A 57,671-nucleotide genomic window follows, 5' to 3' on the forward strand; every position below is an offset into this window, starting at 1 on the left:
CGGCGACCAACGGCCCGATCTTCGATGCAAGGGCGACATGGTCGTTCGAGGATTACGAGAAGCGGTTCTCGCGGCTGCACCGGCACATCAGGCAAGGCGACTGCTACCAGGGCAACCTGACCTTTCCGGTGCATGCGCAATGGTCGGGCGATCCGCTGGCCGCCTTCGACGCGCTGACCGAACGCCAGCCGGTGAAATATGGCGCACTGGTTTCGCTTGGCGATCCGGTCGTGCTGTCGCGCTCACCCGAACTGTTCTTCGAGATCGACGCGCAGGGCATGGTCGAGACGCATCCGATGAAGGGCACGGCGCCGCGTGGTGCGACGGAAGCCGACGACGAGCGCCAGAAAACCTTCCTGCGCAATGATGAGAAGAACCAGGCCGAGAACCGGATGATCGTCGACCTGCTCCGCAACGACATCTCGCTGATCAGCGAAGTCGGCACGCTGGACGTGCCGGAGTTGTTCCGCATCGAGACCTATCCGACGGTGCACCAGATGGTCAGCCGCGTGCGGGCGCGGCTTTTGCCCGACATCGGCATCCGCCAGGTCTTCGCCGCGCTCTTTCCCTGCGGCTCGATCACCGGTGCGCCGAAAATCCGCGCCATGGAAATCCTGCATGAGTTGGAAGATGCGCCGCGAGACGTTTATTGCGGCGCCATCGGCTGGATCGCGCCGGGAGGCAGGATGCGTTTTTCGGTGGCGATCCGCACCATCTCGCTCTTTGCCGACGGCGAGGCCGTCTACAATGTCGGCGGCGGCGTCGTCTTCGATTCGACCGCCGAGGAGGAGTATCGGGAGTGTCTGTTGAAAGCCCGCTTCGCGACGGGAACGGTGCCGGCTTCGAGCTGATCGAGACCATGCGCTGGGAGCCTGGCTCGGGCTTCCTGCGCTTCGAGCGCCACCTTGCGAGGCTTTATGCGTCCGCCACCGAACTCGGCTTCGCCTGCGATCCTGAACGGATCGGTGAAGTGCTTTCGAACACCGTCGGCGGGAACAAGCTTGCCTTGCGCGTGCGCCTCGCCTTGCAGCGCAATGGCGAAGCGACGGCCGCGGCTCAAGTCTATGAACCGCTGCCCGCCGACAAGGTCTGGCGGCTACAGCTGGCGCGAACACGGATCGATTCGGCCAACACGCTGTTGCGCCACAAGACAAGCCTGCGCCAGGTCTACACGCAGGCGCGCGCCGAATATCTCGCCACCCGCGCCGACGAAGTGCTTTTGGCCAACGAGCGCGGCGAGCTCTGCGAGGGCACGATCACCAATCTCTTCGCCGACTTCGGCGACGGCCCGCTTGCCACGCCTCGGCTCGACTGCGGCCTTTTGCCTGGAATATTGCGCGGCGCGCTTCTGGACGAAGGCCGCGCCGTGGAAGCGATCTACAGCTTCGACGATCTGAAGGCGGCGAAGGCGATCTTCGTCGGCAACTCACTGCGCGGGCTGATCCCGGCGCGGCTTGGCTGACCGCCGGAGACATAAATGGACAACACCCAAACAGGCATGACCGTTCGCCAGCCGACCCACACGCCCTATGACGGGTCCTCGAAACTCTTCACCATCGGGCTGAAGCCGCTCGACTTCGACCGCTGGATCGAGGTCGATGAATTGCTGCTGCCGCATCTGGCCGAGAAGCAACGGCTCTATGCGGAAATCCCGGAAAAGGTCTTTGTCGAGGAAGACGGCACCCGAGACGCTCAGCGCGAAGTGCTGGACCTGCTCGTCGCGCATCTCGAAGCCGCGCATCCCGGCACGCACCGTCGCAACGAAGAGGACGTCGAGCCGATCGGTTTCGAGGCGGCAAGCGACAGGCTGCCTCCTGCCCTGCGCGAGGCGCCGCTGGCTAAGGCTTCGCTGCTCGTCCAGGAAGATCTGATCCTGATGCGCCGCGACGAGCGCGGCTGGCGGCTCGCCGCCGGCTCGCTCTGCTTCCCTTCGTCCTGGTCGCTGCAGGAGAAATTCGGCAAGCCGCTGCAGGAGATCCACGAGCCGGTGCCCGGATTCGGACCCGGCACGCGGCCGGCCGAGCTCATCAACCGCATGTTCGACGGCCTGCAGGGCCAGGCGGTCGAGCGCTTCAACTGGTCGATCCAGGCCGGCGATGCGCTCTATCATCCGCTCTCCAATGTCGAGCGCACCGACCGCGCCACGAACCGCCCGAGCCGCTTCGCCGACGGCGATGTCGACGCCCACGCCTTCATCCGCGTCGAACGCCAGACGTTGCGCAAGCTTCCCCTGTCGCGCGACATCCTCTTCACCATCCGCATCCATCTCGATCCGCTCAAGCTGCTCATTCGCCATCCTGACCGGGCACCCCTCGCCGTCTCGTTCGCGGAGCAGCTCCTGGCCCTCGACCAGCAACAACTCGACTATAAGGGCCTGACCGCCGACCGCGACCGGCTGGTCGAATTCCTCAGCGGCATGGCCTGCACGCCTTAACCAAGGTGCCAGCCTGGCCGGGCCGGCGGTTGGTGCTTTTCGCTGGTTTATGACAATGATCTGTGGTGTAGCGCTTGGCCGTCGGGCAAAAGGCCCCGGTTTTGCGCGAGTTTGAAGGAGTGTGCGAAAAAATGGCGAATGAAAACTGGCCCGTTTACGGTGAAATCACCGGCCCTGTCGTGATGATCGGCTTCGGCTCGATCGGACGGGGAACGCTGCCGCTGATCGAGCGCCATTTCAAGTTCGACAAGTCGCGCATGACGGTCATCGACCCGCGCGACACCGACCGCAAGCTGCTCGACGAGCGCGGCATCGCCTTCATGCAGGACGCGGTGACCGAGAAGAATTACAAGAAGCTGCTGACGCCGCTTCTGACCAATGGCGGCGGCCAGGGCTTTTGCGTCAACCTGTCGGTCGACACCGGCTCGGTGGACCTGATGAAATTGTGCCGCAAGCTCGGCGTGCTCTACATCGACACTGTCGTCGAGCCGTGGCTCGGCTTCTATTTCGACGCCGAGGCCGACAATGCCAGCCGCACCAACTATGCGCTGCGCGAGGCGATGATCAAGGAAAAGCAGGATAAGCCGGGCGGCCCGACGGCGGTCTCCACCTGCGGCGCCAATCCCGGCATGGTCTCGTGGTTCGTCAAGAAGGCGCTGGTCAACCTCGCCACCGATCTTGGTCTCGACTTTTCGGAGCCCGCGCAGGAAGACCGCGAGGCCTGGGCCAGGCTGATGAAGAAGGCCGGCGTCAAGGGCATCCATATCGCCGAGCGCGACACCCAGCGCACCAAGAAGCCGAAGCCGATGAACGTGTTCTGGAACACCTGGTCGGTCGAAGGTTTTATCTCGGAGGGCCTGCAGCCGGCCGAGCTCGGCTGGGGCACGCATGAAAACTGGATGCCGAAGAACGGCAAGAAGCACAAGCACGGCTCCAAGGCGGCAATCTTTCTGGAACAGCCCGGCGCCAACACGCGCGTGCGCAGCTGGTGCCCGACGCCCGGCCCGCAATACGGCCTGCTGGTGACGCACAATGAGTCGATCTCGATCGCCGACTTCTTCACCGTGCGCTCGAAGAAGGGCAAGGTCCAATATCGCCCGACCTGCCACTACGCCTACCATCCCTGCAACGACGCCTTGCTGTCGCTGGACGAGATGTTCGGCGCCGCCGGCAAGCCGCAGCCGGTTCACCACGTGCTCGACGAGAACGAGCTGGTCGACGGCGTCGACGAGCTCGGCGTGCTGCTCTACGGCCACGACAAGAACGCCTATTGGTATGGCTCGCAGCTGTCGCTGGCCGAGGCGCGCAAGCTCGCTCCCTACCAGAACGCCACCGGCCTGCAGGTCACCTCGGCGGTGCTCGCCGGCATGGTCTGGGCGCTGGAGAACCCGACTGCCGGCATCGTCGAAGCCGACGAGATGAACTACCGGCGTTGCCTCGACGTGCAGTCGCCCTATCTCGGCCCGGTCAGGGGCTACTACACCGACTGGACGCCGCTGGACAATCGGCCGGGCCTCTTCCCGGAGGACCTGGACAAGGACGACCCGTGGCAGTTCCGCAACATCCTCGTCCGATAGCAGCCGGACCCGCCGGAGCAATTCGAGCAAAAGTGTGAGACGGTTTTCCGTCTGGATTTGCGTGAAAACAAGGAGATAGAGCGGCTCGCCGTTTCCGTGAAGCGGTGGAGACGCTCTCCCTCGCCGCCTTGCAATCGCCCGGAAATCGGGCGATTGAGTATCGGCGGACTGAGGAGAGGATTTTCAAAATGACCATTGCGCGCAAACTGCTTTCAGCAGGCGCCGCGGCAAGCCTTCTGGCTGCGGCCGCCTGCACCACCACCGGCCCCGCGGACCAGCCCTCGATGGCAGCGCCGAAGGGCGTCGAGGGCAACTGGATCGACGCCAAGGGCACCGGCCTGTCGACCTTCGCGGCCGGCAGCTTCGCCACCGTCGCCACCGATACCGGCCAGAAGCTGTCGGAAGGCAGCTACACCATGACCGGAGCGACCTCGGTCGAGATCCACGGCACCTCGCTGATCCGCCAGACGCCGGTCAGCTTCAACTGCCTGATGATCTCCACCAGCCAGCTCAACTGCACCAGCGCCAGCGGCCAGAATTTCGTGCTGACGCGCCGGGCTTGAGAGTTCGCAAATCTTCAGCTGACAGGGCCGGCGGCGCAAGCCGCCGTCCTTTTTTGTGCCGGCAAACATCTCCCTGATTTGTGCTTGCATCGACCGGAACCCGATGTGAACATGACCGGAGCTGACTGTTATTTTCCAGTCAAGCGAGGGCGTTAAGCATATTCGAAGTCAGCTTATCCGGGAGACGAAGATGAAGAAGAGTGCCGCGATCCTAGCCCTGTCGGCATCGGCGCTCGGCCTGTCGGCGGGCGTGTCTTTTGCCGACTACACGCTGAACATCCTGCATTTCAACGATTGGCACAGCCGCATCGAAGGCAACAACAAATATGAGTCGACCTGCTCCGCCGACGAGGAGACCAAGGGCGAATGCATCGGCGGCGCCGGCAGGCTGGTCACGGCGATCGCTGAGGAACGCAAGAAACTCGAAGGCCAGAACCTGCTGCTGCTCAATGCCGGCGACAGCTTCCAGGGATCGCTGTTCTACACCACCTACAAGGGTGCCGTGGAAGAGGAATTCCTCAATCAGATCAAGCCCGACGCGGTAACGCTCGGCAACCACGAGTTCGACGACGGCGAGACCGCGCTGGTTCCCTATCTCGACAAGGCGAAATTCCCGATCGTCAGCGCCAATGTCGTGCCCAACGACAAGTCCGGCGCCAAGGACAAGATCAAGCCTTCGATCGTCCTCGAGATCGGCGGCCAGAAGATCGGCATCGTCGGCGCCGTCACCAACGACACGCCCGAACTCGCCTCGCCCGGCCCGAACATCGCCATCACCGACGACGTCAAGTCGATCACCGCCGAGGTCGAGAAGCTCAAGGCGCAAGGCATCAACAAGATCATCGCGGTCACCCATATCGGCTACAGGCGCGAGCGCGACGTCATAGCGAAAATCCCGGGTGTCGACGTGGTGGTCGGCGGTCACAGCCACACCCTTCTGTCGAACACCGATCCGAAGGCCGAGGGCCCCTACCCGACGATGGTCGACAACCCCGACGGTTACAAGGTGCCGGTCGTGCAGGCCGCGTCCTATTCGAAATATCTCGGCGAGTTCAAGGTCGTGTTCGACGACAACGGCGTCGTCAAGGAGGCAAGCGGCGCGCCGATCTATCTCGACAAGTCGATCACCCCCGATCCCGCCGTTCTTGCCCGCATCAAGGAGCTCGGCGCGCCGATCGAGGCGCTGAAGAACAAGGAGGTGGCCGAGACCACCAAGGCCATCGACGGCAGCCGCGAGAATTGCCGCGCGCGCGAATGCGAGATGGGCAATCTCGTCTCCGACGCCATTCTCGACCGCACCAAGGGCCAGGGCGTCGAAATCGTCATCTCGAACGGCGGCGGCCTGCGCGCCTCGATCGACCAGGGCACGGTGACTATGGGCGAGGTGCTGACCGTGCTGCCCTTCCAGAACACGCTGGCCACTTTCAAGATCTCGGGCAAGGACCTGGTTGCGGGCCTTGAAAACGGCCTCAGCCAGATCGAGGACGGCGCCGGCCGCTTCCCGCAGGTTGCCGGCATCAAATATTCCTTCGACAGATCCGTCGCGCCCAATGCCGGCCGCGTCAAATCGGTCGAGGTGATGGAGAACGGCGCCTGGACGCCGATCAGCCCGGACAAGCAGTACCTCGTCGCCACCAACAACTACGTCCGCCAGGGCGGCGACGGCTACAAGGTTTTCGCCGACAAGGCGACCGACGCCTATGACTACGGCCCCGGCCTGGATCAGGTGGTGGCCGACTATCTCGGCGCCCACCGTCCCTATACGCCCAAGCTCGACGGCCGCATCACCGAACTTGCGGCGGCGGCGGCCGAGCCGGCCAAGCCTGCGGAACCGGTGAAGCCTGCCGAGACCGCCCCCGCCACCCAGGCGCCTGCGAACGGGGCAGCAAAACCAGCCGAGACGTCGCCGGCAAACGGCGAGCCCGCCATGCCGGCTCCGCCTTCCGGTTCCAGCGACATAGCCGGCACGCCGCCGGCGGTTTCTAATGAAACCGCGCCTGCGGTGCCGGCCGCGGAACCGGCAAAGCCTGCCGAGGCTGCCCCGGCAACGCCTGCTCCCGCAGCCGAGCCGGCCAAGCCGGCGCAGGCAACACAGGCCGAAGCGAAACCGGCCGAGACCAGCCACACCGTTGCCGCCGGCGATACCTATTGGGACTTGGCCAAGAAAGCCTATGGCGACGCAACCAAGTGGAAGCTGATCTCCGAAGCCAACAAGGATTATAAGCCGCGTCGCCTGCCGCTCGGCGCGACGCTGACCATTCCGCCTGCCGCGAAGTAACGCCTGGTCCGGGACTGATCGCGCCCGTCCGGGCAACCGGGCGGGTGTTCCTTTTTGAAGCCCTGACGCGATAAGGTGCGGCCAGACGCAGCATTGAAAACCGGCAGGGCATCGCTAGGTTCCGCGGCGCTACCGGAGATTGTTGATGACTCTTGCCAACCCCACCGATGCCAAAGCTGCAAAGGCCGTCGGCCTGCCGTCGGCGCATGCCGCGCCGGTCAGGCCGGGCAAGATCGGCGTCATGCTGGTCAATCTCGGCACGCCCGACGGCACGGACTTCAGGCCGATGTGGCGCTACCTGCGCGAATTCCTCTCCGATCCGCGCGTCATCGAGCTCAACAAGGCGATCTGGTATCCGATCCTGTATGGACTGGTGCTGACCACCCGGCCGAAAAAATCCGGCGCCAACTATGCCCGTATCTGGAACCGGGAGATGAACGAGTCGCCGCTGCGCACTTTCACCCGCGCTCAAGGTCAGAAGCTGGGGGCGGCGCTGGCCGACCTGCCCGATGTGGTGGTCGACTGGGCGATGCGCTACGGCGATCCCTCGACGGCAAGCGTCACTCAGAAGCTGGTCGACCAGGGCTGCGACCGCATCCTCACCTTTCCGCTCTACCCGCAATATTCGGCGACGACGACGGCGACCGCCAACGACCAGCTGTTCCGTGCGCTGATGAAGATCAGGCGCGCGCCGGCGATCCGCAGCGTGCCGCCCTATTATGACGAACCGGTCTATATCGACGCGCTTGCGCGTTCGATCGAGCAGCACCTGGCGATCCTCGACTTCGTGCCGGAGGTGGTGATCGCCTCCTATCACGGCATCCCCAAGCCCTATTCCGACAAGGGCGATCCCTACGGGGCGCATTGCCTGGAGACCACGCGGCTGCTGCGGGCAAGGCTCGGCTGGGACGAGAAGAAGTTCATCGCCACCTTCCAGTCGCGTTTCGGCGCGCAGGAATGGCTGCAGCCTTACACCGATGTCACCGTCGAGCAACTGGCCAAGGACGGCGTGAAATCGATCGCCATCGTCAATCCCGGTTTCTCCGTCGACTGCATCGAGACGCTGGACGAGATCGGCCGCGAGGCGGCCGAAACCTTCCATCACGCCGGCGGCGAGAATTTTGCGCATATCCCCTGCCTCAACGACAGCGCCGAGGGCATGGCGGTCATCGAAGCGCTGGCGCGACGCGAGCTTTCCGGCTGGGTGTGACCGGTTTCACCGGCTAATGCATGTCGTCCAGAAGTGTGCAGCGGTTCTGGGACAACGACATGCATCAAGACAAAGACCTAAAGCGCGTCGACTGAACCCCTTTCAGCGCGACGCGCTTTAGCTAGAAACCGGTGCGCAAAAGCCTTCGCTAACCAATATTCCCGATCACCTGATTGTAACGCTGCGGAAACACACTTAAGTGATTCCGTGAGGTCGCCGCCTTTTGAGGGAGAAACGAAATGGGCTTCAGCGGTTTCGATATTGCCATCATTGTTCTTGTCTTCCTGGTCATCATCCTTCTTTTCAAAGGCATCAAGACGGTGCCGCAAGGTTATAATTACACGGTGGAACGCTTCGGCCGGTACACCAAGACGCTGACGCCTGGCCTGAACATCATCAATCCCATCTTCGAGCGCGTCGGCGCCAAGATGAATATGATGGAGCAGGTGCTCGACGTGCCGACGCAGGAGATCATCACTCGCGACAACGCCATCGTCGGTGTCGACGGCATCGCCTTCTACCAGATCCTCAACGCCGCGCAGGCCGCTTATCAGGTGGCCGGGCTGCAGAACGCCATTCTCAACCTGACCATGACCAACATCCGTACCGTCATGGGCTCGATGGACCTCGACGAATTGCTGTCCAACCGCGACGCCATCAACGAGCGCCTGTTGCGCGTCGTCGACGAGGCGGCGCATCCGTGGGGCATCAAGATCACCCGCGTCGAGATCAAGGACATCAATCCGCCGGCCAATCTGATCGAATCGATGGGCCGCCAGATGACGGCCGAGCGCAACAAGCGCGCCCAGATCCTGGCCGCCGAAGGCCTCAAGCAGTCGCAGATCCTCGAGGCCGAGGGCCGCAGGGAAGCTGCCTTCCGCGACGCCGAGGCGCGCGAGCGCTCGGCCGAAGCGGAGGCCAAGGCGACGCAGGTCGTGTCGGAAGCCATCGCCAAGGGCGACGTGCAGGCGCTCAACTACTTCATCGCCCAGAAATACACCGAGGCGCTGACCAGGATCGGCTCGGCCACGAACAGCAAGATCGTGCTGATGCCGCTGGAAGCCTCGTCGCTGATCGGAACGCTCGGCGGCATCGGCGAGATCGCCAAGGAAGTTTTCAGGAGTGAAGGTACGGCCGGCGCGCAGCGGCAGGCCGCACGCCCGCCGCTGGTTCGGCCGAACGAAAACTGAGATCATAGGAGGCTGCTCCCATGTTCGACCGTATCGTTTCCGAACTCGGCCCGTGGAACTGGATGGTTCTGGGCTTCGTGCTCCTGGTGATGGAGATCGTCGCGCCGGGCGTCTTCATGCTGTGGATCGGCATCGCCGCGCTCATCATCGGCGCCGTGTCGCTGGCGATATGGGACGCCGCTTTCTGGACCTGGCAGGTGCAGGTGCTGGCGTTCCTGATCCTGTCGCTGATCTCGGCTTTCGTCGGCAAGAAACTGATGGCCGGCCGCCACGACGATGCCGACCAGCCGCTGCTCAACCGCCGCGGCGCGCAGATGGTGGGCAAGCTGGCGACGCTGGCCGAACCGATCAAGGACGGCCGCGGCCGCATCAAGCTCGGCGACACGCTGTGGCGCGTTTCCGGTCCTGATCTGCCTGCTGGCACGCAAGTGCGCGTTGTCGGCGCCGCCGACACCGACCTGGAGCTGACGGTCGAGGCGGCCTGAACCGAGACAGGTATCGGACGGGCTGAGACTAAGGCAATTCCAGGAAAAGTGCGTGGCTAGAGCAATTCCAGGAAAAGTGTGAAGCGGTTTTCCGTTCGGAATTGCGTAAAAACAAAAAGATAGAGCGGTTCGCCGTTTCCGTGAAATGGCGAACCGCTCTACGCTGCGCCAATGCGCAGCAGGTCGTGGAAGTGAACCACGCCCACCGGCATTTTGTCTTTGGTCACGACCAACGCGCCGATATTGTGCTCGTTGAGCATGGCAATCGCCGTGCCCGCCAGCGTCTGCGGATCGATCGTCTTGGGCGTGCGGGTCATGACCTCATCGACGGTCACGTCGGCCAGATTGCGATGCAGATTGCGTGCAACGTCGCCGTCGGTGACGATCCCGACCAGTTTGCCGTTCGCATCGACGATGCAGACGCACCCGACTTTCTTCTGCGACAGCGTCATCACCGCTTCCGGCATCTTGGTGCCGAGCAGGGCGAGCGGCACCTGATCGCCGGTCCGCATGATCTCCGACACCAATGTCAGGTTGGCGCCAAGCTGCCCGCCGGGGTGCAAGGTTCGGAAGTGATCCGGCGTGAAGCCCCGCGCTTCGAGCAGAGCGATGGCCAACGCGTCGCCCAGCACGAGTTGGAGAAGCGTCGATGTCGTCGGCGCCAGCCCGTGCGGACAAGCCTCGGGCACGACCGGCAGCAGCAAAACCACATCGGCCGCACGCGCCAGCGCCGAGCTCTCGCCGGAAGTAATGGCGATCAGCGGGATGGAAAAACGCCTCGAATAGGCGACGATGCCCATCAATTCCTTGCTTTCGCCCGACCAGGACATGGCGATTATGGCGTCGTCCTTGGCGATCATGCCGAGATCGCCGTGATTGGCCTCGGCCGGATGGACGAAAAAGGCTGGCGTGCCGGTCGAGGCAAGCGTCGCGGCGATCTTGGCGCCGATATGGCCGCTCTTGCCGACGCCGGTGACGATGACGCGGCCCTCGATCCGCGAGATCAGGTCGATCGCAGCGGCAAAAGGCTCGGTCAGCCCGTTTGCGAGCGCGGCGGCCAGGGCCGCCACGCCGGTCTGCTCCGTGGCCACCGTTCTCAGCGCCGATTCGATCGCGGCCTGCCTGTCCGGCTGCTTTCTTTCTGGGGACCCCGCATGCATGGAGCAAGCGATTAGCGCTTTGCCGCGCCCCTGTCCAACGGAATTGCCTTCAACCTCCGATTGGGGAGCTCTGAGGCGGCTCTCTCAACCCTCCGTTAACCATCCGCATTTACGGTTCGGTAAGTATGGCGCAACCGCGCCGCGCAAGCAGTGGTGACGATGTCCGGGGGCCAGCCTGAAACGAAAATCGGTCGGAAAGGCATTGCCGTTGCAGCACTGCTGCTGACGGCAAGCGCGCTTGCCTTGTTGCATCCCGCGCCGGCATTCTCGCAGGAAACCGAGCTGCGCGGCGAGGTCTCCGATTCTGCCATACTCGCCGACCAGCAGCGCAAGGCCAGGCAGTTGCGGGCGCAGGGATCGCAGGGTCAGACCCCGCCCGCCGCCGCTGCCGTCCAGGATACGGCATCGACGACCTACCAGCCGTCAAGCCCCGGCGCCGTTCCCGATAACGATCAGACGGCGGGCGCGACGGACAGCATCTTCGACCAGCCGCAGGCAACGGACGATCAATTGGCCGACACGAAGGCCCCGGTAAAACGCCGCCGGCCCTCGACCGCGAATCAGCGCGCTCGCGACGCCAAGGCCGGCACCAAGACCGCCGACAAGAAGAAGGCCAAGAAGAAAACCGGCGAAGCGACGGACAGCACGACCACCGCAGCGACCGCCGGCACAGGCAACCGGACCGACGCCACCGCCACCGGCGATGAGGACGGCAGCAACCGCCGTGCCGTTACCATCGACAGCGTCGACAAGCAGAAGCTGGACCCCGGTCAGGAACGCACCGCCTCCATCGAAGGCCTGAAGGTCAAGCCGGAGGATGATCCCTTCGCCGCGCCGGGCGTCAAGGTCGGCACCTTTCTCTTGCGGCCGACGCTCGAGCAGGGCTTCACCGCGACGTCCAACGCCGATTCCAGCAGCACCGGCAAATCGGCGGTTCTGTCCGAGACGGCGCTGCGTTTCACCGCGACCTCCGACTGGCGCGAGAATTCGGCTTTGATCACCGGCTACGGCCAGTTCCGCAACACCGTCTCTGGCCAGAAGATCAACGATGCGCAGGGCCGCATCGAGGGCCAGCTCAATGTCGACCTCGATAACGAGCTGCGCGCCATTGCCAAGCTGGGCTATGAAGCCGCGCCCGAATCGGCCTCCTCGCCGGATGCGATCGCCGGTGTCACCCAACAGCCGCTGCGCCAGACCGTCGACGGCAGCCTCGGTCTCGAAAAGAGTGTCGGCAAGATGCGCTACGCGCTGACCGGCGCGGTCTCGCATGATTTCTACGGCGATGCCGAGCTCTCCGACGGCACCACCGTTTCGCAGAAGGATCGCGATTCCACGCTCTATACCGCGACCTTGCGCACCGGTTACGAGATTTCGCCGGCGCTGACGCCGTTCACGGAAGTCGAGGCCGGGCGGCGCCTCTATGACCTGCGCGTCGACACCGACGGCTTCGAGCGATCCTCGACCAGGCTTGGCGCGCGCGCCGGCCTCGAGCTCGACATGGGCGAGAAGCTGTCCGGCGAATTTTCCGTCGGCTGGCTGCGCGAGGCGATCGACGACAGCCGCCTTCCGGCGGTGGCGGGTCCGAGCATCGACGCCGACCTCAAATGGTCGCCCGAGCGCGGCACCACTATCGGCCTGACCGGCAAGACCAGCGTCGAAACAACCACGACGGCCAATGAGAGCGGCGATATTCTCTACTCCGGCCGCCTGACCGGCGAGCGCCAGATTCGCGCCAATCTGACGGCGAACTCGGCGCTCGGCCTCGACTGGCGCGATTACACCGGCTCCGACGGCCACGATTTGATCCTGAGCGCCGAGGCCGGACTGACCTGGTGGCTGAACCGCTATGCCGGGGTCACCACCAGGGTGAGGACGGAGAAGCTGACCAGCAATCTGCCTGGCCGAGACTATACCACCAACAGCGTCTATCTCGGCCTGAAGGTCCAGCGCTGAACGCAGCGACGGCCCAAGCCTATCAGGCCGAGTCGAGAACGGCGGGTTCCGAGAACCGGAGCGGAGCGTACTCAAAGTACGTGAGCACCGGAAGCGCAGGAAACTGCCGTTCGCAGACCGGCCTCACCTGAATATCGGCATAGGCTAAGACGCGGCGCCGCGCCGCTCTACCGGCTGCACCTCGTCCAGCAGCGTGCGGATGACGCCGGCCATGCTTCCGTTCATGTCGCTACGCCAGAGCGCGAAGGCGACATTGGCCTCGACGAAACCTTCCGGCGAGCCGCAATCGAAGGTGCGCCCCTTGTAGTGATAGCCGTAGAAGGCCTGCTGTTTCTCCAGCTTCAGCATCGCATCGGTCAGCTGGATCTCATTGCCGGCGCCGCGTTCCTGGCTTTCCAGGATGCCGAAGATTTCCGGCTGCAGGATGTAGCGGCCGTTGATGAAGAGGTTGGAGGGCGCGGTGCCCTGCTTCGGCTTCTCCACCATGCCGGTGATGCGGAAGCCGTGATGCGTGTCCTCGCCACGGCCGACAATGCCGTATTTATGCGCCTCGGCCGGATCGCATTCCTGCACGGCGATGATGTTGTTGCCGGTCTCGGCATAGAGCTCGACCATGTCCTTCATGCAGCTCTTTTCCGACTGCATGATCATGTCCGGCAGAAGCAGGGCGAACGGCTCCTCGCCGACCAGCTCGCGGGCGCACCAGACGGCGTGGCCAAGGCCCATCGGCACCTGCTGGCGCGTGAAGCTCGTCTGTCCGGGAGCCGGCTGCAGCCGCTGCAGGCGGGCGAGCTGATCGTCCTTGCCGCGCTGGGCAAGCGTGTCATAGAGCTCGAACTGGACGTCGAAATGATCCTCGATGACCGCCTTGTTGCGCCCGGTCACGAAGATGAAATGCTCGATGCCGGCCTCGCGCGCCTCATCGACCACATATTGGATGACCGGCCGGTCGACGACAGTGAGCATTTCCTTCGGGATGGCCTTGGTGGCCGGCAGAAACCGCGTGCCGAGGCCGGCGACCGGGAAAACTGCCTTGCGAACGCGCTTCATGCTGACACCCCCTGCGTTTCGGCCAATTATCCGCTCGGCAGCACGCTCCGCAATCCCCCCAAATATTTTCACGGCGGAATCATTTTCACGCCGGAATGTCGGATTAAGGGCGAACAGTGAACGTGTCAGCTAAAAGCCGCGACATCTCTTTTCGTTCCCTGCGGCACCTATGGTAAACCAAATGCTAACCCGGTTCGGCGTTGAATGATCCTTCCTGATTTGACGAAGGAGGAAATGATGTCCGTTCGCAACACCGCGAGGCGCCTGACGGCACTGGCGACGGCCGCCGGCCTCACGCTGGCCTTGCTGATGCCCGCCGGACCCGCTTTCGCCGATGCCGGATTCCGCCAGTGGGTCTCGGATTTCCGCGCCACCGCGGTGGCGGGCGGCGTTTCGGGCGCGGTCTACGACCAGTCGATGAGAGGCATCGAGCCCGACCCGGTCGTGCTGGAAAAGGCCCGCACCCAGCCGGAATTCACCGCGCCCGCCTGGGACTATTTCGATAACCGCGTGCACGACCAGGCAGTCGCCAACGGCCAGGCGATGGCGAAGAAATGGAGGCCGTGGCTCGATCGCATCGAGGCGCGGTTCGGTGTCGACCGCAACATCCTTTTGGCCATCTGGTCGATGGAATCGAACTATGGCGAGACGCTCAAGCGCGACGACATCATGCGCAACGTCGTCCGCTCGCTGGCGACGCTTGCCTATGGCGATCCGAAGCGGTCGAAATATGCCCGCACCCAACTGATCTCGGCCTTGAAGATCCTGCAGACCGGCGACATCGACGAAAGCCATCTGATGGGCTCCTGGGCAGGCGCGATGGGCCAGACCCAATTCATCCCGACCAGCTACCAGCGCTATGCGGTCGACATGGACGGCAATGGCAAGCGCGACATCTGGAGTTCGATCCCCGACGCGCTGGCGACCTCCGCCAATCTGCTCAAGAAGAACGGCTGGCAGGCCGGCAAGACCTGGGGCTATGAGGTCTCCATACCAGCCGGCAAATTGCCCGGCGGCGCAAAGACGATCGCCCAATGGCAGACGCTCGGCGTCGTCAGGGCCAGCGGCAAGCCGTTCAAGAACCTGACCGACAAGGCGACGTTGAAAGTGCCGGACGGCCGAAGTGGACCCGCCTTCCTGATGATCAGGAATTTCTCTGTCATCAAGGCCTACAACAACGCCGACAAATACGCTTTGGCCGTGGGCCTTCTGGCCGACGAGATCGCCGGCGGCACCGGCCTGGTGCAGGACTGGCAGCGGCCTTTCACCAAGCTCAGCTTCGAGGAACGGCAGGAACTGCAGAAGCGGCTTTCAGATCACGGCTATTATGACGGCAAGTTCGACGGCAAGATCGGCGATGGCTCGAAAGCCGCCATCATGGCCTACCAGGCCAAGGTCGGCTTGAACCAGGATGGCTATCCGAGCCTGGAAGTGCTCAAATGGCTCCGCAAGCAGTAAAGCTTGGGGAAGCGCCAGCATCCTCTCAAAGACGGCAAGGATGCCGTAGCGCTTCGGCTTGCGCATGACTTTCCCACGTCTTCCGGTCATGCGCCAAGGGATGGAGAGGTGTTTGGTTTCGGTTGCGCGTATCAGGCAGGGCATTCGCCGGGCGCCGATACTGATTCTCGCCCTGGCCGTGCTAGTCGTCACTGCCGCCGGCGCTTTCCACGCACCGGCATTCGCGCAGGAGGAAAGCCGCGGCTGGTCGTTGCGTGACCTTCTGTTCCCGCGCCGCAGCGAACGCGTCGAGCCACCGTTCGAAATCCAGAAATCAAGGCCGAAACCGAAGAAGAAATCCAAGCCGCGCCCGCCGGCCGAGCCGGAAACGCCGATCGTCGAGAAGACGAACGACGCCCGTGTCGTGCTGGTGGTCGGCGATTTTCTGGCGGGCGGGCTGGCCGAGGGCCTGGACACCGCCTTTGCCGACAATCCCGCCGTCAGAATCGTCGCCCGCGCCAACGGGTCGTCGGGCTTCGTTCGCGACGATTTCTATAACTGGCCGGTCGAGATCAAGTCGCTGATCGAGACCGAGAAGCCGTCGGCCGTGATCGTCATGCTGGGCTCCAACGACCGCCAGCAGATGCGGGTCGGCGAGGTGCGCGAGCAGCCGCGCTCGGAGAACTGGACCAAGGAATACGAGCGCCGCGCCGATGCGCTCGGCAAGGCCATCCAGGACACCAAGGTGCCGTTCCTATGGGTCGGCATGCCGGCCTTCCGCGTGTCGAAGATGAACTCGGACATGCTTGCCTTCAACGACATCTACCATTCGGTCGCCGAAAAGCATGGCGGCGAATTCGTCGATGTCTGGGACGGCTTCGTCGACGAGAACGGCGCTTTCGTCACCTCCGGCCCGGACATCAACGGCCAGCCGGTTCGGCTGCGTTCCGATGACGGCATCAACGTTACCAAGGCCGGCAAGCGCAAGCTCGCCTTCTATACGGAAAAGCCGCTGGCGAAGATCCTGGGCTTGGCGGCGCCGGGAAGCGTCACGACTGTGTCGGCGCCGGCCGGCGCTCCGGTCGAGGCGCCGAAGCCGGCCGCGGCGCCCGTCATCGTCGACCGCACCGCGCCGATGCTTCTCGGCGACCCGGCGCTCGACGGCGGCACCGAGCTGCTCGGCGCCGCGCAGCCGGCCAGGGCCGATCCGAACCTGCCAGGCGAAAAACTGATCGTCGAAGGCAAGGCGCCCGCCGCCTCGCCCGGCCGCGCCGACGATTTTTCGTGGCCGCCGAAGACGCAGCCGGCGACAGCAGCTGTCGAGTCGGCCCCTACGCCCACCAGCCCTTAATCGACGTCCATCGGATTCGTCGGGATATTAGATCGTCCTGCGTGAAAGGATTTCACGCCAAGCCGAACAATGGCATTGTTCTATTCCGCTGGGACTACAAGGGGCGAACATGTCGGCGACGGGCTATGCCTTGCTTGGCTTCGTAACTTGGACCCTCCTCCTGCTTGTATGGATGGAGATCCTGCGCACCCATCTTGTGGTGAGTGGGCGCATCCCGGCAAATGGCTTCACGCCGGATAACGCAGGTCTTTCGCCCTTTTTGCAGCGGCTTGCGCGAGCCCACGCCAATTGCATTGAGGGACTCCCGATATTCGGGGGCCTCATGGGTGTGGCCATGATGACTTCGCGGACGGGGATCACCGACCCCCTTGCATACTGGTTTATCGCCGCGCGGCTAATCCAGTCGGCCATTCATCTGGCGTCGACAAGTCCAAACGTGGTCAAGGCTCGATTTTCCGCGTTCGCGGTCCAGATGGCCATCGGCCTCTACTGGGCGGTAAAGCTGCTGGTCAGTTAGGCGCTTCAAGAAGCTAGAGCATGATCCCGAGAAGTGGGAACCGGTTTTCGGATAAAGATCATGCTCCAACAAAGAGTTAGACCGCGATGGCCATTCAACGAAACGCCATCATGGTCTAACGGCTGACTGCTTTGAAGCCTTACCGCGGCAGCACCGTCGATCCCATCAGCGCCTCGTCGATCGAACGCGCCGCCTGGCGACCTTCACGGATCGCCCACACCACCAGCGACTGGCCGCGGCGCACGTCGCCCGCCGCATAGAGCTTGTCGACGCTGGTCCTGTAGTCGCGATCGTTGGCCTCGACATTGTTCGAGCGGCGGCTGTCGGTGACGACCTTGATTTTGCCGTCGAGCTCCTTCATCAGGCTGTCGCCCGCCGGGCCGGCGAAGCCGATGGCGATGAAGGCGAGATCGGCGCGGATGACGAACTCGCTGCCGGCGATCGGCTTGCGCTTGTCGTCGACCTCGCAGCAGCGCACACCGGTCAGCTGGCCTTCCTCGCCGATGAACTCGAGCGTCGCCACCTGGAATTCGCGCTCGGCGCCCTCGGCCTGCGAGGAGGACGTGCGCATTTTCGTCGCCCAGTAGGGCCAGACGGCAAGCTTGTCTTCCTTCTCCGGCGGCTGCGGACGGATGTCGAGCTGCGTCACGCGCACCGCGCCCTGGCGGAAGGCGGTGCCGATGCAGTCGGACGCGGTGTCGCCGCCGCCGACGACCACGACATGCTGGCCGCCGGCAATGATCGGGTGCGAGGGCCAGGCCACCGACTGGATCGGCTCGCCGCCGACGCGGCGGTTCTGCTGCACCAGATAGGGCATGGCGTCATAGACGCCGCTGAGATCGCTGCCCGGAATGCCGGCCGGACGCGGCGTCTCCGAACCGCCGCAATAGAGCACGGCGTCGAATTCCCCGAGCAGATCGGCCGCTTTCATGTCGACGCCGACATTGACGCCGCAATGGAAGGTCACCCCCTCGCCCTGCATCTGCTCGATGCGCCGGTCGATATAGTGCTTCTCGATCTTGAAGTCCGGTATGCCGTAACGCATCAGCCCGCCGGGGCGGCTCTCGCGCTCATAGACATGCACGTCGTGCCCGGCGCGGCCGAGTTGCTGCGCCGCCGCCATGCCGGCCGGGCCGGAGCCGATGACGGCAACCCGCTTGCCGGTCTTCTTCTCCGGCGGATAGGGCCGGATGTGGCCGGTCTCGTAAGCCTTGTCGGCGATCGCCTGCTCGACCGTCTTGATGGCGACCGGAATGTCCTCGAGGTTCAGCGTGCAGGCTTCCTCGCAGGGCGCCGGGCAGATGCGGCCGGTGAACTCCGGGAAATTGTTGGTCGAATGCAGGTTGCGGATCGCGTTGTCCCAGTCGCCATTGTAGACGAGGTCGTTCCAGTCCGGGATCTGATTATGGATCGGGCAGCCGGTCGGCCCGTGGCAGAACGGAATGCCGCAATCCATGCAACGCGCGGCCTGTTTCTCGACTTCCTTGTCCGACATCGGCAGCGTGAATTCACGGAAGTGCCGGACGCGGTCCGAGGCAGGCTGGTACTTGTGCACCTGCCGGTCGATCTCGAGAAAGCCTGTTACCTTGCCCATAGTCAGTCCCTGCTGTCCGAAGGCACGCTTTGTCGCGCACCCGTTAACCCCATAAGGCTGCTATGGCAACCTTCGTTCCGAGGCCAGAATTGTTGGTGAGGAGGCCGGCCGGAAAGTCATCTTCCCGGCCGTGCCCGAAACCTATTCCGCCGCCACGCTCATGCGCATGCGTTCCATCTCGATCAGCGCGCGGCGATATTCCACCGGCATGATTTTCCGGAATTTCGGCCTAAAATTCTGCCAGTCGTCGAGGATCTCGCGGCCGCGCACCGAACCGGTGAAATGCACGTGGTTCGAGATCAGCTGGTAAAGCCGCTCCTCGTCATGGCTGGTCATGTCGCCGGAGACGTCGACGCGGCCCTTGTGGTCGAGGTCGCCGCCGTGATGGAGAAGCTTCTCCATCAGGTCGTCCTCTTCCGGGACCGGCTCCAGCTCGACCATCGCCATGTTGCAGCGTTCGGCGAAATCGCCCTTCTCGTCCAGCACATAGGCGACGCCGCCCGACATGCCGGCCGCGAAGTTGCGCCCAGTCTTGCCGAGCACGACGACGATGCCGCCGGTCATGTATTCGCAGCCGTGGTCGCCGACGCCCTCGACGACCGCCGCCACGCCGGAATTGCGCACCGCGAAACGCTCGCCGGCGACGCCGGCGAAATAAGCCTCGCCCTCGGTAGCCCCGTAGAGCACCGTGTTGCCGACGATGATCGAGTCCGCCGCGACGATCTTGGCCTCTTGCGGCGGCCGGATGACGATGCGGCCGCCCGACAAGCCCTTGCCGACATAGTCGTTGCCGGCGCCGACCAGCTCGAAGGAGACGCCGCGCGCCAGGAAGGCGGCGAAGGACTGGCCGGCGGTGCCGGTCAGTTTCACCTTGATCGTGTCCTCGCGCAGGCCCTTGTGCTTGAAACGCTTGGCGACTTCGCCCGACAGCATGGCGCCGACAGAGCGGTCGACATTGCGGATCGGCAGCTCGATGGTGACCGGCTGTTTGGCGTCCAGCGCCGGCTTCGCCAGCTCGATCAGCTTGCGGTCGAGCACGTCGTCGATCGGATGCTTCTGCCGCTCGGTCCAGTGCAGCGCCTCATGCGGCGCGTCCGGCTTGAAGAACATCTTCGAGAAGTCGAGCCCGCGCGCCTTCCAGTGTTGGATGACGTCGCGCTTTTCCAGGAGATCGGTGTCGCCGATTATCTGGTCGATATGGGTGAAGCCCATGTCGGCAAGCAGGCCCCGCACCTCTTCCGCCACGTAGAAGAAGAAGTTGATGACGTGCTCGGGCGTGCCCTTGAAGCGCTTGCGCAGCACCGGGTCCTGCGTCGCCACGCCGACCGGGCAGGTGTTGAGGTGGCACTTGCGCATCATGATGCAGCCGGCCGCGATCAGCGGCGCGGTCGAGAAGCCGAACTCGTCGGCGCCGAGCAGCGCGCCGATGATGACGTCGCGCCCGGTGCGCAGGCCGCCATCGACCTGCAGCGCGACGCGCGAGCGCAAGCCGTTGAGCACCAGCGTCTGGTGCGTTTCGGCGAGGCCCATTTCCCACGGGCTGCCGGCATGCTTGAGCGAGGTCAGCGGCGAAGCACCGGTGCCGCCGTCATAGCCGGAGATGGTGATGTGGTCGGCGCGCGCCTTGGCGACGCCCGCCGCGACCGTGCCGACGCCGACCTCCGACACCAGCTTGACCGAGACGTCGGCCGCCGGATTGACGTTCTTCAGGTCGTAGATCAGCTGCGCCAGATCCTCGATCGAATAGATGTCGTGATGCGGCGGCGGCGAGATCAGGCCGACGCCGGGCGTCGAGTGCCTGACCTTGGCGATGGTCGCGTCGACCTTGTGTCCGGGCAACTGGCCGCCCTCGCCGGGCTTGGCGCCCTGCGCCACCTTGATCTGCATGACGTCGGAATTGACCAGATATTCCGCCGTGACGCCGAACCGGCCGGAGGCGACCTGCTTGATCGCTGAGCGTTCCGGATTCTTGCCGCCGCCGGGCAGCGGCAGATAGCGGTCGGCCTCTTCACCGCCCTCGCCGGTGTTCGACTTGCCGCCGATGGCGTTCATGGCGCGCGCCAGCGTGGTGTGCGCTTCCCGGGAGATCGAGCCGAACGACATCGCCCCGGTCGAGAAGCGCTTGACGATCTCGGCCGCCGGCATGACGTCCTCGATCGCGACCTTCTTGCGGCCGGTCTCTTCCGCTGTTCTGATCTTGAACAGGCCGCGAATGGTCTGGGCGCGCGCGGTCGCGCTGTCGATCTGCGCCGAATAGTCCTTGAACGTGTCCCATGAGCCCTGCCGCACGGCGTGCTGCAGGCTGGCGACGGCATCGGGCGACCACATATGCGCCTCGCCGCGCATGCGGAACATGTATTCGCCGCCGACCTCGAGATTGTTGCGCAGCACCGGATCGCTGCCGAAGGCGTCGCTGTGGCGGCTGAGCGTCTCGGTAGCGATCTCATCCAAGCCGACGCCTTCGATCAGCGTCGCCGTGCCGGTGAAATACTTCTCGACGAAGTCCGACTTCAGCCCGATGGCGTCGAAGATTTGCGCGCCGCAATAGGACTGGTAGGTCGAGATGCCCATCTTGGACATCACCTTGAGGATGCCCTTGCCGATCGACTTGATGTAGCGTGAGACCACCTCGTATTCGTCGACCTCTTCCGGCAGCTCGCCGCGCTTGTGCATGTCGAGCAGCGTGTCGAAGGCGAGATAGGGATTGATCGCCTCGGCGCCGTAGCCGGCGAGGCAGCAGAAGTGATGCACCTCGCGCGGCTCGCCGGATTCCACCACGAGGCCGACCGAGGTGCGCAGGCCCTTGCGGATCAGGTGATGGTGCACGGCCGCCGTCGCCAGCAGCGAAGGAATGGCGATGCGGTCCGGGCCGACCTGGCGGTCGGACAGGATGATGATGTTGTAGCCGCCGGCGACCGCTGCCTCCGCGCGCTCGCAGAGCCGGTCGATGGCGCCCTGCATGCCGGCGGCGCCCTCGTTCGAGCCATAGGTGATGTCGATCGTCTTGGTGTCGAAACGGTCCTCGGTGTGGCCGATCGAGCGGATCTTCTCCAGATCGCCATTGGTCAGGATCGGCTGGCGCACCTCGAGCCGCTTGCGGCGCGACGTGCCGACAAGGTCGAAGATGTTCGGCCGCGGCCCGATGAACGACACCAGGCTCATCACCAGCTCCTCGCGGATCGGGTCGATCGGCGGATTGGTGACCTGGGCGAAGTTCTGCTTGAAATAGGTGTAGAGCAGCTTCGACTTGTCCGACATCGCCGAGATCGGCGTGTCGGTGCCCATCGAGCCCACCGCTTCCTGGCCGGTGGTGGCCATCGGCGCCATCAAAAGCTTGGTGTCTTCCTGCGTGTAGCCGAAGGACTGCTCGCGATCGAGCAGGCTGACATCCTTGCGCAGCGCGCGCGGCTCGACCGGCTTCAGGTCTTCCAGGATCAGTTGCGTGTTGGCGAGCCAGGTCTTGTAGGGATGCCTGGTCGCGATCTCCGACTTGATCTCCTCGTCGGAGACGATGCGGCCCTTGGCGAGATCGATGAGCAGCATGCGGCCGGGCTGCAGCCGCCACTTCTGCACGATCTTTTCCTCCGGCACCGGCAGCGCGCCGGCTTCCGACGCCATGATGACGCGGTCGTCGTCGGTGACGATGTAGCGCGCCGGGCGCAGGCCGTTGCGGTCGAGCGTGGCGCCGATCTGGCGGCCGTCGGTGAAGACCACCGCCGCCGGTCCATCCCACGGCTCCATCAGTGCCGCATGGTACTCGTAGAAAGCCTTGCGGTCGGCGTCCATGAGCTTGTTGCCGGCCCAGGCCTCCGGGATCAGCATCATCATGGCGTGGGTAAGCGAGTAGCCGCCCTGGAACAGGAACTCGAGCGCGTTGTCGAAGCACGCCGTGTCCGACTGGCCTTCATAGGAGATCGGCCAGAGCTTCGAGATGTTGTTGCCGAACAGCTCGGAATCGACCGAGGCCTGGCGCGCCGCCATCCAGTTGTTGTTGCCGCGCACGGTGTTGATCTCGCCATTGTGCGCGACCATGCGATAGGGATGCGCCAGCTTCCATGACGGGAAGGTGTTGGTCGAGAAGCGCTGGTGGACGAGGATCAGCGCCGTCTCGAAACGCGGATCCTTGAGGTCCTTGTAATAAGCGCCGACCTGATAGGCCAGGAACATGCCCTTGTAGACGATGGTGCGCGCCGACAGCGACACGCAATAGGCGCCGATGTCCTTGTTGTCGTTCTCGGCATAGATGCGGCCCGAGATCACCTTGCGCAGCAGGTAGAGCCGCGCCTCATACTCCTCGTCGTCCGTGATGTCGGCCGTGCGGCCGATGAACACCTGCCGATGGAACGGCTCGGACGCCACGATATCCGGCGCCTTCGACAGCGACGAATTGTCGACCGGGACGTCGCGGAAGCCGATAAGCGGCAGCCCTTCCGACTGCGCCGATTCCGCGATGATCTCTTCGATATGGGCGCGCAGTGCCGCGTCCTGGGGCATGAACCAGTGGCCGACGCCATATTGGCCGGCCGGCGGCAGTTCGACGCCCACGACCGCCATTTCCTCGCGGAAGAAAGCGTCCGGGATCTGCACCAGCACGCCGGCGCCGTCGCCGACCAGCGGGTCAGCGCCGACGGCGCCGCGATGGGTGAGGTTTTCCAGCATCGCCAGACCGTCCTCGACGATCTGGTGCGACTTCAAGCCCTTCATATTTGCGATGAAGCCGACGCCGCAGGCGTCGTGCTCGTTGCGCGGATCATAGAGGCCCTGCGCGGTCATGCCGTTGGCGGTTCGCAGCCCTTTGGTCAGGACGGTATTTTTAACGGCTGCTGCTTTCGTCTGCGCGGCCTGGCCGTTGATCGCAGATGGCGTCAGTTCCGTCATCGTCCTATCCTCCGTTCTCCACCTTGACCCTGACTCTGTCTCAGGGCGCTGGTTTGCCTTGGGAAGCGAGAGTGCTTCCCCTTCATCCTACTGCACGTCTCGCGAAATCCATCGAACCATACGGCTATACGCCCGGTTCGCATCCGGTATCGTACAGGCCAGAGCCGGGCCGTCTACCCGCCGCTCGCGACAATGGCCGGAATGCAGCGATGATACGCCAGTCCGGCCTGTTTTGTGCGACAAAATAAGACAGCACTACTGTCCTAAATTTTTTATGGCAGAAATCAGACAGCCGCACAAGACCGATTCACAAAAAACTTGGGCGCTGCGCGACACAAAATTTCGTGACAGGCGCCGGAAACGCAAGCTTTGGTCCAGGCAATTTGACATCGATTGCTGGCTTCACCGCTTTGCCGACGATTGGCCCTTGCGCTTCGACTGCCGAAGCGGTCAAGTCCCGCCGCTTTCGCCAATCACGATACGGATTTCTCGATGTTCTTTGCATCCGACAACTGGGCGGGCGTCCATCCCCACATTTCGGCCAACCTGTCGCGCCATGCCGCCGGCACCGCGACCGCCTACGGCGACGGCGATCTGGACCGCGCCGTCTATCGCCGCTTCAGCGAGATCTTCGAGCGCGAGGTGCAGGTCTTCTTCGCCGCGACCGGCACCGCGGCTAACGCGCTTTCGATGGCTGCATTGAACCGCATAGGCGGCATCGCGCTTTGCCATCACGAAGCGCATATGAATGTCGACGAGTTCGGCGCGATGGGTTTCTACACCGGCGGCGCGCGCATGGCGCCGGTGGCGGGACCGCTGGGGCGCATGACCCCGGAGGCTCTTGACCGGACCATCAAGCGATATTCGCAGGACCTGGCCCCCGCCGGCCAGCCGATGGCGGTCACCGTGACCCAGGCGACCGAGGTCGGCACGGTCTACAGCGTCGACGATGTCAAGGCGATCGCCGAGGTCAGCCGCCGCCACAAGCTGCCGCTGCACATGGACGGCGCGCGCTTCGCCAATGCGATTGCCGCGACCGGCGTCAGCCCGGCCGAAATGACCTGGAAGAGCGGCGTCGACCTTATCTCCTTCGGCGGCACCAAGAATGGCTGCTGGATGGCCGATGCGGTCGTGGTCCTCAATCCGGATGTCGGCAAGGATCTGCGCCTGCTGCGCCAGCGCGCCGGACAGACTTTTTCCAAGGCCCGCTTCATCTCGGCCCAGTTCGAAGCCTATTTCACCGACGATCTGTGGTTGAGGATGGCAGGGCACGCCAATGCGATGGCCGCGCATCTGGCCGAGACGATCGAGGACGCGCCGGCCGGCAAGCTCGCCTGGCTGCCGCAGGCCAACGAAGTGTTTGCCATCCTCGGTCGGGCCACCGCGGAAAAGCTGCAAGCGGCCGGCGCCAAATTCTACGAATGGGGCGTGCCGCAGGGTTTCGATGGCCACCTCGGCGACAATGAAGCGATCTACCGCTTCGTCGCCAGCTTCGCCACCACGACGCAAGAGATCGACCGTCTCGGCCAGCTGCTTGGCTGAGCTTGCGGCACTCGGGAACAGCATGACAGGAGCCTGATCGACGCGACCGAGGCTTATGTCCGAAAGCTGCTTTCCTGCCGGCAGGACCCCGATTTGGCCAGGCTCGATTTGAGGACTTTTGCCGCTGACCTGTTCGCCGCGACGGCGGCTCAGTATTTCGCGCCATACGAAGCCGTTCACCGACAGAACGTCGAAGCGGTCGTCGCGGAAAAGAACCGGTAGGCTTGCGCCCCGGTCAGACGAGCAAGGGCCGCAGCAACAGCTCGACGCCGAGCAGGATGAGGAAGACCAGGAACCAGCGGCGGAAGGTTGCCGGACTGATCTTCCGGCGCAGCATTTGCCCCAGCCACATGCCGAGCAGGGCCGGAAGCACGGCAAGTGAGGACATCGCCAGATGCCCCGCCTCGAACGCGCCATGCGAGGCAAGGCCCAGCGCCAGGGCGATCGTCGACACCGTGAAGGAAAGACCGAGCGCCTGGATCAGATCGTCGCGGCTCAAGCCCAGCGCCTGGATGTAAGGCACGGCAGGCACCACGAAGACGCCGGTGCCGCCCGTGACCAGACCGGTGAGAAAACCCACGACCGGCGACGACCAGCGCTCGGTTTTCTCGGGAACGATAGGCTGCCGCGCGAGCAGGCTATAGGCGGCATAGACGATCAATGCCGCGCCCAGGCCCGCGGTCGTCCATTTGACATTGTCGCTGGCGAGCAGCCGCGAGCCGACGATCGTGCCGATCAGAATGCCCGCCATCATCAGCCAAAGCCGGCGCAGGACCGCCGAAAAACTCGTGCCGGCGAAAAGCTGCCAGACATTGGTAACGAAGGACGGCACGATCAGCAGCGACGCCGCGGCCACGGGCGGCATGATGGTGCCAAGCAATCCCATCACCAGCGTCGGCAGGCCCATGCCGGTGACGCCCTTGACGATCCCGGCCAGCAGGAAAGTGATTGCAACGGTGAGTGTCAGCAGCAGGGAAAAATCGGACATCGCCCTTCATGATCCGCCGCTGCATGCTTCAAAAGAGCCAGAACGGCGCGTTGCCGGTGGCACAATAAAAAGCGGCGCCTCGCGGCGCCGCTTTCGTCTCGGGAGGGAGACGTTGTCTACTACGGACCCCGCCGGTTACGCGGCGGCCTTGGTTTCGATCTGCTTGGCCTTGTCCGCGGACGAGGTGATCGCGATCTTGCGCGGCTTCAGCTCCTCGGGAATGTTGCGCTTGAGGTCGACGAAGAGCAGGCCGTTCTTCAGCGTGGCGCCTTCCACTTCGACGTGGTCGGCCAGCTGGAAGCGGCGCTCGAAGGACCTCGAGGCGATGCCGCGGTAAAGCAGCTCCGAACCCTCGCTGTTGTTCTCTTCCTTGCGCTCGCCCTTGACGGTCAGCACGTTGCGATGGGCTTCGATCGAAATCTCGTCTTCCGAGAAGCCGGCAACGGCCATCGAGATGCGATAGGCGTTCTCGCCCGTGCGCTCGATATTATAGGGCGGATAGGTCTGCGCGGTCTCGGGCTGACCGAGCGAGTCGAGCATGGTGAACAGCCGGTCGAAGCCGACGGTCGAACGATAAAGCGGGGAAAAATCAACGTGACGCATGAGTGTTCTCCTTTTGAGCAACATGGTTTGCGTATGACCCGGTGCGAAACCCTCGAAAGGCGTTCCGGATAGGCCAGCGGCCCCGACATCGGCGGCCACAACCTTCATTTGGGAAGCTCAAAAAGCCATTTCAAGGTTTTCCTTGGTCGCAATGCAGCCACGTTCATGAACGGTGGATGAACCACCGCTTCGGCCTCCGTTCAGTCATGCGGGATTAGGCTTCGGTCAAGTTCGAGCAATTCCAGGAAAAGTGTGAAGCGGTTTTCCGTCCGGAATTGCGTCAAGACAGAGAGACAAGCGGTGCCCCCTTCCCTGCGCCGCGACGAGGCCGAACCGGGTGCAACGTCCCTTCCTCCCGGATCGACAGAGGCCGGAAGTGCACCGCAGGCACTTCCGGCCTTCCCCGCACTACAGCGCCGCGCGTCCCCTGGACGCGCTAAGGACGCCGTAGCACTTTTGATTTCGCGCATGATCCTTTCCGAAAATCGATTCCGATTTTCGGGTCATGCGCGGCAACCGCGTAAATCCCGACAACGCCTTTGCTTTTGCCGCCTGGCCGTCTATCACCATGCCGACGCCTCGCCCGTCCGGGCAAAGAACAAGCAACGACGCCGCATGACGGATCTTTTCCATCTGACCGAGGACAATCCCGCGCCGCAGAATGCCGCGGGCGGCTTCTTCACCACACGCGACGGCAAGAAGATCCGCTACGGCGTCTTTGCCGCTGTCAGCCGCCCGCTGCAGGGCACGGTGGTTTTGCTGACCGGGCGCAACGAATGCATCGAGAAATATTTCGAGACCATCCGCGATCTCGCCGATCGCGGCTTCGGCGTCGCCATCCTCGACTGGCGCGGCCAGGGCGGTTCCAGCCGCCTGCTGCGTGACCGCCAGCGCGGCTATGTCCGCAGCTTCCGTGACTATACGCGCGATCTCGAGCAATTCTTCGAGGAAATCGTGCTGCCCGACTGCCGCGGCCCCTATTACATCCTCGCGCACTCCACGGGCGCGGTGATTGCGCTGCTTGCCTCGCCGTCGATGGTCAACCGGGTGCGGCGCATGGTGCTGCTGGCTCCTTTTCTCGAAGTGCCGGACCTGCCGGTCTCGATCGCCACGGTCCGGCGCGTCTGCGCGGTCTTCTGCGCGCTGGGTCTCGGCCGGCTCTATGCCGCGCTCGGTCCGCGCCCGAAAGTGCCGCCCGCTTTCGAGGTGAACAAGGTGACCTCGGATCCTGCGCGCTACCGGCGCAATGTCGGAATCTACGAGGCCTGGCCGCAGCTCGCGCTCGGCGGCCCGACCATCCGCTGGCTGAGGGCCGCCGCCGCCGCCGCGAAAGCCGTCAGCGATCCGGATTTCATGGCAAGGGTGAAGGTGCCGATGCTGATCGTCGCCGCCGGCGCCGACCGGGTGGTCTCGACCAAGGCGGTGGAGGCCTATGCCAGGAAACTGCGCGTCGGCTCGCTGTTGATGATCGATGGCGCGCAGCACGAGATCCTGCAGGAGAAGGACATCTACCGCGAGCAGCTCCTGGCGGCTTTCGACGCCTTCATCCCCGGCACGGGTGATGCCATCTGATGCCCGGTGATGGGCGGCGGCCGCCGGCGATGTCTTACGGCCGGCACAGGAGCTTCCCGGCCGGTGGGTTCACGACCTCGCCGCTCGATCCGCCAAGTCTCGGCTGAACGCTGCCGGCGTTGTCACCTGCATGGTCATTGCCGATCCTGCCGCAAACGCGGGCGGAACCGGCTTGACTGAAGGCGCGCTCGCGCGGCAGCGACACCTCGTTTCCGCCAAGGCACCGAGCGCTAAATACCCTCCGGCGCCATGCGCCAGCCGACAAGGACCGGGAGGAGGAACGGACATGAACGCATCGCTGTCACGTCAGGGGCATCGCCTGTTGCAGATCGGCGTCGCCCTGCTGCTGTTTTCGTCATTCGAAGGATTTGCAATCCCGTACCTTGCCGCACCGCGCCTGGGGCTGTCGGCGCATACGCTCAGCGGCCTGGAGGCCGTTCTCCTGCTGGCGCTGGGGCTCCTTTGGGAAAGGCTCAATCTCAGCGCCGCCACATCGCGGGTTGCGTTCTGGCTTCTGATCTATTCGGCTCTTGCCATTCTGGCCGCCTACGTGATGGCGAGCGTCTGGGGCGCCGGCAACGAGACGATGCCCCTGGCAGCCGGAGCCTTCCACGGCAGCGCCTTTGAGGAGGCGGCGATCAAGGGCATCGGATATTCGTCGGCGCCAACCGGCCTCATTGCTTTCGCGCTCATTCTGTGGGGCTTGCGCCTTGCAGACCCATCGTCAACCGAGAGCTAGAGCGCGCCGCAGTCTTACGCTGGCTTTGCATGAAACGGTCTCTTGGGCCGCCTGGTGCTCAGCCGCGCAGCGCCGCCATCGCTGCCGCGTGAAGCTCGGGCGTCGCTGCCGCCAGTATATCGCCGCCCTTCTCCGCCGGCCCGCCTTCGAAAGTGGTGATGACACCGCCGGCCTTCTCGATGATCGGGATCAGCGCGACGATGTCGTAGGGCTTCAGGCCCGGGTCGGCGACGATATCGATGCTGCCGGCTGCCAGCATGGCGAAGGCGTAGCAATCGGTGCCGTAGCGGGCGAGCTGCACCTTTGTCTCGAACACGTCATAGCGCTTGCGCGCATCGCCCTTGAACAATGCCGGCGTGGTCGTGAACAGCGTCGCTTGCGCGAGTTCGGTCGTCTTGCGGGTCGCGAGCCGGCGCGGGCCGCCCGGTCCTTCATAATGCGACCCGGAAGCGTTGGCGTAGAACAGCTCACCGGTGAAGGGTTGCGACATCATGCCGGCGACCGCCTCGCCATCGACGGTCAGCCCGACCAGCGTTCCCCACACCGGGATGCCGGAAATGAAGGCGCGGGTGCCGTCGATCGGGTCGATCACCCAGACATGCCGGCTGGCGAGGTTGTGGCTGCCATGCTCCTCGCCGAGGATGCCGTGCTCGGGATATTCGGACGAAATCAGCGTCCGGATCGCGCGCTCGGCTTCGCGATCGGCCTCCGTTACCGGATCGAAGCTTCCCGCAAGCTTGTTGGTGACCGCCCCCTGGCTGCGGAAGCGCGGCAAGGTTTCGGCGGCGGCGGCATGCGCGATGCGCCGCATGAAATCGGTGCTGATGTCCAAGTCGCTCTCCCCCATCGCGGCCGTTGCCGGCCGCTCTTTCTCGCGGAACAGGCGCGCTGAAGACCGGTCAGGCGCCCGTTTTCTGTTGCCCGAAAGTCACATCTGAGCCGCCGAAGCGGAATTTCCACATCATATTGAATTAAAAAAGCCCGCTGTCGATTGACATTTGTGCGGCGCACAATAATTTTGTCATCGGACAGGTTTTCCTGTCCATGCCCTCCTTGGGCGTTTCCTCCCTAGACTTCGACCGTGTCGTGAAAACGATGCGGTCTTTTTTTCAGGCAATTCCGGGAAAAGTGTGAAGCGGTTTTCGCTCCGGAATTGCGTTTACAAGAACTCGGTGCGCCGACCGCGCCGTCATTCCGCCGCCAGCGGCAAGTCGACGAAATGATGGTCGGGCATCGACATCAGGTCGGCCGAGAAGCGGGTCAGGTCGCAGGCCAAGGCGTCGAAGCCGGCCGATTTCTGGAACGTCCGCTCGTCCATGTAAAGCCCGCGATTGACCTCGATCTGCAACGCATGCAGATGCCGCGCCGGCCTGCCATAATGTTCGGTGATGAACCCTCCCGCATAGGGCTTGTTATGCGCGACGGTGTAGCCCATGCGGACAAGCAGGCTAATCGCCATCTCGGTGAGCGCCGGCGAGGCCGAAATTCCGAACCGATCGCCGATGATGAAGTCGGGCCGCACGCCGTTGTCGCCGACGCGTATGCTGGCCGGCATCGAGTGGCAGTCGATCAGCACGGCATAGCCGAACCTGGCATGCGTTCTGGTCAGGAGCCGCTTCAGCGTCTCGTGATAAGGCTTGTACACCGCTTCGATGCGCGCCACGGCCTCAGCCAGCGGCAGGCGGCCGGGATAGATATCGAGGCCTTCGCCGACAAGCTTCGGCACCGTGCCCAACCCGCCGGCGACACGCGCCGAACGGATGTTGCAGAAGGACGGGACCGGCTCTGCGAACATGCGCGGATCGAGTTCCCACGGCTCGCGGTTGACGTCGAGATAGGCGCGCGGAAAATTGGCCGCCAGCAGTGGCGCGCCGAGCGGCACGGCGCCCCCGAAAAGCTCCTCGACATAGCAGTCCTCCGACCGGCGGATGGCGTTGCGGTCAAGCCGCGCCATGGCCAGGAAGCGCTCCGGATAGTGGCGGCCGCTATGCGGTGAGTTGAACAGGAAGGGGACGCGCTGTTCGGCGCCCGATCGGATTTCGAAGGGTGGGACGACCGAAAAATCCTCGGCTGCCGTTTTCAATTTGCACGAACCAGGAAACAGCACTGTATCATGACGTAAAACTTGCCACCTTGCGTGCGGCATGTCCAGCATTTCAGGTGGCGAAACCGCAGCTTGAACCGGATGTGGGACGGCCTTCATTCACTTGATGTTTACCGACACATCCTCATATACAGCATGGTTAACAGCCTTGCCCGGCGGCAGGCTTGGGGCGGGTGATTCGGACGGGATATGATGGCACGCATTCTGCTGGCGGAAGACGACGACGATATGCGCCGCTTCCTCGTCAAGGCGCTGGAACGCGCCGGCTACCAGGTAAGCGATTTCGACAATGGCGCCAGCGCCTATGAGCGGCTGCGCGAAGAGCCTTTCTCGCTGCTCCTGACCGACATCGTCATGCCGGAGATGGACGGCATCGAGCTTGCCCGCCGCGCCACCGAGATCGACCCGGACCTCAAGGTGATGTTCATCACCGGCTTTGCCGCGGTCGCGCTCAATCCGGATTCCAAGGCGCCCAAGGACGCCAAGGTGCTGTCGAAGCCTTTCCACCTGCGCGATCTCGTCAACGAGGTCGAGAAGATGCTGCAGGCGGCCTGAGCCACTTCGGCAGGCATCGACGATGCGCCGCGCCGATGCGACAAACACAAGCCGTCTTTCCACATTCCCGCTATTGACGCGCCGGATCAAAAGTGGTGTATGCGCGGCTTCGGATGGGCGTGTAGCTCAGCGGGAGAGCACTGCATTGACATTGCAGGGGTCACAAGTTCAATCCTTGTCACGCCCACCATCCTTCCAATAAGTTAGATATCTGGCGAGCACAGAACCCTGTGCCTGACTGTCTGGCTGCACTGCAGTTAGCGATTACCCGAGACCTCTTCGAACGAGCACAAGCATTTCGCCCAAGACGGCGAGCCCGTGGACGACGTAGCCCTTGCCGAGCAGCATCACGGCCAGATAAGCCCCGTCCTGCCCTGTAACCCCGGTGACCAGGGCGATCCCGTCTGTCAAGGCGACCTTGTCTGCCGGGGCGACTTTGTCCGCCATTGCCGTGTGCGCCCGCGCCTATTTTTCGGCAAGCGAATACGATTTATTGCCGCAACGCAAATCCCCGCACGGGGGCCGGCTTAAACGCCCGCGACCGCCAGCAGGGTCTTCATCCTGGCGATGGCAAGATCGGGGTCGGCCAGCAGCCCGGCCTGGTCGCAGAGCCGGAAGACATCCGCGTAGTGGCATATGCCGCGCGCCGACTGCATGCCGCCCACCATCGTGAAGTGGTCCTGATGCCCGTTCAGCCAGGCCATGAAGACGATGCCGGCCTTGTAGTATTCGGTTGGCGCCTCGAAGATTTTTCGCGACAGCGGCACGGTCGGCGCCATCAGCGCGTCGTAGCCGGCCTTGTCACCCTCCGCCAGCTTCGCCAGCGCGGCATTTGCCACCGGCGCGATGGCGTCGAAGATCCCGAGCAGCGCGTGCGAGTGTTTCCTGCCGTCGCCGGCGATCAGTTCGGGATAGTTGAAATCGTCGCCGGTGAACATCACCACCCCGTCGGGTAGCCTGTCGCGCAGCCGCACTTCCTTCTCCGCATCGAGCAACGATATCTTGATGCCTTCGACCTTGCCCGCGTGCCGCTCGATGATGGCGACGACCGTGTCGAGCTCGGTATCGAAATCGTTGCTGCCCCAATAGCCCTTGAGCGCCGGATCGAACATGTCGCCCAGCCAGTGCAGGATGACCTTGCCCGATGCCTGGGAAAGCATGCGGTCATAGACGCGGGCGTAATCGTCCGGCCCTTTTGCCACCGCGGCCAGTGCGCGGCTCGCCATCATGATTGCCTTGCCGCCCTCGCCTTCGATGAAGGCGAATTGCTCTTCATAGGCGCCGATGACGTCGTCGAGCGTCTTGGCCGCCGCCGGCGCCAGGTGATCGGTCCCCGCCCCCGAGGCGAGGTCGGCGCCCGGCACCGTTTTGGCTTCCGCGATCGAGCGGCGGATCAGCTCCCTGGCGCTCGCCCAGTCGAAACCCATCCCGCGCTGAGACGTGTCCATGGCTTCGGCGATGCGAAAGCCGAGCCGCCACAAATGATGACGGAACGCCATCGTCCTGTCCCAGTCGACCGCCGGCCGCGACCACGGATCGGTCATGGCGATGGGATCGGCAACGACATGGGCGGCGGCATAGGCGATACGCGAAAAGCGTGCGCCCTCGATCGGTTCGACCGGTTTGCCGACGAGCCGGTAGCTGACCCGGTCGCCGTTTGCCGCAGGCAAGGTGATGTCCATGGTACTCTCCCGTTGCCGTCGCTATAAATGGAACGTTCCAATAAATCAAGAATCTTTATGGCTCCGCAGATCCAGGCTGGAACACACCGTGCCCTCCTGGAGGTATCCTTGCATTTGCTGAGGTTTTGAACCGCTTCAATCAATTTTTCGATTTTCGTCGCAATCGCAATTGACTCGGATTTGGATCGATGATTAGAACGTTCCAATAAATTTTGCCAAAACTGGGAGGACGCGACGAGGATGGCCAGCCGGGCCAAGGCGACGATCCTGGACATCGCCCGCGAGGCCGGCGTGTCCAAATCGACGGTGTCGCTCGTGCTGCAGGGCAGCGGGCTGATCCGGCCTGAAACCGCGACCAAGGTGCGCAAGGCGATCGAGAATGTCGGCTATGTCTACAACCGCGGCGCCGCCAATCTGCGCAAGGCCCATTCCAATGTCATCGGCATGGTGATCAACGATCTCACCAACCCCTTTTTCGCCGAGCTTGCCGTCGGCATGGAGCGCGTCTTCCAGGCGGCGGGCGTCGTCCCCTTCATCGCCAACACGGCGGAAAACCCGGTGCGTCAGGAAGAGGTGCTGAAATCGCTGATGGAACAGGGCGTCGCCGGCCTGATCGTCTCGCCGGCGCGTGGCACGTCGCCCGGCACCTTCCGCCGCATCGAGACGGCCGGCGTCCCGATCGTCTTCACCATGCGCAGGTTGCCGGACAGCCGTATTCCGGTGATCGCGCCGGACAATCATCGCGGCGCGGTGCTTGCCGCCGAACATCTGATCCGCAGGGGTCATCGCCGCCTGGCCTTCTTCGGCGGTTCATCCGATCTCGTTGTTTATCAGGAGCGCCTGGGCGGCTTCCTCGAAGCCTGCGAAACGTTCGGCATCCCGGCTCCGGACCGGCTGATCGTCGAGGGCGAGACGAACCGCAAGGGCGGCATGGCCTGCCTGGAGACGGCCCTTGCCGTGCCGCGACCACCGACCGCAGCGCTGTGCTTCAACGATGCGGTTGCCTTCGGCGTCATGCTGGCATTGCGCAAACGCGGTCTCGAGGCTGGCGCAGACTTTGCCGTCGTCGGCTTCGACGATGTCGCCGAGGCCGAGCACTACAGCCCGGCGCTGACCAGCGTCGCCGTCGACACCGCGGGCCTCGGCGAGCGCGCGGCCCACGTCATGCTGAAGATGATCCAGTCGCGCACCACGCGCGCCGAGAACCATATTGGTGCCGTCAGCCTCGTCGTGCGGGAAAGCAGCGGCCCGGACCGAAACAGCCAAGTGGGAGACGCGGCGTGAGCGTGCGATGGGGACTGATCGGCGCCAGCACGATCGCCAGACAGTTCGTGATCGATGCCATCCGCGCGCAGGCCGATGGCGAGGTCGCAGCCGTGATGAGCTCCAGCCAGGAACGGGCCGAGACCTATGCGAGGGAAAACGGCATCGCACGCGCCGTCTCGTCTCTCGACGCGCTGCTCAACTCGGACATCGACGCCGTCTACATCTCGACCACCAACGAATTGCATCTCGAGCAGGGGCTTGCCGCGATCAAGGCCGGCAAGCATGTGCTGTGCGAGAAGCCGCTGGCGCTGACCAGCGCCGATGCGCGTGAGATGGTCGTCGCCGCGAAAGCTGCCCGTATCGTCTTCGGCACCAATCACCATCTGCGCAATGCCGGCGCCCACCGCGCCATGCGCGAGGCGATTGCCGCCGGCCGCATCGGCAAGCCGATCGCCGCACGCGTCTTCCACTCCGTCTACCTGCCGGAGAACCTGCAGGGCTGGCGCATCGCCAGGCCTGAGGCCGGCGGCGGCGTTGTGCTCGACATCACCGTGCATGATGCCGACACGCTGCGCTTCGTGCTGGACGACGACCCCGTCGAGATTTCGGCCTTCACGCAAGCCGCCGGCATGGCCGGCGGCGGACTGGAGGACGGCGCCATGTGCATCTGGCGCTTCGGGTCGGGCGTGATTGCCCAGTCGCATGAGGGCTTCACCACGAAATTCGCCGGCACCGGCTTCGAGGTGCATGGCTCGGAGGGCTCGCTGATCGCCGCCAATGTGATGACGCAAAAGCCGGTCGGCTCGGTGCATCTGCGCAGCGCGAGCGGAGAAGAAGAGCTGAGCTTCGATCGCGAGGATCTCTACACCCGCTCGCTGCGCCACTTCCATGCCGCGGTCCGCGGCGAAGGCCAGCCTGCAGCCACGGGCGAGGACGGCGTCTGGTCGCTGGCGTCGGCCGAAGCAGCATTGCAATCGTCGAACACCGGCAAGGCCGTCGCCATCGACCCGCAACTTGGGGGCCTCGCGTGAGCAAGCTCGTCTCGGCGGCCCATGCCGCCAGCCTGATCAAGGACGGCATGGTCGTCTCGGTGTCGTCGTCGAGCGGGCTCGGCTGCCCCGACGCGGTGCTTGCCGCGATCGGCGAGCGTTTCGACGCGGAAGGCCATCCGCAGGCGATCACCACGCTGCATCCGATCGCCGCCGGCGACATGTACGGCATCAAGGGCATCGACCATCTCGCCAAGCCGGGCCTGCTCAAGCGCACGCTCTGCGGCTCCTATCCGTCCGGCCCCTCCTCTGCCGAGCCGCCGCAGATCTGGAAGATGATCGGCGACAATTCGATCGCCGCCTACAACGTGCCGTCCGGCATCCTGTTCGACATGCATCGCGAGGCCGCCGCCAAACGTCCCGGCGTGCTGACCAAGGTCGGCCTCGACACCTTTGCCGATCCGCGCCACCAGGGTTGCGCCATGAACGCCGCGGCCAGCGAGCCGATCGTCTCGGTTGAGCAGTTCGACGGCGAGGAATGGCTCTATTTCCGCGCCATCGTGCCGAACGTCTCGATCATTCGCGCCACCACGGCCGACGAGCGCGGCAATCTCACCTATGAGCATGAGGGCGCCTATCTCGGCGGACTGGAGCAGGCGCTGGCTGCCCGCAACAATGGCGGCATCGTCATTGCGCAGGTCAAGCGCGTGGTCGAGAACGGCACGCTGAAGCCGCATGACGTGCGGGTGCCAGGCGTGCTGGTCGACCATATCGTGGTGGCGCCCGACCAGTTGCAGACGACGCAGACGCCTTATGACCCGGCGATCTCCGGCGAGATCTTCCGGCCGCTGTCGACCTTCCGCACGCCGGAGATGAACATCCAGAAGGTCATCGCGCGGCGCGTCGCCATGGAATTGCGCGACGGCATGGCCGTCAACATCGGCTTCGGCATCTCGGCCAACGTGCCGCGCATCCTTCTCGAGGAAGGCCAGCACGGCAAGGTCACCTGGGTGATCGAGCAGGGCGCGGTCGGCGGCGTGCCGCTGCTCGACTTCAAGTTCGGCTGTGCCTCCAACGCCGAGGCGATCATGCCCTCGCCGCACCAGTTCATCTATTTCCAGGCCGGCGGCTTCGACGCCTCGCTGCTGTCCTTCCTGCAGATCGACCGGCACGGCTCGGTCAACGTCTCGAAGCTCTCGGCGCGGCCGCATGTGACCGCCGGCGCCGGCGGCTTCGTCGACATCACCGCGCGGGCGAGGAAGATCGTCTTTTCCGGCTTCTTCAATGCCGGCGCGAAACTCTCGCTGGCGAACAGCGCCATCCGCATCGACCAGGAAGGCAAGATCAAGAAGGTGGTCGCAGAGGTGGAGCACATCTCCTTCTCCGGCAAGCGGGCGGTCGCCCAGGGGCAGGACATTACCTATGTCACCGAGCGCTGCGTGATGAAGCTGACGCCGGACGGGCTGATGGTCACGGAACTCGCGCCCGGCATCGATCTCGAGCGCGATGTCTTGGCGCAGTCCGAGATCCCGCTCGCTGTGGCGAACGACCTCAAGGTCACGCCTGCGGCGCTCTATCACGACCGACCGATCGGCTTGTCGCTCAATGGCGGCGCTTCGCTCGGAGGCGCGCATGGCTGAGGGTCTCGTCACCTTCGAAAAGGACGGCGCCGTCGGCATCGTCACGCTGTGCCGGCCGGAAAAGTTCAACGCGCTCGACATCCCGATGCTGCGTGCGCTCGAGACGGCGCTCGACGAAGCGGAACTGGCCGAGGGCGTTCGCGCCGTGCTCATCCGCGGCGAAGGCAAGGGGTTCTGCGCCGGTGGCGACGTCGAGGCCTGGGGCGCCATGAGCGCCGCCGACTTCCAGGTGCAATGGGTGCGCTACGGCCACCGCGTCTTCGACCGGCTGGCGCGGCTCAGGCAGCCGACCATCGCTGTGCTCTCCGGCCATGCGCTGGGCGGCGGGCTGGAACTGGCCACGGCCTGCGATTTCCGCGTCGCCGAAACGCAGGTGAAGCTCGGCTTCCCCGAAACCTCGATCGGCGTCGTTCCCGGCTGGTCCGGCACCCAGCGCGCCGTGCGCCGCTTCGGTGCACAGATCGTGCGCCGTATGGCGATTGGCGGCGAGATTTTCCCGGCAGCCGAGGCGCTGGCGCACGGCGTCGTCGACCGGCTGGTCGAAACAGGCAAGGCTTTCGACGAAGCCAAAGGCTGGGCAGAAAAAATCGCCGATCGGGGTCCGCTTGCGACCGAGGCCGCGAAGCTGATGATCGGCGTTGCCGAGGGCGAGGAAGATGCGGCCGCGACCGAGGCGCTGGCCAGCGGCTTCATCGCGCTAACGGCCGACCTCAAAGCCGGCGTCGACGCCTTCAAGGCCAAGCAGAAGCCGGCCTTTTCGAGATCCTAGAGAAGACATGATGAACGCACCGCTCAACATTGCCATGCCGGCCGAGGCGTCTGAGGCGCCGAAGGCCTACAAGCTGCTGATCGACGGCCGGCATGTCGATGCCCGCGACGGCCGCAGCATCGAGCGCGCCAGCCCCGGCCACGGCTTCGTCGTGTCGCGCTATGCGCAAGCGGGCGCGGCGGAAGTCGAGGCGGCGGTCCAGGCCGCGCACAAGGCTTTCGAGACCGGCCCATGGCCGCGCATGAAGACATCGGAACGCGCGGCGGTTCTGCTGAAGACTGCCGACCTGATCGAGGCGCGGCAGGAAGAGATCGCGCGCCTCGACGCGCTGGAATCCGGCAAGCCGATAGCCCAGGCGCGCGGCGAGATCGGCGGCGCGATCGACATCTGGCGCTATGCCGCCTCGCTTGCCCGCACGCTGCATGGCGAAAGCTACGCCAATCTGGGCGACTCCATGCTGGGCGTGGTGCTGCGCGAGCCGATCGGCGTCGTCTCGATCATCACGCCGTGGAATTTCCCCTTCCTGATCGTCAGCCAAAAGCTGCCCTTCGCGCTCGCCGCCGGCTGCACGGCGGTGGTGAAGCCGAGCGAGATGACGTCCGCTTCCACTTTCGTGCTCGGCGGCATCCTGCTCGAGGCCGGGCTGCCGGCTGGCGTCGTCAACATTCTCGCAGGCTACGGCGCCGATGTCGGCGCGCCGATGGTCAGCCATCCGCTGGTCGAGATGGTCTCCTTCACCGGCTCGACCCGCGTCGGCAAGACAACCATGGCAGCCGCTTCCGACTCCTTGAAGAAGGTCTCGATGGAACTCGGCGGCAAGAATGGCCAGATCGTCTTCCCCGACGCCGACCTCGAGGCCGCTGCGGATGCCGCGGTGTTCGGCGGCTTCTTCAACGCTGGCGAATGCTGCAATGCCGGCAGCCGCCTGATCGTGCATGGGGCGATCGCCGACGACTTCCTCAACGCGGTCAAGGCGCTGTCCCAGAAGGTCCGCGTCGGCGATCCGCTCGACGACCGCACCAAGGTCGGCGCGATGATCTCGGCCGACCATATGGAAAAGGTAGCCGGCTATGTGACGGCGGCGAGAACCGACGGCGGCAGCGTTTTTGCCGGCGGCGCGCGGCTTGCATCCAATGCCGGCCAATATCTCGATCCGACCATCATTCGTGACGTCACCGAGGATATGGCGATCGCGCGCGAGGAAGTGTTCGGACCGGTGCTGTCCGTGCTCACTTTTGCAACGATTGAAGAGGCATTGCGCATTGCCAACAACACGCCCTATGGTTTGTCTGCAGGGGTGTGGAGCGCCGATATCGACACGTGCATGTCGGTGGCGCGCGGCGTGCGTTCGGGGACGGTTTGGGTGAATACGTTCATGGAAGGTTATCCCGAACTGCCCTTCGGCGGCTACAAGCAGTCCGGTCTGGGACGCGAACTCGGCAAACGCGCTGTCGAGGACTATACCGAGGAAAAGACTATCCAATTTCATCGCGGCCAGCGCACCGGATGGTGGGTCGGCTGAGTTGGGAGACCCCGGCGGACACCCGCCGGTTCTGTGAATGCAACAAGGGAGGTAGTACATGTTGCGCAAACTGCTTATCGGAACGGCTCTTGCGACGAGCTTTGCGTTCTCGGCGCACGCCGCGGACGTCAAGGAAGTGCAGATGCTGCATTGGTGGACGTCGGGCGGCGAAGCGGCTGCTCTGAACGTGCTGAAGCAGGATCTGGCCAAGGAAGGCTATGCCTGGAAGGACGTGCCGGTGGCCGGCGGCGGCGGCGACGCCGCCATGACCGCGCTGAAGGCGATGGTTGCGGCCGGCAATTATCCGACCGCTTCGCAGATGCTCGGCTACACCGTGCTCGACTATGCCGCCGCCGGCGTCATGGGCGACCTCACCGAGACCGCCAAGAAGGAAGGCTGGGACAAGTCGGTTCCGGCCGCCCTGCAGAAGTTCTCCGTCTATGACGGCAAGTGGGTCGCGGCCCCGGTCAACGTCCACTCCGTCAACTGGCTGTGGATCAACAAGGCGGTGATGGACAAGATCGGCGGCACCGAGCCGAAGACCTTCGACGACTTCGTGGCCTTGCTCGACAAGGCCAAGGCCGCGGGCGTCATCCCGCTGGCGCTCGGAGGCCAGAACTGGCAGGAGGCGACCATGTTCGACTCCGTCGTGCTGTCGACCGGCGGCCCGGAGTTCTACAAGAAGGCGATGAACGACCTCGATGAGGAGTCGCTCAAGTCCGACACGATGAAGAAGTCGTTCGACAACCTCGCCAAGCTCGTCAAATATGTCGACCCGAACTTCTCGGGCCGCGACTGGAACCTCGCCACCGCCATGGTCATCAAGGGCGACGCGCTGGTCCAGGTCATGGGCGACTGGGCCAAGGGCGAGTTCCACGCCGCCAACAAGACCCCGGGCACCGACTTCCTTTGCTATCGCTTCCCGGGCACCGATGGCTCGGTGATCTACAACTCCGACATGTTCGGCATGTTCAACGTTCCGGACGACCGCAAGGCCGCCCAGGTCGCGCTGGCCACCGCCACTTTGTCGAAGAGCTTCCAGTCGGCCTTCAACGTCGTGAAGGGTTCGGTCCCGGCCCGCACCGACGTGCCTGATACCGACTTCGATGCTTGCGGCAAGAAGGGCATCGCCGACCTGAAGAAGGCCAATGAGGGCGGCACGTTGTTCGGCTCGCTGGCGCAGGGCTACGGCGCCCCGCCCGCCGTCGCCAATGCCTACAAGGATGTCGTGTCTAAGTTCGTCCATGGTCAGATCAAGACCTCCGACGAGGCCGTGACCGAGCTGGTCAAGGCGATCGACGACGCCAAGTAAGCCGTTGCTTGAACTCGGGTCTCCCCCGCTTCGGCGGGGGAGGTCTCCTGTCGAAAAAGGTAAGGGAAAGGCCCTGGTGCGTTTCGCGCCGGGCGGTTTCCGACCAACCGGTACTGGACGAGCCGATGAGCACAGTTGCCGAAACCCAGATCAAGCTGACACCGGAGCATGACGCCCGCCCCGGCGCGTCGGTCCGGTCGCGACTGCAGGATCTGTTGCCGAAGATCGTTTTGGCGCCGAGCTTCGCGGCGACGATCGTCTTCGTGTATGGCTTTATCCTGTGGACGATCTATCTGTCCTTCACCAATTCCAAGACATTCCCGTCCTATGCCGTCACCGGAGCCCGCGCCTATCAGCGGCTGTGGCGCTGGACCTTCGAGAGCGACCCGCCGTCGAGCTGGTACACCTCGATCACCAATATGGGCATATTCGGCTTCCTCTACATCCTGATCTGCCTGGCGCTCGGCCTGTTCCTAGCCATCCTGCTCGACCAGAAGATCCGCGGCGAAGGCGTGCTCAGGCCGATCTACCTCTATCCGATGGCGCTCTCCTTCATCGTCACCGGCGTCGCCTGGAAATGGTTCCTCGATCCCGGCCTCGGGCTGGAACAGACGCTGCACCAATGGGGCTGGACGAGCTTCCATTTCGACTGGATCAAGAACAAGGATTTCGTCATCTACACGGTGGTGATCGCCGGCGTCTGGCAGGCGTCCGGCTTCGTCATGGCGATGTTCCTGGCCGGCCTGCGCGGCATCGACGGCGAGATCATGAAGGCCGCGCAGATCGACGGCGCCTCCGCCTTCCAGCTCTATCGCCGCATCGTCATTCCGCTGCTGCGGCCCGTCTTCCTGTCGGCCTTCATCGTGCTCGCGCATCTGGCCATCAAGTCCTATGACCTCGTCGTGGCGCTGACCAGCGGCGGCCCCGGCGGCTCGGCCTGGCTTCCGTCCAACTTCATGTATGAGTTCACCTTCAAGCGCAACGAAATGGCGGTCGGCTCGGCAAGCGCGGTGATCATGCTGATGACCATCACCGCCATCATCGTTCCGTATCTCTACTCCGAGCTCAGGGAGAAGTCGCGATGAGCGCCGTCGCTTCACCCGCCAGCCAGGCCGCAAGCGGCGCCCGTGCCAGGACATTCAACCGCATCGTCATCTACGGGCTGCTTGGGCTGTTCGCGATCTTCTATCTGATGCCGCTCTTCGTCATGCTGGTCACCTCGTTCAAGACCATGGACGAGATCCAGAACGGCAACATGCTGTCGCTGCCGCATGCGCCGACCTTCGCACCGTGGATAAAGGCGTGGAGCGAAGTCTGCTCGGGCCTGACCTGCGTCGGCATGAAGGGCTACTTCTGGAACTCCATCAAGATGGTCGTGCCGGCGGTGCTGATCTCGACGCTGCTCGGCGCGCTCAACGGCTATGTGCTGACCAAATGGCGCTTCCGCGGCCACACGCTGGTCTTTGCCATGATGCTGTTCGCCTGCTTCATCCCGTTCCAGTCGGTGCTGTTGCCGATGGCGACGATCCTCGGCAGCCTCGGCCGCTTCGGTGTCACCTTGCAGAACGCGACCGGCTTTAGTTTCGGTCTCGGCAATTCCACCGTGAACCTGGTCTTCGTCCATGTGGTCTACGGCCTCGGCTTCACCACGTTGTTCTTCCGCAATTATTACGAAGCCTTCCCCACCGAGTTGGTGAAGGCGGCACAGGTCGACGGCGCGTCCTTCTTCCAGATATTTCGGCGCATCATGCTGCCCAATTCGCTGCCGATCATCGTTGTGACGGTGATCTACCAGTTCACCAACATCTGGAACGACTTCCTGTTCGCCTCCGCCTATGCCGGCTCCGGCGACGTGATGCCGATGACGGTTGCGCTGAACAACGTCGTCAATACCTCGACGGGCGTCGTCGAATACAACGTCAACATGGCGGCGGCGATGATTGCCGCGCTCCCCACCCTGATCGTCTATGTCGTCGCTGGCCGCTATTTCGTGCGCGGGCTGATGGCCGGCGCGGTCAAGGGCTGACCACATTTGGAAGGAACGACCATGGCTTTTCTGGAAATTGATGGGCTGAAGAAGCGCTTCGGGAATGTCGAGATCCTGAAGGGCATCGATGTCGAGCTCGAAAAGGGCGGCTTCCTGGTGCTGGTCGGCCCGTCCGGTTGCGGCAAGTCCACGCTGCTCAACACCATTGCCGGCCTGGAGCAGATCACCGAGGGCGAGATCCGCGTCGACGGTCGCGCGATCAACGACCTGCACCCTTCGAAACGCGATATCGCCATGGTGTTCCAGAGCTATGCGCTCTATCCGAACATGACGGTTGCCGGCAACATCGCCTTCGGCATGGAGATGCGCGGCGTGCCGGCGGCCGAGCGCCAGGCGGCGATCGACAAGGTGGCGAAGATCCTGCAGATCGGCCATCTCCTCAAACGCAAGCCGAGCCAGCTTTCCGGCGGCCAGCGCCAACGCGTCGCCATGGGCCGGGCGCTGGTGCGCGACCCGAAGCTCTTCCTGTTCGACGAGCCGCTTTCCAATCTCGACGCCAAGCTGCGCGTCGACATGCGCATCGAGATCAAGCGCCTGCACGCCACGACCGGCACGACCATCGTCTATGTCACGCACGACCAGATCGAGGCGATGACGCTGGCGACCAAGATCGCCGTCATGCGCGACGGCGAGGTGCAGCAGTTCGGCACGCCGGCCGAGATCTACAACAACCCGACCAACATCTTCGTCGCCGACTTCATGGGCTCGCCGGCGATGAACCTGATCCCGGCCAAGATCGGCGCCAATGGCAGCGGGCTTTCGGTGGTGCTCGACCGCGAGGCGCGCCAGCCGATCGTGCTGCCGATGCCCGGCGCGCCCTCCGGCCTTGCGGCCTTCAAGGACAAGCCGGTGATCTTCGGCGTGCGCCCCGAAGCGCTGACCGACCCGGAAGGGGCGGAACGCAACGCTTCCAGCATCGCCACGGCCGACTGTCATATCGAAGTGGTGGAGCCGGCGGGATCGGACACGTTCGCCGTCACCAATCTGGGCGGCAAGGGCGTGGTGGCGCGGCTGAGGGCCGATGCGAATATCCAGCCCGGCACCAGCACGCCTTTGGCCTTCAACCTCAGCAAGGCGGTGTTCTTCGACCCGGCGACCGAGAAGCGCATTCTTTAAAAGCTATGGCAAACCCGGATATCGTCATCATCGGCTCCGGCATCGGCGGCGCCACGATCGCCTCCGGCTTGGCCGGCAGCGGCGCCTCGATCCTGATCCTGGAGCGCGGCGAGCCGCTGCCCGCGACGCCGCATGCGCGCTCGACGCGATCGATCTTCATCGACGAGCACTACCGGCCGAAGGAGATGTGGCGCGAGGCCGGCGGTGCCGCCTTCAACCCCGGCAACTACTACTATGTCGGCGGCAATTCGAAATTCTTCGGCGCCGTCCTGATCCGCTACCGCAAGGAGGATTTTTCAGAACTCGAGCATTTCGGCGGCATCTCACCGGCCTGGCCGTTTTCCTATGACGAATTCGAGCCGTGGTATTCGAAGGCCGAGCAGCTTTTTCGCGTGCGCGGCACACTTGGCGAGGACCCCACTGAGCCGTTTCATTCTATCCCCTACGCCTTCAAGCCGGTGCCGGACGAGCCGCCGATCGCGCGCGCCCGCGCCGAGCTGAAGCGCCTTGGACTGCACCCCGCTTCGCTGCCACTCGGCGTCGACATCGAGGCCTGGCTGAAGGAGGGCAAGACGGGCTGGGACGCCTTCCCCAACACCGGCCAGGGCAAGATCGACGCCCAGACTGGGCCGCTGACGGCGGCGCTCATCGACGAGAACATCCGGCTTGAAACCGGCGCGCATGTCGACTGGCTCGAAACCGCGCCGGACGGCAAGTCGATCGCCGCCATCCACTACACCCAGGACGGCGCGCAAAAGACGCTGTCGCCGAAGCTCGTCATCCTGTCGGCAGGCGCGATCAATTCGGCTGCCATCCTGCTGCGTTCACCTTCCGCAACGGGCAAGGGCCTCGCCAACAGCTCCGACCAGGTCGGGCGCAATTTCATGAACCACAATTCGAGCGCGATGCTGGCGATCGACCCGCGCCGCCGCAACACATCCGTCTACCAGAAGACGCTGATGCTCAACGACTACTATCTGTCGGACGGCAAGGGCGGCAAGCCGCTCGGCAATGTGCAACTGCTCGGCAAGATCGACGGCAACATGCTCAAGGCCAATGTGAAGAGGATGCCGAAATTCGCGCTCGACTTCGTGGCCGGCCACGCCGTCGACTGGTATCTGATGTGCGAGGACCTGCCCGATCCCGAAAGCCGCATCATGGTCGACGGCAAGGAGATCGTCATGCAGTGGCGGCGCTCCAACATGCAGTCGCTGGATGGCCTGACCAAGGTCATGCGCAAGAACCTTCGCGCCTGCGGCTATCCGATCGTGCTGTCGCGGCCCTTCGACAAGCGCACGCCGTCGCACCAATGCGGCACCGTGAAGATGGGTAACGACCCGGCGACATCGCCGCTCGACCCCTACTGCCGCGCCTGGGACCATCAGAACCTGTTCGTCGTCGACGCCGGCTTCCTGCCGACCTCCGCCGCGGTCAACCCGGCGCTGTCGATCGCGGCGCAGGCGCTGCGCGTGGCCGACCATATTCGCAAGACGGAGCTTTCCTCATGATAGGCCGGCGCCGCCCCTCATCCGCCTGCCGGCACCTTCTCCCCGTAAACGGGGAGAAGAAGGCTGGCCGCAACGCCGGCACCCACTCTGCAGCTCGGGCGATTGGCGAAAGCGCCGGCGACAGCATCCTTCTCCCCGTCACTATACGGGGAGAAGTGCCCGGCAGGGCGATGAGGGGCAGCGCGAACGTTCAAAAGGCTAGTCTCCCATGACCCGCCCAGCAGCCATCGTCACCGGCGGCGCGCGGGGCATCGGCCTCGCCTGCGCCGAGGCGCTGGCTGATGCCGGCTTCGACGTCCTTGTCGCCGACCTTGCCGAGAAGCCCGCCAAGGGCCTTGCGGAGAACATCGCCGCGCGCGGCGCGAAATTCGCCTATGCCCAATGTGACATTGCCGACATCGCTGGTCATTCGAGGCTGGTCGAAGCCGCAATCAACGCCTTCGGCCACATCGACTGCCTGGTCAACAACGCCGGCGTCGGCGCCGTTGTGCGTGGCGACCTGTTGGAGCTGAATCCGCAGAATTTCGATCGCGCCTTGAACATCAACCTGCGCGGCACGGTATTCCTCAGCCAGGCCGTCGCCAAGGCCATGCTTGCGGCACCCGCAAACGCCGCCAGGTCGATCATCACCATCACCTCGGTGAGCGCCGCCATGGCTTCGCCGGAACGCGCCGACTACTGCATCTCCAAGGCCGGCTTGTCCATGTGGGTGAAGAACCTGGCGCTGCGGCTCGCACCCGAAAATATCGGCGTGTTCGAGGTTCGGCCGGGCATCATCCGAACCGATATGACGGCTGGCGTTTCCGCCAAATATGACGCGCTGATCGAGGGTGGCCTGGTGCCGGCAAAACGCTGGGGCGAGGCCGGCGACATCGGCGCCGTCGTGGCCGCCCTTGCCTCCGGAAAGTTCGGCTTTTCGACCGGATCGGTCATCGATGTCGACGGCGCGCTCTCCGTGCCGCGCTTGTGAGGAACCATGACTGACTACATCATCGTCGGCGCCGGTCCGGCCGGCTGCGTTCTCGCCAACCGGCTGAGCGAGGATTCGTCCAATTCCGTTCTGCTCTTGGAGGCCGGCGGCAAGGACTGGCATCCGCTGATCCACATGCCGGCGGGCTTTGCCAAGATGACCAAGGGTATCGCCTCCTGGGGCTGGTCGACAGTGCCGCAGAGGCACATGAAGGACCGCGTCTTCTGGTACACGCAGGCCAAGGTGGTCGGCGGCGGCTCGTCGATCAACGCCCAGATCTACACGCGCGGCAATGCCCGCGACTATGACGCCTGGGAGAAGGAAGAGGGACTGGCCGGTTGGGGCTATCGCGATGTGCTGCCCTATTTCAAGCGCGCCGAGAACAACCAGCGCTTCGCCAACGATTTCCATGGCGACCAGGGGCCGCTCGGCGTCTCCAACCCGATCTCGCCGCTGCCGATCTGCGAGGCCTATTTCCGCGCCGGGCAGGAAATGGGCATACCGTTCAATCCGGATTTCAACGGCGCCAGCCAGGAAGGTGTCGGCTACTATCAGCTGACCCAGAAGGATGCGCGGCGTTCATCGGCCTCCGTGGCCTATCTGAAGCCGATCCGCAGCCGCAAGAACCTGACGGTCAGGACCGATGTGCTCGTCACCCGCGTCGTTGTCGAGAAGGGTCGCGCCGTCGGCGTCGAGATCGTCGACAAGCCGGGCGGTGAGAAGACCATATTGCGCGCCGAACGCGAGGTGATCGTCTCGTCGGGCGCCATCGGTTCGCCAAAACTCCTCATGCAATCCGGTATCGGCCCCGCGGACCATCTGAAGTCGGTGGGCGTCACGCCGGTGCATGACCTGCCCGGCGTCGGCTCCAACATGCAGGATCATCTCGACCTGTTCGTGATTGCCGAATGCACCGGCGACCACACCTACGACAATTACGCCAAGCTGCACCGCACGATGTGGGCCGGCTTGCAGTATCTGCTGCTCAAGAAGGGCCCCGTCGCCTCAAGCCTGTTCGAGACCGGCGGCTTCTGGTACGCCGACCCGACCGCCGCCTCGCCCGACATCCAGTTCCATCTCGGCCTCGGCTCCGGCATCGAGGCAGGCGTCGAGAAGCTGAACAATCCGGGCGTGACACTGAACTCCGCCTTCCTGCGCCCGCGCTCGCGCGGCACGGTGCGGCTGAAGAGCGCCGACCCGGCCGACCACCCGCTGATCGATCCGAACTACTGGTCCGATCCTTACGACCGCGACATGTCGATCAAAGGGCTGAGGCTCGCGCGCGAGATCATGCGGCAAAAGGCACTGCAGCCTTATGTGCTGCGCGAGGTGCTGCCCGGCCCTGCCCTGCAAAGCGACTCGGACCTCTTCGACTACGCCTGCCGCTCCTCCAAGACCGACCACCACCCCGTCGGCACCTGCCGCATGGGGCATGATGCGATGGCCGTGGTGACGCCGGATTTGAGGCTGCGCGGCATGGAAGGTCTGCGCGTCTGCGATGCGTCGGTGATGCCGCGCGTTCCCTCCTCCAACACCAATGCGCCGACGATCATGGTCGGCGAAAAAGGCGCCGATCTCATCCTCGGCCGCGAGCCGCTGCCGCCGGCCGTGTTCAAGGGCAACCAGGCGGCATGAGGCATCAACGATGATCCGGCATTGCGTCTTTGTCCGATTTCGCGACGACGTTCCTGAAACCGAGCGCGCGGCGATTCACGCCGATCTCGAAGCCTTGCGCGCCATTATCGCCGGCATGGATAAGGTGCAGTTCAGCGCCAATGTCAGCCCGGAGCCGTTCGGGCGCGGCTTCGGCCACGGCTTCACCATCGACTTCCGCGACGCTGCGGCGCGTGACGCCTATCTCGTGCACGAGGCGCATCAGCGCGCCGGCGCGCGCCTTGTCGCCGCGCTTGAAGGCGGCACTGAGGGGCTGATGGTCATCGATCTCGAGCATGAATCCGAAAAGTGGGAACCGGTTTTCGGAAAAGATCATGCTCCAACAAAGAGTTAGATTGGGGCGACGATCCAACAAGGATTCACGCGACATGCCGTAGGTCTTTGATTTTACTCATGTCTTTGTCCCGAAACCGCTGCACGCGTTGCAGGCTTTCGGAAGATACTTTAACACGAAAGCCGTCAATCGAGCGCGTCTAGGTCGATGACCTGGCCAACAGCGCCTTGCAACGATGCCGCTGCCGCGGCGCCCGAGAAGTTGGCGCGCAGCGCACCCACCGGGTCGCGGTCGCGGCCAAGGGCCAATCGACAGGTCGGGGTTGCCCGGCCGTTGACTTCGATCAGATGGGCGGTTCCTTCTTCGTCGAGAATGAAGTCGATCCCAACGAGACCCGTCAGCCGTAATTGCTCCATGACCTTGCTGGCGGCCTGGAGTATCCCGGGATGGTCGATCACGCGAACTGTCTTCGCAGGACCGTTCCTGCATCGGCTTTCCAGCACCTCCACTGCCACCGCGGCTAACACTTTTCCGTCAACGACAGCGAGCGCGACGTTGGCGTCGCGTCCGGCCACATAGGCTTGTGCGTGCACAAAGGGCTTGCGGCCACGCCACAGATCCCGCAGTGAGCTGAGGTCGGCGTTCACGATCGCCCGTTTGAGGGCGCGGAAGAGGCTCGGACGGCGCGATAGGCAGCGCCACAGATGGGCGGCATGCGCCCTGTCGCGGGCGATGGCCACCCCGCGGCCACCCCAACTGCGGTCGGTTTTCAACACGATCGGCAGACCGTATGCGTTAATCCATTTGTCTAGCTCGGCAGGATCGCCGATACGTTGCGTCGGTGGCGCCTTGACCCCGGCAGCAAGCGCAATTTCGATCATCTCGGAGCGGGAGAGGTCCGGCCACGCACTTCGGCAGCTGTCGCGGATATTCCTCACCAGGTCCAATGCGGGCTCGTCACAGGGGACTACAAGATCCGGATTAACGCGCGCGATGAGTGTCCTGAGCGCGCGCTCTGGATGTTGCCACGGCATGCGGTACGACGCCAAGCCCGGCTGGCGCCGCATCGGATGCCGTCTTGGACAAAGCGCCACGACCCTGAAGCCGCCCCGCGCGAGGGCCGCGACGACGCCGACGGTCATTGGCCAGCGGAAGGTCGTGACGACGAGGGCGAGAGGCCGATGAGCGGTACCCTCCGGCCCCAAATGCTTGTCGACCAATCCTGCGAGCCGCTCGATCGACGTTGTGGCCCGCACAAGGTCGAGATGGTCGCCGGCGACTTCCTCGACGACAAGCCCATAGCTTCTCGCACGCCAGAGATCGGCCGGTCGACAGCCGAACATGGTGGGATCGCCGGCGCTGAGCAGTATCAGAGCACCGGGATAGAATGGAGGATCGTAGGCGCGCAATGCGGCCATATTGGCGTCTGCGAGCGTCTCCGGTGTCGGTTCGTCAACTGGCGGCGCCGAGCTCCGCCATCTCGACTGGAGCCTTTGTGCCAACCGCCGGGCGCGGAAGGTCAATTCGCGAAATGCAGGGCCGGGCAACCGCCAGCCGATCTGGACCAGTTGGGCCTTGGTCCTGCGGACCTGCCCGAACCACCATGCCTTTCCCGGCCAGAACCGCTGGTCGTAATATGCATCGATCAGGATCGGCGGCGCCACCTTCTCGCCCGCATGTTTCAGTTGCCGAGCAACTTCCACCGCGACGAGGGCTCCGAAGGAGTAGCCAACCAGCCGGTAGGGGCCGTGTGGCTGGACCGTACGCAAGGCAGCAACCGCCGAGGCGGCGAGGCGACCAAGAGCATTGCTGCTCCCGGTCTGGAACGAGTAGGAGAGGCCGAAGATACGCCCTGGCATCGCCAGCCGCTCTGCCAGCCGGGCCAGCTCGCGGGCGTGTCCTCCCAAGCCCGGGAAGAAAAACACCGTATCGGCGGCTGTGCCGTCGCGCAGGAGCTCCAGCGGCAAGGCTGCCGGGCGAGTCTCTCCAGCTGAGATAAACCGGTCCGACCCATACTCGATGACGGCAGCGTCACTCATATTCAGGCTGCCTGGGCGCTCTGCTGTCCGCGACGCCGACATTTCGGCGTACGCGGGTTGTCTCCAGGTGTTGCACAATCCGGCGAGCCGTGTAGTCGGCGCCGGCAACGAAACGCATAAGAGGGCCGAAGCTGCTGGCCGCAGCCAGTCCCGTCGCATAGAGGCCGGGAGCCGAAGTCTCGAAATCGTGCGACAGGATCGGCACGCCGGCCACATGGCGGATTGCTCCTCGCAGCGACTTGTCTAGAAATTGCAGACGTTCGATCTGCGGCCAATAGCCGGTTGCAGCGATGACATGATCGACGTCGAGGGTTTTCGATTTGCCGGATGCATCGCCCAGCTTCAGCCGCACGCCGTTCCCGGTGGGCGCCGCGCCTTGCAGATGATGGCCGGCCAGGACCTCGGCCCCTCCCAGCACCTTGCCGCGGAGATACCATGCGGAGGACGGCCCGAGATGTCGGCGCAGGATGTTCAGCCGCAAGCGAGCCGGGAGGAGGCGATAAATCTGCGGCAGGTCGCTCGCAAGGCGGGACCGCCAACCAGGTCCAAGTGGCGACGAGGGATGCGTCAGCCGCCCCAAGAGCGGCGGCTCACCGGCAGTGGGCTCAGAAGCAAAACGGATTCGATCCGCCCGGGTCACGATCTTCGGGCGAGCGCCCGCGTCGATCAGCGCAGCGGCCAGATCGACTGCCGACGCGCCTGCGCCGACAATAGCGATATCGCGCCCAGCGAAGCGATCCATATTGCGGTGGTCGGCGCTGTGACTGGCCAGCGATGCGGGAAGGTCCGCCAGTTCTCTCGGCGCCACCCTGAAATGGGTGACGCCGACGGCCAGCACGACGCGCCGGGCCAGCGCTGTCTGACCTTCCTCGGTTGTCAGCCTGAACCCATCGCCGCTGCGTCCGATATGACTAACGTTCACGGTTTCCAGGTGAGGGACGAAGCGTCGCTGGAAGTCCAGTCCGTAGGCGACAAAGGTCTCGAGCGACACCGGCTCACCCTTGTCGCCGTAGGGAATCCCTCTGGTACGGCAAAACTCCCCGAGGGTCGACCCGGGACCCGGCGCCGACAGGTTGGACGCGAAGCCGTCCGACTTGAGCTTCATGCCGGCCGGCATGGCCGTGCACCAGGTCTGAAGCGGATTTCCAAAGACCCGCAGGCTTCGGCCCGCTGTGATAACGTTTGCCGCGACGGATAGCCCATAAGGGCCTGCCCCCACGACAGCAACATCCACGCTCGACGCCCCCATCTCACCGCTTCTCCCGGTCTGTGTTGCCGAAGAGACTGGCGGCGCGATGCCGCCATCCGGCTGCCACCGCAACCCACCGGTGGCCTTCCTTCGACTCGTGGCTGCGGGTCTGATTGCGAGAGCCGCCGCGTCCCGCGTGTCCTAAGCGATTGCGGAGTAGACCGCCCGGTTCCGGTAGGGAGTCAGAATGATTGTTGAAAGGTGGGTGAGCCGCCACGAGATCCGCCGTTGCCGAGACAAAATCCAGCTGGGCATTAGTAACAGCACAGATCGGAGTAGAGTAGGGGTAGCTCCCTACACCGTTAGTCTGTCTCACCCCTATCCGGCAGCAGAAAACGCAGGAGAGAAGTAAGATTTTAGGTCCCTAGGTCGGCGGTGCTTCGCGCAGCCCAGCGACTTGTGCGACGGAGTCCTCGAGCGCCGATGCCCAACAAGGGGTCGAGGCTTGGCACAGATTATTGCGGCGAGCACCGGGTCGCCAGCGCAACTGACGCGCCTCCGGCAAGACTAACCAGCGGTATCAGCCATAGGTTGAACAAGGGCAGATATGAAAACAGGGGCGGCAGAAGCAACAATCCCGCGAACAGGCCGGCAAGCAGGCAAGCTGTTTGCCCGGCCGAGCGCCACCAGCTCAGAATGGCGATTGCCGTCATCATCCCGAGCATTGCCGCCCGCAGCGGGATTATCGTATCCTCTTTGTCGGACATGCGTATGCGGTCGGCCGCCCTTGGACGCTCGTGTTCCGTCGCCCTGCCGATTCCATCGCCGCGCATCACCGCCTTTATCTCCTCTCGGGTCAGCGCCAGTGAGTAGATTCGCGCGTCGTCAATGGAACCAGCAAACGCATAGCCGTCGGCGTCCTGGCGCTGCCCCACCGCAACACCCGCGCGCGCGCTGCGCTGTTGTGGCGTTATGGTGCCAAGAAGATCGCCATTGTCCAGTTCGCCATCGAGGTAGACGTCCAGGGTCCGGGCCGCAGCATTATATACGCCCGCGATATGGTACCAGGCGCCAAGGGCCAGAGGAGTGGCCCCGTACCGGGCCATGAGTTCCCCGTGCGAGTTGGTGAGCTTGAAGCCGATCGTGCGGGGCCCTCGGTCCACCGTCGTGTCCAGTTGGTAGCCGGCGTCTCCGCCGAATTGCGATATTACCGCCGCGTCATTTGCCGGAAACTTTGACGAATTGATCCAAGCGGTGATCGTCATGCTGCCGGCGAGCCGCAACGGTGTGGATTGGTGGAAATCGATTGAGTCGGTTGCACCATCGAAAGCGGCTGCACCATTCAGAACGCCTGAGACTCGCTTGGGCGGGTTGTGGAATCTTCCATTCAAGCCGTGTCCGGAAGAATCCTCTGCGGTATTTCCGCCCGGCTCGTCGAATTTCCAATGAGCCTCGAGTGTTCCCGGCGATGTGAATCCTCGCGTGTTGATAGGATTTGCCGCTGGAACCAAACCCCAGATCACGATCGCGCACGCGCCGATAGCGCCTCCCCATCCCGTCCACCGGTTCAAAGCGAGTTCTGGGGGCCGAAGCTCCCAATAGGTGCCGATGCCGGCTCCCAGCGCAGCGCCGATGGTGTTGGCGAGAATATCCGCTCCGGAAGGGTCGCGATACATCATCACAAGCTGGCTGACTTCCGCGGTCGTTGATAGCAAGGCTACCGCAACTATTGCTTGCAATCGGCCCAGCCTGGCGAAAACCAGCCCCACCGGCACAAATCCCAAGACATTTGCTACGAAGTCGCCAGGATAAGCCCTGAAGTCCAGCGTTGCGTGGCCGAGGTCCCGCATCTCCACGGGAACCGCGATAGCAGCTAGAGTGAGCAGCAACACTGGGGCCCACAATGCAACTCGAAGATCGGGATTGGACCCTGTCACGAAAGCCCGTCCGCTCACGCCCTCATATGTCAAGGCGTTTACGGGATTGTCCAGAGGCAGACCTTCACGAGATATCAGCCTTGCGACCAAGTGCCTCTCACCCGTTCGTATACTGTCAAGTAACAAGAATTGGATGGGAAGAGTTCGAATGCCTGACTTCGAGTCCTTGTTGATTGCGTCTCGGCGGCGCGCGGGAACAGGGTTCCTTTTCGGAATTGCGCAAGACAAAGACTTACAGCGGTTCGGCGATTCCGTGAAACGCTGAACCGCTCCAGCGTTTACGGAAATGTGACCGCCGGTCCTCGAAAACCGGCAACCCAGCTGTTCTCTTTTGCACCTGGTGGAACATATCCTTGCGCCTGGTGGAACATATCGTGGCCTTTGGGGGATGCAAAAGGAGGACTGCCTTGACCCTCACCACCGAGCAGAAGAAAACCGTAATCGCATCGTTCCTCGGCTGGACGCTCGACGCTTTTGATTTCTTCCTTCTGACTTTCCTGCTCACCGATATTGCCGCTGAGTTCCAGACCGACGTGCCGGCGGTCTCCAAAGCACTGTTCCTGACACTGGCGACGCGCTTCATCGGCGCGTTCTTCTTCGGCATGCTTGCCGACAGATACGGCCGCAAGCCCATTCTGATGCTCAATATCGTCAGTTATTCGGTGATCGGCGCTTTAGCCGCCTTCTCGCCCAATCTCGGCATATTCCTGGCGCTGCGTGCCCTGTTCGGCATCGCCATGGGAGGCGAATGGGGTCTGGGCAGCTCGCTTGCCATGGAATCCATTCCGCCGAGCGCGCGCGGCACGGTCTCGGGCATTCTGCAATGCGGCTATCCGGCCGGCTATCTGCTGGCCGCGGTTGTCTACGGGCTGCTCTACGGGCAGAAGATCGGCGACTTTACCTTCGGTTGGCGCGCCATGTTCCTCCTGAGTTTTCTGCCGGCGCTGGTTGTGCTGTTCATCCGCTCGCATGTACCGGAATCGCCGGCGTTCGTCGAAGGCCGCGCCCAGACACGACCCGGCCTCCTCGAAACGCTGCGGAAGCATTGGCGCATCGCGCTCTATGCGGTGGTGCTGATGATGTTTTTTAACTTCTTCAGCCATGGCACGCAGGACCTCTATCCGACCTTCCTGAAAAAGCAGCATGGCTTCGACACGCACACGGTGAGCTGGATCACCATCGTCGCCAATATCGGCGCCATCGTCGGCGGCCTGGCCTTCGGCGCGCTGTCCGAGAAGATCGGCCGCATCAACGCCATCACGCTCGCTTGTGTGATCGCCCTGCCGGCAATCCCGCTATGGGCCTACACGACCACACCCTTCATGCTGGCGATCGGCGCCTTCATCATGCAGGTCGCGGTGCAGGGCGCCTGGGGCGTCATCCCGGTGCATCTCAACGAATTGTCGCCGGGCTCGGTGCGGGCGACGCTGCCCGGCTTCATCTATCAGGCCGGCAACCTCGCCGCTTCTTATGGCGGTCCCTATCAGGCCGGCATCGCCGAAGCGCCGGGAGGCAGCTACGGCTATGCGCTGGCCCTGTTTGCCGGCGTGGTCGCCGTCTGCATCATCGTCGTCATCCGTTTCAGTCCGGAAAAGCGCGGCCAGGTGATGACCGTCCTCGGCTGAGGGTCTGTGTTCAACCCATCCTGAGCGCCGCGACGCCGGCAACGATGCCGAGCGCCGCGGCCGCGCGCCAGACGGTCATCTTCTCGCCCAGCGCCAGCACCGAGATCAGCATGGCGAATAGGATCGAGGTCTCGCGCAGCGACGCGACCGAGGCGATCGGCGCCTTGGTCATTGCCCACATCGCGATCCAATAGGCCGCGCCGCTGAGCACGCCGGTGAACAACCCGGCTTTCCAGTCGCGCGCCAACACAGGCAGCGACCGCGGCCCGCGAAAGAAGATGCACAGCACAAGCGCCCACGTCGCGTCGCAGACGAACAGCCAGGCCGCATAGCTTTGCGCGGTTGCCGCCAGCCGCGCGCCGCTGCCGTCTGACAGCGTATAGCTGGCGATGAAGATCGACGTGCCGAGCGCGAAGCCGACCGCGCGCAGATTGAGCTTCTCCAGATGCGCCCCGCCCCGAAAAGACATGACCAGCGTGCCCGCCGACAGAAGCACGATGCCGAGGATGGCGAACGGCGCCGGGATCTCGCCGATCAGGACGATGCCGCCGAGCGCCGAGAGCAATGGTGCGGTGCCGCGCGCCAGCGGATAGGTCTGGGCGAAATCACCGGCCTTGTAGGCGCCGATCAAGAAAGTGCGGTAGCCCATGTGGAAGATCACCGAGGCGAAGATGTAGGGCCAAACTTCGGCCTTTGGCACCTCGACGAAGGGAAGCGCGACCAGCGCCGCAAAGCCCATGCCGAGCGTCATCAGTGTGATCGACAGGAAGCGGTCGAGATGCACCTTGACCAACGCGTTCCAGATCGCATGCATGGCCGCCGCCGAAAGCACCGCCAGGACGACGAACAGTGTCATGCCTGCCTCACCTGCCCGCCAGGCCTGAGGCGATGCCCGGCATTTCCAGATCGATATCGATCCTGAGCGGGAAATGGTCGGACGCCACCTCGCCGATATCGGCGCTCACAGAACGCACCCGCCCGGCCAGCATGCCGCCGACGAAGCAATGATCGAGCCGTCGTTTCGCCAGCCTGCCGTCGATGATCTTTTCGTGGGTATGAAAGTCCGGCCCCTGCTCGCTGGCGACGGTCGCGGCGTCGACGAAGCCGTCGATATAGGCAGCGCCGCGATGGTAGGGCGTATTGCCGACGATGCGCCGGTATTCGGCGCTGCCCGGCTCCATGTTGAAGTCGCCCAGCCAGATCGCCGCCAACGGATTCTCCGGTTCCGGCTGGCCGTTCGACCAATTGCGCTGCGGCTCGTCGTCGACGCCGCTCCAGGGGCCGCCGTCGGACGGCGCGCGGCGATGCTCGGCAAGCAGATAGTCTATCTGCTCCAGCCGCTCCTCGGCCGCGATGTGAGCGAGATGCAGCGAGAAAAAACGCACCGGTCCCGCCGGCGTGCGGATCATGCATTCCAGCGCCGCGTTGCGGGTGTTGAGCGGCCTCAGGGTGCGCCGCAGCGGCAAGGTGTGCAGGCGCGACCAGACGATTGGCAGCTTCGACAGCACCATCGTGCCGAATTGCCGCCGGCGGTTGACGACTCGGCCATCCCGCTTCTCGCTGGCATCCATGTCGAAGGCCGGGCCGTAGGCCCAGTAATAGCCGGGCAGCAAGCTGGACAGGATCTCGGGCTGGTCGTCCTCGTTGCTGCGCTGCCAATGCCGCTCCACCTCCTGCAGCGCGATGATGTCGGCGCCGTCCACCAGCCTGGCGCAGCGGCTGAGATCGTAGCGCCCGTCGCCGCCGTAGCCATACTGGATATTGTAGCTGATCAGCTTCATTGATTAACCGGCTCACTTCTGGTGATCGCAGTAGCGCCCCGCCCCTTGCGTTGCAATGGACCGGCGTGGCAAGCGGAATAGTCCAGTGGAAATCGGCGAACCGGCGCTCTAATAAGTCGTCAGCGGCTGGAAGCTTCCGGCGGGCGACGCCGCAAGTTCCGACCAGTCGATCTCCTCCTCCAGCCGGTGATAGGCTTCGTCGCCGATCGTGCCGTTGCTGCGCAGTTCCTCCAGCGTGTCGCGCTGCCGCTTGATGGCGTAGAGGCGCAACCGGTCGTATTCCGTCGCGGCCTGCGCGTCGTCGGGATTTTCGGCGATCCGCCGCTGCGCCTCATACTGCTCGCGCACGACGGCGGCAGCCGACGAGGTCTTGCGGCTCAGCACATCGAGCGCCGCCTGCATGATGGCGACGCGCGCCTCGGCCACCTCGCGGTCGATCGTCGTATCGCGCGGGAAATTGAGCCAGCGCAGCAGGACCTTCAGGCTCATGCCTTGCAGCACCAGCGTGCCGAGCACGACCGCGAAAGCGGCGAGCACAATCGGGTCACGCC

At 64.0% G+C, this 57,671-nt stretch carries 46 protein-coding genes, 1 tRNA gene and 1 pseudogene (1 of these 48 running past the window's edge); 32 read left to right on the forward strand and 16 right to left on the reverse strand.

Annotated elements, in window-relative coordinates; translation table 11 throughout:
- The 9 genes from FJ980_RS05045 to FJ980_RS05085 all read left to right on the forward strand — a co-directional run.
- A partial coding sequence (locus FJ980_RS05045; protein ID WP_140541846.1) for an aminodeoxychorismate synthase component I occupies nucleotides 1-851 on the forward strand: 851 nt, incomplete at its 5' end.
- Nucleotides 800-1,462 carry an aminotransferase class IV family protein gene (locus FJ980_RS05050; RefSeq protein ID WP_140541847.1) on the forward strand — a complete coding sequence of 221 codons (663 nt, stop codon included), beginning with the start codon at nucleotides 800-802 and terminating at the stop codon, nucleotides 1,460-1,462. The genes FJ980_RS05045 and FJ980_RS05050, both read left to right, overlap by 52 nt.
- Nucleotides 1,463-1,477: 15 nt before the next feature.
- On the forward strand, nucleotides 1,478-2,434 hold the full coding sequence (locus FJ980_RS05055; RefSeq protein WP_140541848.1) for a DUF3445 domain-containing protein: 957 nt from the start codon (nucleotides 1,478-1,480) through the stop codon (nucleotides 2,432-2,434).
- A 131-nt stretch (nucleotides 2,435-2,565) separates the two neighbouring features.
- On the forward strand, nucleotides 2,566-4,011 hold the full coding sequence (locus FJ980_RS05060; protein ID WP_140541849.1) for a homospermidine synthase: 1,446 nt from the start codon (nucleotides 2,566-2,568) through the stop codon (nucleotides 4,009-4,011).
- Between the two features lie 188 nt (nucleotides 4,012-4,199).
- On the forward strand, nucleotides 4,200-4,574 hold the full coding sequence (locus FJ980_RS05065; RefSeq protein WP_140541850.1) for a hypothetical protein: 375 nt from the start codon (nucleotides 4,200-4,202) through the stop codon (nucleotides 4,572-4,574).
- Between the two features lie 190 nt (nucleotides 4,575-4,764).
- Nucleotides 4,765-6,852 carry a bifunctional metallophosphatase/5'-nucleotidase gene (locus FJ980_RS05070; protein WP_140541851.1) on the forward strand — a complete coding sequence of 696 codons (2,088 nt, stop codon included), beginning with the start codon at nucleotides 4,765-4,767 and terminating at the stop codon, nucleotides 6,850-6,852.
- Nucleotides 6,853-6,997: 145 nt separating this feature from the next.
- Nucleotides 6,998-8,062, forward strand: a complete 1,065-nt coding sequence (gene hemH, locus FJ980_RS05075) for a ferrochelatase (RefSeq protein ID WP_140541852.1) — start codon at nucleotides 6,998-7,000, stop codon at nucleotides 8,060-8,062.
- A gap of 239 nt (nucleotides 8,063-8,301) precedes the next feature.
- On the forward strand, nucleotides 8,302-9,252 hold the full coding sequence (locus FJ980_RS05080; protein WP_140541853.1) for an SPFH domain-containing protein: 951 nt from the start codon (nucleotides 8,302-8,304) through the stop codon (nucleotides 9,250-9,252).
- 20 nt (nucleotides 9,253-9,272) lie between these two features.
- Nucleotides 9,273-9,737 (forward strand): NfeD family protein, encoded by a 465-nt coding sequence (locus FJ980_RS05085; RefSeq protein ID WP_140541854.1) that lies wholly within the window; start codon nucleotides 9,273-9,275, stop codon nucleotides 9,735-9,737.
- A gap of 158 nt (nucleotides 9,738-9,895) precedes the next feature.
- Here FJ980_RS05085 and FJ980_RS05090 read toward each other — a convergent pair whose 3' ends face one another.
- Nucleotides 9,896-10,897 (reverse strand): KpsF/GutQ family sugar-phosphate isomerase, encoded by a 1,002-nt coding sequence (locus FJ980_RS05090; protein ID WP_140541855.1) that lies wholly within the window; start codon nucleotides 10,895-10,897, stop codon nucleotides 9,896-9,898.
- A gap of 159 nt (nucleotides 10,898-11,056) precedes the next feature.
- On the opposite strand from FJ980_RS05090, the gene FJ980_RS05095 reads away from it, so the two are divergent.
- Entirely contained in the window at nucleotides 11,057-12,850 is a 1,794-nt protein-coding gene (locus FJ980_RS05095) for an outer membrane beta-barrel protein (protein WP_140541856.1), read from the forward strand.
- A 144-nt stretch (nucleotides 12,851-12,994) separates the two neighbouring features.
- On the opposite strand, the gene galU is transcribed toward FJ980_RS05095, so the two are convergent.
- Complete coding sequence (galU, locus tag FJ980_RS05100; protein ID WP_140541857.1) at nucleotides 12,995-13,900, reverse strand: UTP--glucose-1-phosphate uridylyltransferase GalU; 906 nt, start codon at nucleotides 13,898-13,900, stop codon at nucleotides 12,995-12,997.
- A 237-nt stretch (nucleotides 13,901-14,137) separates the two neighbouring features.
- Between galU and FJ980_RS05105 the strand changes: the two genes are divergently transcribed.
- The 3 genes from FJ980_RS05105 to FJ980_RS05115 all read left to right on the forward strand — a co-directional run bounded on the left by FJ980_RS05105 (nucleotide 14,138) and on the right by FJ980_RS05115 (nucleotide 17,205).
- The gene (locus FJ980_RS05105) at nucleotides 14,138-15,358 is read left to right on the forward strand and encodes a lytic murein transglycosylase (RefSeq protein ID WP_140541926.1); all 1,221 of its coding nucleotides are present in this window, start codon (nucleotides 14,138-14,140) and stop codon (nucleotides 15,356-15,358) included.
- Nucleotides 15,359-15,470: 112 nt separating this feature from the next.
- Complete coding sequence (locus FJ980_RS05110; RefSeq protein ID WP_140541858.1) at nucleotides 15,471-16,688, forward strand: DUF459 domain-containing protein; 1,218 nt, start codon at nucleotides 15,471-15,473, stop codon at nucleotides 16,686-16,688.
- Nucleotides 16,689-16,797: 109 nt separating this feature from the next.
- A complete protein-coding gene (locus FJ980_RS05115; RefSeq protein ID WP_140541859.1) occupies nucleotides 16,798-17,205 on the forward strand; it encodes an MAPEG family protein in 408 nt (135 codons plus the stop codon).
- A 139-nt stretch (nucleotides 17,206-17,344) separates the two neighbouring features.
- On the opposite strand, the gene FJ980_RS05120 is transcribed toward FJ980_RS05115, so the two are convergent.
- Nucleotides 17,345-18,799 carry a glutamate synthase subunit beta gene (locus FJ980_RS05120; RefSeq protein ID WP_140541860.1) on the reverse strand — a complete coding sequence of 485 codons (1,455 nt, stop codon included), beginning with the start codon at nucleotides 18,797-18,799 and terminating at the stop codon, nucleotides 17,345-17,347.
- A gap of 141 nt (nucleotides 18,800-18,940) precedes the next feature.
- Nucleotides 18,941-23,677 (reverse strand): glutamate synthase large subunit, encoded by a 4,737-nt coding sequence (gene gltB / locus FJ980_RS05125; protein WP_140541861.1) that lies wholly within the window; start codon nucleotides 23,675-23,677, stop codon nucleotides 18,941-18,943.
- Between the two features lie 492 nt (nucleotides 23,678-24,169).
- On the opposite strand from gltB, the gene FJ980_RS05130 reads away from it, so the two are divergent.
- Nucleotides 24,170-25,219, forward strand: coding sequence for a low specificity L-threonine aldolase (locus FJ980_RS05130; RefSeq protein WP_140541862.1), 1,050 nt, complete (start codon nucleotides 24,170-24,172; stop codon nucleotides 25,217-25,219).
- Between the two features lie 235 nt (nucleotides 25,220-25,454).
- On the opposite strand, the gene FJ980_RS05135 is transcribed toward FJ980_RS05130, so the two are convergent.
- Nucleotides 25,455-26,207: a sulfite exporter TauE/SafE family protein gene (locus tag FJ980_RS05135; RefSeq protein ID WP_140541863.1), complete on the reverse strand. Its 753-nt coding sequence runs from the start codon at nucleotides 26,205-26,207 to the stop codon at nucleotides 25,455-25,457.
- A gap of 135 nt (nucleotides 26,208-26,342) precedes the next feature.
- Complete coding sequence (locus tag FJ980_RS05140) at nucleotides 26,343-26,810, reverse strand: Hsp20 family protein (protein ID WP_095766320.1); 468 nt, start codon at nucleotides 26,808-26,810, stop codon at nucleotides 26,343-26,345.
- Nucleotides 26,811-27,425: 615 nt separating this feature from the next.
- Between FJ980_RS05140 and FJ980_RS05145 the strand changes: the two genes are divergently transcribed.
- Complete coding sequence (locus tag FJ980_RS05145; protein WP_140541864.1) at nucleotides 27,426-28,382, forward strand: alpha/beta hydrolase; 957 nt, start codon at nucleotides 27,426-27,428, stop codon at nucleotides 28,380-28,382.
- 286 nt (nucleotides 28,383-28,668) lie between these two features.
- Nucleotides 28,669-29,121 (forward strand): hypothetical protein, encoded by a 453-nt coding sequence (locus FJ980_RS05150; RefSeq protein WP_140541865.1) that lies wholly within the window; start codon nucleotides 28,669-28,671, stop codon nucleotides 29,119-29,121.
- Between the two features lie 58 nt (nucleotides 29,122-29,179).
- Here the strand turns inward: FJ980_RS05150 and hisN are convergent, their stop codons facing one another.
- Complete coding sequence (gene hisN, locus FJ980_RS05155) at nucleotides 29,180-29,953, reverse strand: histidinol-phosphatase (protein ID WP_140541866.1); 774 nt, start codon at nucleotides 29,951-29,953, stop codon at nucleotides 29,180-29,182.
- Nucleotides 29,954-30,310: 357 nt separating this feature from the next.
- Nucleotides 30,311-31,267: an N-formylglutamate amidohydrolase gene (locus FJ980_RS05160; protein WP_140541867.1), complete on the reverse strand. Its 957-nt coding sequence runs from the start codon at nucleotides 31,265-31,267 to the stop codon at nucleotides 30,311-30,313.
- A gap of 150 nt (nucleotides 31,268-31,417) precedes the next feature.
- On the opposite strand from FJ980_RS05160, the gene FJ980_RS05165 reads away from it, so the two are divergent.
- Together FJ980_RS05165 and FJ980_RS05170 are read left to right on the forward strand one after the other, a co-directional pair.
- Nucleotides 31,418-31,780: a response regulator gene (locus FJ980_RS05165; RefSeq protein ID WP_006199474.1), complete on the forward strand. Its 363-nt coding sequence runs from the start codon at nucleotides 31,418-31,420 to the stop codon at nucleotides 31,778-31,780.
- Between the two features lie 115 nt (nucleotides 31,781-31,895).
- Nucleotides 31,896-31,970 (forward strand) — tRNA-Val (locus FJ980_RS05170).
- A 122-nt stretch (nucleotides 31,971-32,092) separates the two neighbouring features.
- Here FJ980_RS05170 and FJ980_RS05175 read toward each other — a convergent pair.
- Nucleotides 32,093-32,227: pseudogene (locus FJ980_RS05175) on the reverse strand (GDP-mannose 4,6-dehydratase); the annotation flags it as partial.
- A gap of 80 nt (nucleotides 32,228-32,307) precedes the next feature.
- On the reverse strand, nucleotides 32,308-33,462 hold the full coding sequence (locus tag FJ980_RS05180; RefSeq protein ID WP_140541868.1) for a dihydrodipicolinate synthase family protein: 1,155 nt from the start codon (nucleotides 33,460-33,462) through the stop codon (nucleotides 32,308-32,310).
- 240 nt (nucleotides 33,463-33,702) lie between these two features.
- On the opposite strand from FJ980_RS05180, the gene FJ980_RS05185 reads away from it, so the two are divergent.
- The 13 genes from FJ980_RS05185 to FJ980_RS05250 all read left to right on the forward strand — a co-directional run bounded on the left by FJ980_RS05185 (nucleotide 33,703) and on the right by FJ980_RS05250 (nucleotide 48,609).
- Nucleotides 33,703-34,746, forward strand: a complete 1,044-nt coding sequence (locus FJ980_RS05185) for a LacI family DNA-binding transcriptional regulator (RefSeq protein WP_140541869.1) — start codon at nucleotides 33,703-33,705, stop codon at nucleotides 34,744-34,746.
- Nucleotides 34,743-35,759 carry a Gfo/Idh/MocA family oxidoreductase gene (locus FJ980_RS05190; protein WP_140541870.1) on the forward strand — a complete coding sequence of 339 codons (1,017 nt, stop codon included), beginning with the start codon at nucleotides 34,743-34,745 and terminating at the stop codon, nucleotides 35,757-35,759. Before FJ980_RS05185 ends, FJ980_RS05190 begins: the two co-directional genes overlap by 4 nt.
- Nucleotides 35,756-37,357: an acyl CoA:acetate/3-ketoacid CoA transferase gene (locus FJ980_RS05195; protein WP_140541871.1), complete on the forward strand. Its 1,602-nt coding sequence runs from the start codon at nucleotides 35,756-35,758 to the stop codon at nucleotides 37,355-37,357. Before FJ980_RS05190 ends, FJ980_RS05195 begins: the two co-directional genes overlap by 4 nt.
- Nucleotides 37,350-38,126 (forward strand): enoyl-CoA hydratase/isomerase family protein, encoded by a 777-nt coding sequence (locus tag FJ980_RS05200; protein ID WP_140541872.1) that lies wholly within the window; start codon nucleotides 37,350-37,352, stop codon nucleotides 38,124-38,126. Before FJ980_RS05195 ends, FJ980_RS05200 begins: the two co-directional genes overlap by 8 nt.
- 10 nt (nucleotides 38,127-38,136) lie before the next feature.
- Nucleotides 38,137-39,648, forward strand: a complete 1,512-nt coding sequence (locus tag FJ980_RS05205) for an aldehyde dehydrogenase family protein (protein ID WP_140541927.1) — start codon at nucleotides 38,137-38,139, stop codon at nucleotides 39,646-39,648.
- Between the two features lie 58 nt (nucleotides 39,649-39,706).
- Nucleotides 39,707-40,960 (forward strand): ABC transporter substrate-binding protein, encoded by a 1,254-nt coding sequence (locus FJ980_RS05210; RefSeq protein ID WP_140541873.1) that lies wholly within the window; start codon nucleotides 39,707-39,709, stop codon nucleotides 40,958-40,960.
- 125 nt (nucleotides 40,961-41,085) lie between these two features.
- Nucleotides 41,086-42,045 (forward strand): sugar ABC transporter permease, encoded by a 960-nt coding sequence (locus tag FJ980_RS05215; protein WP_140541874.1) that lies wholly within the window; start codon nucleotides 41,086-41,088, stop codon nucleotides 42,043-42,045.
- Nucleotides 42,042-42,986, forward strand: a complete 945-nt coding sequence (locus FJ980_RS05220; RefSeq protein WP_140541875.1) for a carbohydrate ABC transporter permease — start codon at nucleotides 42,042-42,044, stop codon at nucleotides 42,984-42,986. Before FJ980_RS05215 ends, FJ980_RS05220 begins: the two co-directional genes overlap by 4 nt.
- A gap of 21 nt (nucleotides 42,987-43,007) precedes the next feature.
- Nucleotides 43,008-44,123, forward strand: coding sequence for an ABC transporter ATP-binding protein (locus FJ980_RS05225; RefSeq protein ID WP_140541876.1), 1,116 nt, complete (start codon nucleotides 43,008-43,010; stop codon nucleotides 44,121-44,123).
- A gap of 5 nt (nucleotides 44,124-44,128) precedes the next feature.
- Nucleotides 44,129-45,631: a GMC family oxidoreductase gene (locus tag FJ980_RS05230; protein WP_140541877.1), complete on the forward strand. Its 1,503-nt coding sequence runs from the start codon at nucleotides 44,129-44,131 to the stop codon at nucleotides 45,629-45,631.
- 208 nt (nucleotides 45,632-45,839) lie between these two features.
- Complete coding sequence (locus FJ980_RS05240) at nucleotides 45,840-46,601, forward strand: 3-ketoacyl-ACP reductase (protein WP_140541878.1); 762 nt, start codon at nucleotides 45,840-45,842, stop codon at nucleotides 46,599-46,601.
- 6 nt (nucleotides 46,602-46,607) lie between these two features.
- Nucleotides 46,608-48,236: a choline dehydrogenase gene (locus tag FJ980_RS05245; protein WP_140541879.1), complete on the forward strand. Its 1,629-nt coding sequence runs from the start codon at nucleotides 46,608-46,610 to the stop codon at nucleotides 48,234-48,236.
- A 10-nt stretch (nucleotides 48,237-48,246) separates the two neighbouring features.
- Nucleotides 48,247-48,609, forward strand: coding sequence for a Dabb family protein (locus tag FJ980_RS05250; protein WP_140541880.1), 363 nt, complete (start codon nucleotides 48,247-48,249; stop codon nucleotides 48,607-48,609).
- A 125-nt stretch (nucleotides 48,610-48,734) separates the two neighbouring features.
- Here the strand turns inward: FJ980_RS05250 and FJ980_RS05255 are convergent, their stop codons facing one another.
- From FJ980_RS05255 to FJ980_RS05265, 3 genes are all read right to left on the reverse strand, one after another.
- Entirely contained in the window at nucleotides 48,735-50,588 is a 1,854-nt protein-coding gene (locus FJ980_RS05255) for a thioesterase domain-containing protein (protein WP_181181109.1), read from the reverse strand.
- Nucleotides 50,581-51,837: an NAD(P)-binding domain-containing protein gene (locus FJ980_RS05260; RefSeq protein WP_140541882.1), complete on the reverse strand. Its 1,257-nt coding sequence runs from the start codon at nucleotides 51,835-51,837 to the stop codon at nucleotides 50,581-50,583. Before FJ980_RS05260 ends, FJ980_RS05255 begins: the two co-directional genes overlap by 8 nt.
- Before the next feature lie 455 nt (nucleotides 51,838-52,292).
- Nucleotides 52,293-53,804, reverse strand: a complete 1,512-nt coding sequence (locus FJ980_RS05265) for a LamG-like jellyroll fold domain-containing protein (RefSeq protein ID WP_181181110.1) — start codon at nucleotides 53,802-53,804, stop codon at nucleotides 52,293-52,295.
- Nucleotides 53,805-54,121: 317 nt separating this feature from the next.
- On the opposite strand from FJ980_RS05265, the gene FJ980_RS05270 reads away from it, so the two are divergent.
- Entirely contained in the window at nucleotides 54,122-55,339 is a 1,218-nt protein-coding gene (locus FJ980_RS05270; protein ID WP_140541884.1) for an MFS transporter, read from the forward strand.
- Between the two features lie 10 nt (nucleotides 55,340-55,349).
- On the opposite strand, the gene FJ980_RS05275 is transcribed toward FJ980_RS05270, so the two are convergent.
- The 3 genes from FJ980_RS05275 to FJ980_RS05285 all read right to left on the reverse strand — a co-directional run.
- Nucleotides 55,350-56,195: an EamA family transporter gene (locus FJ980_RS05275; protein WP_140541885.1), complete on the reverse strand. Its 846-nt coding sequence runs from the start codon at nucleotides 56,193-56,195 to the stop codon at nucleotides 55,350-55,352.
- Between the two features lie 7 nt (nucleotides 56,196-56,202).
- On the reverse strand, nucleotides 56,203-57,120 hold the full coding sequence (locus FJ980_RS05280) for an endonuclease/exonuclease/phosphatase family protein (protein WP_140541886.1): 918 nt from the start codon (nucleotides 57,118-57,120) through the stop codon (nucleotides 56,203-56,205).
- Nucleotides 57,121-57,228: 108 nt separating this feature from the next.
- Nucleotides 57,229-57,671, reverse strand: the final stretch of a protein-coding gene (locus FJ980_RS05285) for a sodium:proton antiporter (RefSeq protein WP_140541887.1). The gene runs 1,111 nt beyond the window's last position; 443 of the gene's 1,554 nt are visible here — the last part of the coding sequence; the start codon falls outside the window, past its right edge; it ends in the stop codon at nucleotides 57,229-57,231.

This window comes from Mesorhizobium sp. B1-1-5, assembly GCF_006443065.1.
In the GTDB taxonomy this organism is placed as follows: Bacteria; Pseudomonadota; Alphaproteobacteria; order Rhizobiales; family Rhizobiaceae; genus Mesorhizobium.

Bases quoted from the DNA above. Each gene is read 5' to 3' on its own strand.
- FJ980_RS05055 (WP_140541848.1), top strand. From the start codon at position 1,478: ATGGACAACACCCAAACAGGCATGACCGTTCGCCAGCCGACCCACACG.
- FJ980_RS05060 (WP_140541849.1), top strand. From the start codon at position 2,566: ATGGCGAATGAAAACTGGCCCGTTTACGGTGAAATCACCGGCCCTGTC.
- FJ980_RS05065 (WP_140541850.1), top strand. From the start codon at position 4,200: ATGACCATTGCGCGCAAACTGCTTTCAGCAGGCGCCGCGGCAAGCCTT.
- FJ980_RS05070 (WP_140541851.1), top strand. From the start codon at position 4,765: ATGAAGAAGAGTGCCGCGATCCTAGCCCTGTCGGCATCGGCGCTCGGC.
- hemH (WP_140541852.1), top strand. From the start codon at position 6,998: ATGACTCTTGCCAACCCCACCGATGCCAAAGCTGCAAAGGCCGTCGGC.
- FJ980_RS05080 (WP_140541853.1), top strand. From the start codon at position 8,302: ATGGGCTTCAGCGGTTTCGATATTGCCATCATTGTTCTTGTCTTCCTG.
- FJ980_RS05085 (WP_140541854.1), top strand. From the start codon at position 9,273: ATGTTCGACCGTATCGTTTCCGAACTCGGCCCGTGGAACTGGATGGTT.
- FJ980_RS05090 (WP_140541855.1), bottom strand. From the start codon at position 10,897: ATGCATGCGGGGTCCCCAGAAAGAAAGCAGCCGGACAGGCAGGCCGCG.
- FJ980_RS05095 (WP_140541856.1), top strand. From the start codon at position 11,057: ATGTCCGGGGGCCAGCCTGAAACGAAAATCGGTCGGAAAGGCATTGCC.
- galU (WP_140541857.1), bottom strand. From the start codon at position 13,900: ATGAAGCGCGTTCGCAAGGCAGTTTTCCCGGTCGCCGGCCTCGGCACG.
- FJ980_RS05105 (WP_140541926.1), top strand. From the start codon at position 14,138: ATGTCCGTTCGCAACACCGCGAGGCGCCTGACGGCACTGGCGACGGCC.
- FJ980_RS05115 (WP_140541859.1), top strand. From the start codon at position 16,798: ATGTCGGCGACGGGCTATGCCTTGCTTGGCTTCGTAACTTGGACCCTC.
- FJ980_RS05120 (WP_140541860.1), bottom strand. From the start codon at position 18,799: ATGGGCAAGGTAACAGGCTTTCTCGAGATCGACCGGCAGGTGCACAAG.
- gltB (WP_140541861.1), bottom strand. From the start codon at position 23,677: ATGACGGAACTGACGCCATCTGCGATCAACGGCCAGGCCGCGCAGACG.
- FJ980_RS05130 (WP_140541862.1), top strand. From the start codon at position 24,170: ATGTTCTTTGCATCCGACAACTGGGCGGGCGTCCATCCCCACATTTCG.
- FJ980_RS05135 (WP_140541863.1), bottom strand. From the start codon at position 26,207: ATGTCCGATTTTTCCCTGCTGCTGACACTCACCGTTGCAATCACTTTC.
- FJ980_RS05140 (WP_095766320.1), bottom strand. From the start codon at position 26,810: ATGCGTCACGTTGATTTTTCCCCGCTTTATCGTTCGACCGTCGGCTTC.
- FJ980_RS05145 (WP_140541864.1), top strand. From the start codon at position 27,426: ATGACGGATCTTTTCCATCTGACCGAGGACAATCCCGCGCCGCAGAAT.
- FJ980_RS05150 (WP_140541865.1), top strand. From the start codon at position 28,669: ATGAACGCATCGCTGTCACGTCAGGGGCATCGCCTGTTGCAGATCGGC.
- FJ980_RS05160 (WP_140541867.1), bottom strand. From the start codon at position 31,267: ATGCCGCACGCAAGGTGGCAAGTTTTACGTCATGATACAGTGCTGTTT.
- FJ980_RS05165 (WP_006199474.1), top strand. From the start codon at position 31,418: ATGGCACGCATTCTGCTGGCGGAAGACGACGACGATATGCGCCGCTTC.
- FJ980_RS05180 (WP_140541868.1), bottom strand. From the start codon at position 33,462: ATGGACATCACCTTGCCTGCGGCAAACGGCGACCGGGTCAGCTACCGG.
- FJ980_RS05185 (WP_140541869.1), top strand. From the start codon at position 33,703: ATGGCCAGCCGGGCCAAGGCGACGATCCTGGACATCGCCCGCGAGGCC.
- FJ980_RS05200 (WP_140541872.1), top strand. From the start codon at position 37,350: ATGGCTGAGGGTCTCGTCACCTTCGAAAAGGACGGCGCCGTCGGCATC.
- FJ980_RS05205 (WP_140541927.1), top strand. From the start codon at position 38,137: ATGAACGCACCGCTCAACATTGCCATGCCGGCCGAGGCGTCTGAGGCG.
- FJ980_RS05210 (WP_140541873.1), top strand. From the start codon at position 39,707: ATGTTGCGCAAACTGCTTATCGGAACGGCTCTTGCGACGAGCTTTGCG.
- FJ980_RS05215 (WP_140541874.1), top strand. From the start codon at position 41,086: ATGAGCACAGTTGCCGAAACCCAGATCAAGCTGACACCGGAGCATGAC.
- FJ980_RS05220 (WP_140541875.1), top strand. From the start codon at position 42,042: ATGAGCGCCGTCGCTTCACCCGCCAGCCAGGCCGCAAGCGGCGCCCGT.
- FJ980_RS05225 (WP_140541876.1), top strand. From the start codon at position 43,008: ATGGCTTTTCTGGAAATTGATGGGCTGAAGAAGCGCTTCGGGAATGTC.
- FJ980_RS05230 (WP_140541877.1), top strand. From the start codon at position 44,129: ATGGCAAACCCGGATATCGTCATCATCGGCTCCGGCATCGGCGGCGCC.
- FJ980_RS05240 (WP_140541878.1), top strand. From the start codon at position 45,840: ATGACCCGCCCAGCAGCCATCGTCACCGGCGGCGCGCGGGGCATCGGC.
- FJ980_RS05245 (WP_140541879.1), top strand. From the start codon at position 46,608: ATGACTGACTACATCATCGTCGGCGCCGGTCCGGCCGGCTGCGTTCTC.
- FJ980_RS05250 (WP_140541880.1), top strand. From the start codon at position 48,247: ATGATCCGGCATTGCGTCTTTGTCCGATTTCGCGACGACGTTCCTGAA.
- FJ980_RS05255 (WP_181181109.1), bottom strand. From the start codon at position 50,588: ATGAGTGACGCTGCCGTCATCGAGTATGGGTCGGACCGGTTTATCTCA.
- FJ980_RS05260 (WP_140541882.1), bottom strand. From the start codon at position 51,837: ATGGGGGCGTCGAGCGTGGATGTTGCTGTCGTGGGGGCAGGCCCTTAT.
- FJ980_RS05275 (WP_140541885.1), bottom strand. From the start codon at position 56,195: ATGACACTGTTCGTCGTCCTGGCGGTGCTTTCGGCGGCGGCCATGCAT.
- FJ980_RS05280 (WP_140541886.1), bottom strand. From the start codon at position 57,120: ATGAAGCTGATCAGCTACAATATCCAGTATGGCTACGGCGGCGACGGG.